Annotated in this window: 45 protein-coding genes; 14 read left to right on the top strand and 31 right to left on the bottom strand. The window is 50.7% G+C overall.

What is annotated here, in order from left to right; genetic code table 11:
- Nucleotides 1–169: 169 nt before the first annotated feature.
- The 3 genes from A8O25_RS12680 (at nt 170) to A8O25_RS12670 (ending at nt 2,609) form a co-directional block, all read left to right on the top strand.
- On the top strand, nt 170–745 hold the full coding sequence (locus A8O25_RS12680) for a porin family protein (RefSeq protein WP_066835401.1): 576 nt from the start codon (nt 170–172) through the stop codon (nt 743–745).
- A 265-nt stretch (nt 746–1,010) separates the two neighbouring features.
- Nucleotides 1,011–1,664: a porin family protein gene (locus A8O25_RS12675; RefSeq protein ID WP_066835398.1), complete on the top strand. Its 654-nt coding sequence runs from the start codon at nt 1,011–1,013 to the stop codon at nt 1,662–1,664.
- Nucleotides 1,665–1,958: 294 nt separating this feature from the next.
- Nucleotides 1,959–2,609, top strand: a complete 651-nt coding sequence (locus tag A8O25_RS12670) for a porin family protein (protein ID WP_220482976.1) — start codon at nt 1,959–1,961, stop codon at nt 2,607–2,609.
- A 101-nt stretch (nt 2,610–2,710) separates the two neighbouring features.
- Here A8O25_RS12670 and A8O25_RS12665 read toward each other — a convergent pair whose 3' ends face one another.
- The 5 genes from A8O25_RS12665 to sdaAA all read right to left on the bottom strand — a co-directional run bounded on the left by A8O25_RS12665 (nt 2,711) and on the right by sdaAA (nt 12,474).
- The gene (locus A8O25_RS12665) at nt 2,711–4,081 is read right to left on the bottom strand and encodes a dipeptidase (RefSeq protein ID WP_066835411.1); all 1,371 of its coding nucleotides are present in this window, start codon (nt 4,079–4,081) and stop codon (nt 2,711–2,713) included.
- Nucleotides 4,082–4,153: 72 nt separating this feature from the next.
- Nucleotides 4,154–4,792 (bottom strand): glycerol-3-phosphate 1-O-acyltransferase PlsY, encoded by a 639-nt coding sequence (gene plsY / locus A8O25_RS12660; RefSeq protein ID WP_066835397.1) that lies wholly within the window; start codon nt 4,790–4,792, stop codon nt 4,154–4,156.
- Between the two features lie 221 nt (nt 4,793–5,013).
- Complete coding sequence (locus A8O25_RS12655; protein ID WP_066835395.1) at nt 5,014–10,266, bottom strand: hypothetical protein; 5,253 nt, start codon at nt 10,264–10,266, stop codon at nt 5,014–5,016.
- A gap of 20 nt (nt 10,267–10,286) precedes the next feature.
- A complete protein-coding gene (gene prmA, locus A8O25_RS12650) occupies nt 10,287–11,120 on the bottom strand; it encodes a 50S ribosomal protein L11 methyltransferase (protein WP_066835393.1) in 834 nt (277 codons plus the stop codon).
- 448 nt (nt 11,121–11,568) lie between these two features.
- On the bottom strand, nt 11,569–12,474 hold the full coding sequence (sdaAA, locus tag A8O25_RS12645; RefSeq protein ID WP_066835391.1) for an L-serine ammonia-lyase, iron-sulfur-dependent, subunit alpha: 906 nt from the start codon (nt 12,472–12,474) through the stop codon (nt 11,569–11,571).
- A 225-nt stretch (nt 12,475–12,699) separates the two neighbouring features.
- Between sdaAA and A8O25_RS12640 the strand changes: the two genes are divergently transcribed.
- Both A8O25_RS12640 and A8O25_RS12635 read left to right on the top strand, forming a co-directional pair.
- A complete protein-coding gene (locus A8O25_RS12640) occupies nt 12,700–13,251 on the top strand; it encodes a Crp/Fnr family transcriptional regulator (protein WP_082893607.1) in 552 nt (183 codons plus the stop codon).
- A 71-nt stretch (nt 13,252–13,322) separates the two neighbouring features.
- A complete protein-coding gene (locus A8O25_RS12635; RefSeq protein ID WP_066835389.1) occupies nt 13,323–13,886 on the top strand; it encodes a DinB family protein in 564 nt (187 codons plus the stop codon).
- Between the two features lie 261 nt (nt 13,887–14,147).
- Here the strand turns inward: A8O25_RS12635 and A8O25_RS12630 are convergent, their stop codons facing one another.
- Nucleotides 14,148–15,569, bottom strand: coding sequence for a thioredoxin-like domain-containing protein (locus A8O25_RS12630; RefSeq protein ID WP_066835388.1), 1,422 nt, complete (start codon nt 15,567–15,569; stop codon nt 14,148–14,150).
- 368 nt (nt 15,570–15,937) lie between these two features.
- Here A8O25_RS12630 and A8O25_RS12625 point away from each other — a divergent pair, with 368 nt between their 5' ends.
- The 4 genes from A8O25_RS12625 to A8O25_RS12610 all read left to right on the top strand — a co-directional run bounded on the left by A8O25_RS12625 (nt 15,938) and on the right by A8O25_RS12610 (nt 20,906).
- Nucleotides 15,938–16,882 carry a hypothetical protein gene (locus A8O25_RS12625; RefSeq protein ID WP_161947744.1) on the top strand — a complete coding sequence of 315 codons (945 nt, stop codon included), beginning with the start codon at nt 15,938–15,940 and terminating at the stop codon, nt 16,880–16,882.
- Nucleotides 16,883–17,155: 273 nt separating this feature from the next.
- A complete protein-coding gene (locus A8O25_RS12620) occupies nt 17,156–17,998 on the top strand; it encodes a phosphatase PAP2 family protein (protein ID WP_066835384.1) in 843 nt (280 codons plus the stop codon).
- A 314-nt stretch (nt 17,999–18,312) separates the two neighbouring features.
- Entirely contained in the window at nt 18,313–19,104 is a 792-nt protein-coding gene (locus A8O25_RS12615) for a phosphatase PAP2 family protein (protein WP_066835382.1), read from the top strand.
- A gap of 287 nt (nt 19,105–19,391) precedes the next feature.
- Nucleotides 19,392–20,906, top strand: a complete 1,515-nt coding sequence (locus A8O25_RS12610; protein WP_066835380.1) for a bifunctional ADP-dependent NAD(P)H-hydrate dehydratase/NAD(P)H-hydrate epimerase — start codon at nt 19,392–19,394, stop codon at nt 20,904–20,906.
- 52 nt (nt 20,907–20,958) lie between these two features.
- Here A8O25_RS12610 and A8O25_RS12605 read toward each other — a convergent pair whose 3' ends face one another.
- From A8O25_RS12605 to A8O25_RS12555, 11 genes are all read right to left on the bottom strand, one after another.
- Nucleotides 20,959–21,807, bottom strand: coding sequence for a UbiA family prenyltransferase (locus A8O25_RS12605; protein ID WP_066835378.1), 849 nt, complete (start codon nt 21,805–21,807; stop codon nt 20,959–20,961).
- Nucleotides 21,808–21,972: 165 nt separating this feature from the next.
- The gene (locus A8O25_RS12600) at nt 21,973–22,533 is read right to left on the bottom strand and encodes an inorganic diphosphatase (protein ID WP_066835376.1); all 561 of its coding nucleotides are present in this window, start codon (nt 22,531–22,533) and stop codon (nt 21,973–21,975) included.
- 40 nt (nt 22,534–22,573) lie between these two features.
- Nucleotides 22,574–24,247 (bottom strand): alkaline phosphatase PafA, encoded by a 1,674-nt coding sequence (gene pafA, locus A8O25_RS12595; protein WP_066835374.1) that lies wholly within the window; start codon nt 24,245–24,247, stop codon nt 22,574–22,576.
- Nucleotides 24,248–24,443: 196 nt separating this feature from the next.
- Nucleotides 24,444–25,334 carry an ATP synthase F1 subunit gamma gene (gene atpG / locus A8O25_RS12590; protein ID WP_066835372.1) on the bottom strand — a complete coding sequence of 297 codons (891 nt, stop codon included), beginning with the start codon at nt 25,332–25,334 and terminating at the stop codon, nt 24,444–24,446.
- Between the two features lie 73 nt (nt 25,335–25,407).
- Nucleotides 25,408–26,988 carry a F0F1 ATP synthase subunit alpha gene (atpA, locus tag A8O25_RS12585; protein ID WP_066835370.1) on the bottom strand — a complete coding sequence of 527 codons (1,581 nt, stop codon included), beginning with the start codon at nt 26,986–26,988 and terminating at the stop codon, nt 25,408–25,410.
- A gap of 2 nt (nt 26,989–26,990) precedes the next feature.
- Nucleotides 26,991–27,548, bottom strand: coding sequence for an ATP synthase F1 subunit delta (atpH, locus tag A8O25_RS12580; RefSeq protein WP_066835368.1), 558 nt, complete (start codon nt 27,546–27,548; stop codon nt 26,991–26,993).
- Nucleotides 27,549–27,622: 74 nt separating this feature from the next.
- Nucleotides 27,623–28,120, bottom strand: a complete 498-nt coding sequence (locus tag A8O25_RS12575; RefSeq protein WP_066835366.1) for a F0F1 ATP synthase subunit B — start codon at nt 28,118–28,120, stop codon at nt 27,623–27,625.
- A gap of 121 nt (nt 28,121–28,241) precedes the next feature.
- The gene (atpE, locus tag A8O25_RS12570; RefSeq protein ID WP_066835364.1) at nt 28,242–28,502 is read right to left on the bottom strand and encodes an ATP synthase F0 subunit C; all 261 of its coding nucleotides are present in this window, start codon (nt 28,500–28,502) and stop codon (nt 28,242–28,244) included.
- A 39-nt stretch (nt 28,503–28,541) separates the two neighbouring features.
- Nucleotides 28,542–29,627 carry a F0F1 ATP synthase subunit A gene (gene atpB, locus A8O25_RS12565; RefSeq protein ID WP_066835362.1) on the bottom strand — a complete coding sequence of 362 codons (1,086 nt, stop codon included), beginning with the start codon at nt 29,625–29,627 and terminating at the stop codon, nt 28,542–28,544.
- 44 nt (nt 29,628–29,671) lie between these two features.
- Entirely contained in the window at nt 29,672–30,055 is a 384-nt protein-coding gene (locus tag A8O25_RS12560) for a hypothetical protein (RefSeq protein WP_066835361.1), read from the bottom strand.
- A 2-nt stretch (nt 30,056–30,057) separates the two neighbouring features.
- On the bottom strand, nt 30,058–30,294 hold the full coding sequence (locus A8O25_RS12555) for an AtpZ/AtpI family protein (RefSeq protein WP_066835359.1): 237 nt from the start codon (nt 30,292–30,294) through the stop codon (nt 30,058–30,060).
- 370 nt (nt 30,295–30,664) lie between these two features.
- Here A8O25_RS12555 and porW point away from each other — a divergent pair, with 370 nt between their 5' ends.
- Genes porW through uvrC form a run of 3 tightly spaced genes read left to right on the top strand, consistent with a single transcriptional unit; the run spans nt 30,665 to nt 37,403 of the window.
- Nucleotides 30,665–33,289: a type IX secretion system periplasmic lipoprotein PorW/SprE gene (porW, locus tag A8O25_RS12550; protein WP_479559379.1), complete on the top strand. Its 2,625-nt coding sequence runs from the start codon at nt 30,665–30,667 to the stop codon at nt 33,287–33,289.
- Nucleotide 33,290: 1 nt separating this feature from the next.
- Nucleotides 33,291–35,585, top strand: a complete 2,295-nt coding sequence (locus A8O25_RS12545; RefSeq protein WP_066835355.1) for a penicillin-binding protein 1A — start codon at nt 33,291–33,293, stop codon at nt 35,583–35,585.
- Nucleotides 35,586–35,600: 15 nt separating this feature from the next.
- Entirely contained in the window at nt 35,601–37,403 is a 1,803-nt protein-coding gene (gene uvrC / locus A8O25_RS12540; RefSeq protein WP_066835353.1) for an excinuclease ABC subunit UvrC, read from the top strand.
- Nucleotides 37,404–38,668: 1,265 nt separating this feature from the next.
- Here uvrC and porN read toward each other — a convergent pair.
- The 10 genes from porN to lipB form a co-directional block, all read right to left on the bottom strand.
- Nucleotides 38,669–39,682 carry a type IX secretion system ring subunit PorN/GldN gene (gene porN / locus A8O25_RS12535; protein ID WP_241499017.1) on the bottom strand — a complete coding sequence of 338 codons (1,014 nt, stop codon included), beginning with the start codon at nt 39,680–39,682 and terminating at the stop codon, nt 38,669–38,671.
- A gap of 20 nt (nt 39,683–39,702) precedes the next feature.
- Nucleotides 39,703–41,295 carry a type IX secretion system motor protein PorM/GldM gene (porM, locus tag A8O25_RS12530; RefSeq protein WP_066835351.1) on the bottom strand — a complete coding sequence of 531 codons (1,593 nt, stop codon included), beginning with the start codon at nt 41,293–41,295 and terminating at the stop codon, nt 39,703–39,705.
- Between the two features lie 59 nt (nt 41,296–41,354).
- The gene (gene porL / locus A8O25_RS12525) at nt 41,355–42,149 is read right to left on the bottom strand and encodes a type IX secretion system motor protein PorL/GldL (protein WP_066835349.1); all 795 of its coding nucleotides are present in this window, start codon (nt 42,147–42,149) and stop codon (nt 41,355–41,357) included.
- Nucleotides 42,150–42,217: 68 nt separating this feature from the next.
- The gene (gene porK / locus A8O25_RS12520; RefSeq protein WP_082893605.1) at nt 42,218–43,246 is read right to left on the bottom strand and encodes a T9SS ring complex lipoprotein PorK/GldK; all 1,029 of its coding nucleotides are present in this window, start codon (nt 43,244–43,246) and stop codon (nt 42,218–42,220) included.
- A 201-nt stretch (nt 43,247–43,447) separates the two neighbouring features.
- Nucleotides 43,448–44,431 (bottom strand): PorP/SprF family type IX secretion system membrane protein, encoded by a 984-nt coding sequence (locus A8O25_RS12515; RefSeq protein WP_066835347.1) that lies wholly within the window; start codon nt 44,429–44,431, stop codon nt 43,448–43,450.
- 143 nt (nt 44,432–44,574) lie between these two features.
- A complete protein-coding gene (locus A8O25_RS12510; RefSeq protein WP_066835345.1) occupies nt 44,575–45,366 on the bottom strand; it encodes a uroporphyrinogen-III synthase in 792 nt (263 codons plus the stop codon).
- 64 nt (nt 45,367–45,430) lie between these two features.
- Nucleotides 45,431–46,558 carry a DUF4271 domain-containing protein gene (locus A8O25_RS12505; RefSeq protein ID WP_066835343.1) on the bottom strand — a complete coding sequence of 376 codons (1,128 nt, stop codon included), beginning with the start codon at nt 46,556–46,558 and terminating at the stop codon, nt 45,431–45,433.
- Nucleotides 46,559–46,561: 3 nt separating this feature from the next.
- Complete coding sequence (locus A8O25_RS12500) at nt 46,562–47,629, bottom strand: glycosyltransferase family 4 protein (RefSeq protein ID WP_066835341.1); 1,068 nt, start codon at nt 47,627–47,629, stop codon at nt 46,562–46,564.
- Nucleotides 47,630–47,697: 68 nt separating this feature from the next.
- Nucleotides 47,698–48,102, bottom strand: coding sequence for a hypothetical protein (locus tag A8O25_RS12495; protein ID WP_066835339.1), 405 nt, complete (start codon nt 48,100–48,102; stop codon nt 47,698–47,700).
- A complete protein-coding gene (gene lipB / locus A8O25_RS12490; protein ID WP_066835337.1) occupies nt 48,086–48,817 on the bottom strand; it encodes a lipoyl(octanoyl) transferase LipB in 732 nt (243 codons plus the stop codon). Before lipB ends, A8O25_RS12495 begins: the two co-directional genes overlap by 17 nt.
- A gap of 124 nt (nt 48,818–48,941) precedes the next feature.
- Here lipB and A8O25_RS12485 point away from each other — a divergent pair, with 124 nt between their 5' ends.
- Entirely contained in the window at nt 48,942–49,295 is a 354-nt protein-coding gene (locus A8O25_RS12485) for a YraN family protein (RefSeq protein WP_066835336.1), read from the top strand.
- Nucleotides 49,296–49,717: 422 nt separating this feature from the next.
- Here A8O25_RS12485 and A8O25_RS12480 read toward each other — a convergent pair whose 3' ends face one another.
- Both A8O25_RS12480 and A8O25_RS12475 read right to left on the bottom strand, forming a co-directional pair.
- Nucleotides 49,718–50,623 (bottom strand): toxin-antitoxin system YwqK family antitoxin, encoded by a 906-nt coding sequence (locus tag A8O25_RS12480; protein ID WP_066835335.1) that lies wholly within the window; start codon nt 50,621–50,623, stop codon nt 49,718–49,720.
- A gap of 234 nt (nt 50,624–50,857) precedes the next feature.
- The gene (locus tag A8O25_RS12475) at nt 50,858–51,628 is read right to left on the bottom strand and encodes a septal ring lytic transglycosylase RlpA family protein (protein WP_066835334.1); all 771 of its coding nucleotides are present in this window, start codon (nt 51,626–51,628) and stop codon (nt 50,858–50,860) included.
- 410 nt (nt 51,629–52,038) lie between these two features.
- Between A8O25_RS12475 and A8O25_RS12470 the strand changes: the two genes are divergently transcribed.
- Nucleotides 52,039–52,947: a DUF72 domain-containing protein gene (locus A8O25_RS12470; RefSeq protein WP_066835333.1), complete on the top strand. Its 909-nt coding sequence runs from the start codon at nt 52,039–52,041 to the stop codon at nt 52,945–52,947.
- A gap of 392 nt (nt 52,948–53,339) precedes the next feature.
- Here A8O25_RS12470 and A8O25_RS12465 read toward each other — a convergent pair whose 3' ends face one another.
- Entirely contained in the window at nt 53,340–54,644 is a 1,305-nt protein-coding gene (locus A8O25_RS12465; protein ID WP_066835331.1) for a sensor histidine kinase, read from the bottom strand.
- The gene (locus A8O25_RS12460) at nt 54,628–56,010 is read right to left on the bottom strand and encodes a sigma-54-dependent transcriptional regulator (RefSeq protein ID WP_066835403.1); all 1,383 of its coding nucleotides are present in this window, start codon (nt 56,008–56,010) and stop codon (nt 54,628–54,630) included. The genes A8O25_RS12465 and A8O25_RS12460 overlap by 17 nt, the downstream gene beginning before the upstream one ends.
- Between the last annotated feature and the right edge of the window lie 484 nt (nt 56,011–56,494).

The following is a 56,494-nucleotide window of genomic DNA, read 5'->3' as shown; positions in this document are numbered from 1 at the left end:
TGAAACCAGGGCGCAGCACTGGCTTGCCCTGCATCTGCTAGCCTTTACAGCCTTGTTTATCCGAAAATTCAACCAAAATCAAAAACTCTAAACAGCTTCGTACTTAACTTGCAACCATCAATCAAAAACAATTAACCAATTTTCTATTTTTTAAACCCTCAAAACCTTTATGAAAAAGCTATTATTATTTGTTGCCGCATTTTTCACTTTTTCTTTTGCCCAAGCACAAGATGGACTGAAACTAGGCTTGAAAGCTGGGGTGAACCTAAGCAATTTTGCCGGTGACGGTGCTGATGCAGATTATAAATTCGGTGGCCATGGTGGTCTGTTCGCCAATTTCGGGATTTCAGAAATGGTGTCAATTCAACCCGAGTTACTTTTCACTATGAAAGGTGCGCAGGAAAAGGAAGGTGACATTACTACTAAAGTAAAACTAAACTACATTGATGTACCAGTACTAGCACACATTAATGCTGATGGCCTATTTTTTGAATTAGGCCCAACTTTATCGTTTAACGTCTCTTCAAAAGTGACAATGAACGATGAAGACGGAAATGAAATTTCTGGAGATTTTGATGGAGTAAATTCAGTTGACTTTGGGTATGCCGCAGGTATAGGCTATCAGCTACAGAATGGCATCAGCATTGGCCTTCGTTACAATGGCGGGTTGTCTGATATTGCAGAAAATTCAAAAACCAGAAATTCTAACTTCTTATTATCTGTAGGTTACACATTTACCAGATAATCCGTCTTTTCTTATAAACAAAAAGGGCTCCCACACAAATGGGAGCCTTTTTTGTTACCCTCCAAGTAAGGGTAATCTCCTTTACTTTAACAAGTAAAATAAATAGAAATTTATCTTTTTCTAAGTCAATACCTTATCTGAACAACATCTGTTTCTTAGCTGCAATACCTATGCAGAACAAGAACCTTTCTAGCTATAGCCGTATATAGGGTTGTTTTAAACGCCATATAATAAATGGCAATGTTTTACATTACCAAATGAAACAATGAAAAAGATTGTATTATTCATAGCAGCTGCTTTTTCTATCAGCTTTGCTCAAGCACAAAACGGGCCTAGAGTTGGGATCAAAGCCGGGGTAAGCTACTCTAATCTCTCAGGTGATCTGGACAACCAGGACATCTATGACAACAAGTTTGGGTTTACAGGTGGCCTTACCGCTAACTTTCCCCTCACCAGTGACGGCTTCCTGTCTATTCAGCCAGAGCTCCTTTATACTCAAAAGGGATATCAGTACAGTGATGAAAAGTTCAGTAGGGCTGGAGTTGATTATAAGTACAAAGGTGATGTAAACTTCAACTACCTGGAGCTCCCTGTGCTACTTAGAGTAAATGCCGGAGGTTTGTTCTTTGAAGGCGGGCCTCAGCTGTCTTACCTGTTAGGGGTAAGAAACAACACGGAGATCCAGGTTGGCGGCAATAAGTATGAAGATAAAGACGTAATTGACAAAGACGATCTTTCTGAGCTGGAAATTGGCTATGCGGCCGGTATTGGCTACCAGTTGCAGAATGGCCTCAGCTTAGGCTTACGTTACAACGGCAGCATCAACAGTCTGGCCAAAGAAGACAAGGATGAGTTGACCAACGCCCGCCATTCAGCCTTCTTATTAACGGTTGGCTTCCTTCTTCCCAGCGGAATATAAGGCACCGTTCATTTTGCACCCATTATTCTGGAGGCCGCTCATGGAGCGGCCTCTTTTTTTTAGCGGTGCAGTCAACCCCAGGGGCAGGCCGCTGTTTTTGGGCTGTTTTCTGAAAAACAGCCCAAAAACAGCAAATTCCCAAAACCAGCTGTTCCCAAATAAGTCCCCCTCATATAGAGGCATTTACAAAAGAACAAAACCAAATAAATAGCAGCCACACCTCTCTTTTGTAAAAACAGGCACAGTCTTTGAAATAAAGTTCCCACCAATGGAACTAATTTAACTCATAACATTATGAAAAAGCTATTCATCTTAGTGGCCGCCGTAGTAGCGTCTTATGCCGCACAGGCGCAATCAAGTTTCGGGATAAAAGGAGGCGTGAATTACTCCAACCTTTCTGGTGATTTAAAAGAGGAGTCACGTTTTAACAATAAGCTGGGCTTTCATGCCGGCCTGTACCTGAATGCACCTATTGTGGGCGACTTCTTCTCTATTCAGCCCGAAGTGCTTTACTCAAACAAAGGGTTCAAGTATGATGACAAAGTCATTGCCACGCCGCTGGGCGAAACCCGCTATGAAGGCTCCGCCAACTTCAACTACATAGATATTCCGGTGTTGGCCCGTGTCAAAGCCGGCCCGCTTTTCTTTGAGGCGGGTCCGCAGGCATCTTACCTGCTCAGCATCAATGACAAGACCAAGAAATATATTGACGGTGAACTGGTCACCAGTGAAACCAGCACCAAGAGCAAAGACAACTACTCAGATTTTGAAATTGGTTATGCCGCAGGCGTGGGTTTTGCCACCTCCGGCGGAATCACCCTAGGCTTGCGCTACAACGGCGCCTTCACTGACTTCACAGAAAAAGTGAACATGAACAATGAAGACTTCAAAGACGCCCGCCATTCTTTGTTTCAGCTATCTGTGGGGTTCCCTATCAGCAGATAGAGCTGGCCCACGCCCACTGGTAATAAAAAACCCCGTTGCCCAAAGAGCAACGGGGTTTCTGTTTTAAGGCTGTTTTTCTGAAAACAGCCTTAAAACAGAAACTACGCCTGCGCCTGGTGCAGCTGCGCAAAGTGCTGGTAGAACCTGGGAATGGTTTCTATACCTTTCATGAAGTTGAAAATGCCATAGTGCTCATTGGGCGAGTGAATGGCATCAGAGTCCAGCCCGAAGCCCATCAGCACCGTATCCAGCCCCAGCTCAGACTTGAACATGGCCACAATAGGAATACTGCCCCCGCTGCGCACCGGCACCGGCTTTTTGCCAAACGTATCTTCCATGGCCTTGGCCGCCGCCTGGTATCCCGCCGACGTGGTAGGCGTCACCACCGGTTCTCCGCCATGGTGCGGTTTCACCACTACTTTCACGCTAGGCGGGGCAATAGACTCAAAATGCTTCTGAAACAATGCACTGATCTCCTCATGGCTCTGGTGCGGCACCAGGCGCATAGAAATCTTGGCATACGCTTTAGACGGAATCACCGTCTTGGCTCCCTCACCCGTGTACCCGCCCCAGATACCGTTCACATCCAGTGTTGGTCTAATAGAATTGCGCTCCATGGTCACATAGCCTTCCTCGCCGTGCACATCAGGTAAATCAAGGGCTTTTTTATAAGCCTCCAGGCTGAACGGCGCCCGCGCCATCTCGGCCCGCTCCTCCTGGCTCAGTTCCTCTACGTCATCATAGAAACCGGGAATGGTGATGTGGTTGTTCTCATCATGCAAGGAGGCAATCATCTTGCAGAGAATGTTGATGGGGTTGGCCACCGCCCCGCCGTACAGCCCGGAGTGCAGATCCCGGTTGGGCCCTGTCACCTCCACCTCATGGTAGCTGAGGCCACGCAGGCCGGTAGTGACAGACGGGATGTCATTGGCCAGCATACCCGTGTCTGAGATCACAATCACATCGGCTTTCAGCCGATCTTTGTTCTCTTTCACAAAAGTGGCCAGGTTCACAGAGCCTACTTCCTCTTCGCCCTCAATCATGAACTTCACGTTGCACGGCAGCGCCTGGTGCTGCATCATGGCCTCAAAAGCTTTCACGTGCATATAGGTCTGGCCTTTGTCATCACAGGCCCCGCGGGCATAGATTTTTTCATCTTTGATCACCGGCTCAAACGGCGGCGAGTCCCACAGTTCATAGGGGTCAGCGGGCTGCACGTCATAGTGGCCGTACACCAGAACCGTGGGCAGTGCGGGGTCTATGATTTTTTCGGCATACACAATAGGGTTGCCGGCGGTCTCAAACAACTGGGCGTTTTCAGCTCCGGCCTGCGCCAGCTTCTCCCTCAGGAAGTCAGCGGCTTTTAGTACATCGCCTTTAAAAGCAGGGTCAGCACTCACAGACGGGATACGCAGCAGGTCCAGCAGTTCCTGAATGAAACGGTCTTTATTCTCTTCTATGTAAGCGTTCATAGCAGATGGTTTGGTGAGAGGTGTGTAGAATAAAAAAGCCACCCTGAGCAGGAATGGCTTCTGTTGAAACATTTATTTTTTGCCGAAGAGGTAAATCTTGCTTTCCACGCCCTGCAGCAGACGGGTAATGTTCTTGCGGTGCGTCCAGATTACCATTAGGGCAATTAAGATAGCAAAGACAAAGAGCATGGGCTCCTCTGGCCTGAAAGAGGGCAGCAACAGAAGAAGAGGAAAGCAAACGGCCGCGGTCATAGAACTTAACGACACATAGTGGGTGATGAGCAGCACTACCAGAAAGATACCCAGGCAGATCAGGGCGGCCGTCAAATGCACGCCCAGCACCATGCCCATGAGCGTGGCCACGCCCTTGCCTCCTTTAAAACCCACGTACACCGGAAAGATATGCCCTACCACCGCCACCGCACCCAAGATAATCTTGAACAGGATCAACTGGTCAGGGGTGACAGCCCCCCACTGCACCAGCAGATATGCCAAGGAAGTAGCTGCCCAGCCTTTAAAGATATCTACAGCCATGACCAGCGCCCCCGGTTTTTTGCCCAGCACCCTAAACGTGTTGGTGGCCCCCGCGTTCCCGCTGCCGTGCTGGCGCACGTCAATACCGTAGAACTTTTTGCCTACCCACACGGCCGTAGGCACGGCCCCTATCAGGTAAGCCGCCAAGACAACTCCTGCAATGATCATCCACTCCATAGAACTCTTCTGGTTAACGGTTTGGTTTAGCGGCAGATGATACTGAAACAGCCCGCTGCGCCATAAAATGAGTTTTCAAATATAGGAAAAAGCCTCTACCTACGCCCCTCCTGCTTACGCAGATCCCTTAAAAAGAAAACCCGTTTTTGCTGTTTTCTGAAAAACAGGCCAAAAACGGGTTCCTCTGGCTTTCAGTGGAAAGACTAGCCACCAACGGGCGGTCAGTTCCCCACCTGAATATCTGGTGGGGTCTCTTCCTCCTCCTTTTTCTTCTTCTTTTTCTTCTCCTTCTTGCCCTCCTCCGGCTCTGCCACCGGAATGTCTGGGGCCGGGGCTACTTCCTCCTTCTTCTTTTTGTCTTTTTTGCTGTTCTTCTCAGAAGCAGCCTCAGTGGCCGGGGCAGCTACCGGAATGTCAGCGGCGGGCTGGGCCTCCTCTTTTTTCTTCTTCTCCTTCTTAGACTTTTCAGCCGGTGCTTCCTCTGCCGGAGGGGTGTCAAAGCCGGGAGGCATGGCGTCTGTTGCTTCGTCTTTCTTGTTCTTTTTGCTCTTCTTGGCTTTTTTACCAGAGGCCTCTTCCTCATCTGCTGAGGCAAAGGTGTCAATGGTAGGCTGCACCACTTCTTTTACCGGCCCTTTGCCCAGGTAGGTCTTCCGGAAGTAGTTCACAAACTCCATCTTCTCCACCTGCTCTACCGGGTAGAAGTTATACGAGCCGGAGCCCGGGCCACCTTTTGACTTGTTGGCAATAATGCTGTTGAAATCCCCATCGGCGGCAGCCAGGCCTAACCCTCCCTCATAGAAGTTCAGGTAGTACCAGGAGTAAGGCGTTGGCTCCAGGTACAGAGACACCACATCACCGCTGGCACCGCGCTTGATCTCTATGTACCCGTTCATTTTGGCGTTAATGTCTGTCTTGCCAATGCCCGCCACACTAAGCGGCCCCACGCTGTACCAGGCGTTGGTCTGCGGCGACCACTTCAGTTTCACATCATTGAGCACCAGGGAGTGCACCAGCTTAGATGAAACCTGCGCAAACGGCACATAGGTACTGGCCGTTTTGGCTTTAAAATCTTCTACCCCTTTGTCACCAATGAAGGCGGCCAGTTTGTACGGCAGCGTGGGGCTGTTCAAATCAACCGCCTCAGGTGCTCCCTCTGCGTTCTTAGCCACAATCTTGGCCATGCTCTCAACAGCCTGCGCCGGCACATCAAAGTTAAAGGCCATAAAGGTGTCTAGCTGGTACAGGCTGCTATCTGTACGCCCAGAGCCGCTCCCCGCCACCTGCAGGTCAAAGCCTTTTACCGGCTCAATCAACTTGAACTTGCCCTCATAGGTCACCTCTTTGGTGGCATCATTGTATTTGAGCACGTTACCGGTGTACGAATTGCCGTAGGCCCGGCCTTCATCTCCCAGCTTGAATTTCTTTTCTTCTTTGTTGAAAGAGAGCAAACCTTCTACCTCAAACACGTCCAGGTCAGTGTCATCTTGCTTCTTGGTCACAAAGGTGTTGTAGATCTTGCCGGTGGCGGTGCTTACGTGAATACCGGTTTTTAACGGGGTACCGTCTGCCAGCTTAGGATCTTTGATCTCCAACCGCACGTCTTCGGGGTTCAGGCCATCACGTTTGTACGGAAACCAGTCAGAGCTTTCATTGCCGCTGAACAGCAGCTTGGCGTGCCCGTCAAAGTTCAGCAGCTTCTGGTTAGACATCAATTTGATGTCACCGTAGTACCGCACGTTGGGCAAGATGAACAGGGTGTCTGTCTCTTTCACCGTGGCTGAGGCCAGGAAATACGGCGTGGCGGCCTCTCCTTTTTTCTCAGCTTTCTTGTCTTGCGCAGGCTGGTTCCAGGCAAAGTTGTCAAACTTGATGTTGTAGGCCTCTGAGGCTGAGTTGGTGAACTTGTAGATGGCGTTTCCGGTCAGGCCGAACGCATTGTCAAGATGCACTTCGCCGCGCACCATCTGGTGGTGCTTCTGCACGGAGTCCATGGCAATGCCCGCGTTCTGGAAGGTCTTTAGTTTGGCATCCTTTAAAATATGCACCTGGTTGCTGTCTGGGATTAGGTAGCTGTCCCCCACCGGAATATAAGGTACGCCTGAGGCTACCAAAGTGAAATCGCTCAAGTCATACACCGCCCCGGTAGCTTTGAACCGCAAGGAATCAGGCCCAGATTTCATGGAGTAGAAGTAGGAGGTGTTGAGGTCTTCGTTTCCGCTGGAAAGGGTAAGTTTCTTGGTTTTGAAATCCCAACGGCCACCCCCCAGCGAAGACTTGTACTGGGCCAGCGGGAAGACAGTGCTGGCAAAGCCTTTCCGCTCTGGCGCATACTGGGCATAGCCGTCATCCAGGTAAAAGTCCAGGAACACGTCATAGGTGGTGAGCGCCGGCACTTTTTTGTCTGAAGAATTCACCTCCATAGAAGCCCGGTTCCCGTGAATCAGCCCCTTCTTGAACATAAAGAGCGGTGATTTAATGGCCACCTCCTTGCTTTCGGCCACGCCGTCACCAAACAGCGCAGACGGGGTAAAGCCCAGCATCCCTTTATAGGTAAAGCGGTCATTGAACATGCTCATGAGCTCTTTGCCTTTAGAATGCACTTCCAGCGTATCACGGTACGGCCACCAGTCCATTCTGAAGCTCTTGAACGACCCGCTTGGATAGGACCCCTGCGCCACAGAACCTGCCTTGAAACTACCTTTGGTTCCCACCTCGGTCACGGCTGAGTCTACAAAGAACACAAACCCCGGCGAATGCATGGTGGCGGTTTGGTAGGTAAGAACCCCTTTGCCGCGCAGGCCTTTGGTGTTCATGGTAACAGTGTCATTGAAGTGGCCCTTGCCGCCATACACGGCAAAGCCATTCTTGGGCACCACATACTCAAAGCCCAGCGCACCGTCTGGCTGAATAGAAAGTTTAGTATCAAACGGGGGGAAGATACCGCCCGAATAGAAGGTACCGTTAAAGCCAATGGCACTTTTGGCGCTGGTGATGCTGTCAATCTTAAACGGCGGTATGCTGAAATACACACTGGTATCATACACGCCGCCCAGAATCTCAGGCTTGTTAAAGTAGACCGTAGCCCCAGAAACCGCATCTAATGAAGGGTATCCCGGCACTTTTTTACGCCCTGATTTATTGTCTGGCCTATTCAGGTACAATTTGGCCTTCCCTTGTCCGCCGCGGTTTACCAGGGTAAAAGGCGTTTCCTTTACTTTCCCGTCTTTGTCTTTTGACTGGGTGGTCAATACAGTTGAATCAATCTTAGCCAGGTCTACAAAGAAGCCGTCATAGTCAAACACGAACTCCTGCCCCTTAAAGGTGAAGTTGGCTGACTTGACCCGGCCGTTGAACAGGATATTCCGGTTCTTTTGGATCCTGACGATCTGGCTGTCTGGCTCAGCAATGACAGAGGAGTCACCAGTAAAGGCAAATTTCTTTACCCCTCTCAGCAGCAGCTCCCCGGTAGTCATGTCAAGGGTGGCGTTTTTACCGGCCGGCGACAAGGCGTTCAGGTGAATGTAGTCATAGTCTCTCTTGTCACGGGAGGCATCTACGTGGTGGTACGCCTTCTCTTTCAGGTACACGTAGCCCGTGCTGGGATCATAGTCTACATAGTTGCCCTGCACCAGGGTGGTGAGGGCGTTGTGCAGGGTCTCAGGCCTGATTTTAGTCTCTTCTGCCATCTCCAGCATGTAGAAAGAGCGCTTGCCCAATTTAGTGCCGTAGCCCACCACCGCATACAGCGGATGGAAGTTGGAGATGGTTTTGATCTGCTGGAAACGGGTCTCTGTAAAATATTCTTTAGAGTTCACCTGCGCCGGCACCTGGTTTTTAGCCGTTAGAATGGCAAAGTCAATCTGGGGCTTCTGAATGTTCCAGACTGCCATGTCAGTGGCCAACTCTACCTGGTTGTATGAGTGGTAATAGGGGGTAGTCTTGTAGACCCCGTCTGCGTTGAGCAGCACCAGGCGTTTGGCGTCTTTGTTGTACTTGAACTTAACGCCCGGGTGGGTGATGGAATCCTGCCCCTGCAGGAGGGTGATAGACGTCACGGGCGCGGTGATGAGGCTGTCACTGATGGTGTAGTTGCGGGAGGAGGCCCTGAATTTCTTCTCAGCACCGTCCAGCACCCAGATGGTAGACGGGCTTCCGTCTAAGGCGGCACTCATGAGCGTGCTCCCGCTCAAAGACATACCGCCCGTGTACTGAATGTCTGCGCCAAACCGCTTGATTTTGGCATCATTGGTATGGGAAATAAACCGCGGATACGCTTTCTCGCCTTTGGCATTGGGCCGAACCATCTTGTACTCCAGGTTTCCCCTGATGCTGTTGTCCAACACCGCCGGGAAAGTCAGGGTCACATCTTCGGCTTTGAAGCCGGCTTTGCTCACATCAATGGCTAATCCTTTAAACTCTGCCGTGGCATCACCGCCTAACGTGTTCCAGACATATTTCCCGCCCTGGCCCACAAACAGTTTGCCGTCTAAAGACATGGCCCCGGTGGTACCTTTAATGGTCACCGAGTCAAACGGGGTGGTAAAAAACAGATCTGCCCCGTTTAACACCACCACCGGCCCCGCCAACACCGGTAGCGGATCTGCCATGTACTCAAACTTTGGCACCACTGGGGCCGCCTCTTCTTTGGGAATGGGCGTACCGGTGGGCTTGGCCGGTACTTTCTCTTTTGTGGGCGTGGCAGCTTTGGCAGACTTGCTGGCCGTGGTCTTTTTAGGAACGGTTTTCTTCTTAGGCTTTTCCCACGCCGCCCACGGGTCGTCTTCGGCGGCTACTGCTTTGGGGGCTTCCCAGTCATCCCAAGGGTCGGCTTTTTTGGGAGCCGCTTTTTTGGGTGCTGTTTTAGCAGCCGCGGGTTTTGCAGCCGCAGGTTTCTCTGGGGCCGGCGCTTCTTTCGCAACCTCAGGCTCCTCGCCCCAGCCGGCACCGGCGGCCCCGGCAATAGCGGTACCGTCGCGGTATTCAAAGGCAAAGCTGCCGCCCAGCACCCGCAGCCCGTTGGTGGGGCCCTTAAACAGGGTTTTGGAATCCAGGAACTGGTGGGCATTGGTCAGAAACTTCTCATACACTTTGGCATCCTGCTTTTGCAGGGTCTGCTCAGCCACGTTCAGGAACTGGTCCAAAGTACCTCCCGTGTACTGGTGCACATTTACGCCACTGGCCAGCGCCCCAAAGAAATGCTCAAAATGCGGACGGGACTTCAGTTTCCTCTTCAGCATTTGCTGAGTCAGGTCCATCACCTTGGTTTTCTGGGGGGCACTTACCTTGCCGCTGTTCCAGGCGGTTTCCAGACCGTTGGCTACCTGTATGGCGGCCTCATTCTTGGTGCCAGCCATCATGGCCTTCACGTCTGTAATAAACTGCTGCTGATCCTCTGCGGCTATCTTATAGCTCTGGGCAAACCCTGCACCCCAACCCAGCAAGAGAAATAAGAATAGAGTAAAGTGCTTCATATGTTGTAAGATACCGTTTATCAGGCGTTTTTTCTAAAAACCGCTGAAACCCAGTTGTTTTTGGATCGCATGCTTTCAAACGCAAGCCCCTGCTCCTCGGCTTTCGCCTGAATGGCAGGGAGGTCTTCTGTGTAAAAGCCGCTCAGCACCAGGGGCCCTTGCGGCAGCAGCAGACGGCTGTACTCTGGCATGTCTTCCAGCAGCACATTGCGGTTGATGTTCGCCAGCACCAGGTCAAAGGGGGCTTCAGCGGCCAAGACCGCGGCATCACCTAATTTCACCTCCAGGGTAGAGCAGCCATTCCGCGCCGCGTTTTCTTTGGCGTTCTCTACCGTCCAGTCTTCAATGTCAACAGCCAAAACATTTTGCGCGCCCAGCTGTTCTGCCATGATGGCCAGGATACCTGTGCCGCACCCCATGTCTAATACGCGCTTGCCTACGTGATTCAGGGTTAATTGGTTCTCAATCATGAGCGTGGTGGTCTCATGGTGCCCGGTGCCGAAAGACATTTTTGGGGTAATTACCACGTCATAGGTGACTCCCTCTGGTTTAGGGTGAAAATCTGCCCGCACGCTCACCTGCCCTGAAATCAGCAACGGCTCAAAGTTCTTCTCCCACTCCTCGTTCCAGTTCTGCTTGGCAATGGTTTTCACCTCATAGGGGAACGCACCGGCAAACTTATACCGCTCCAGCACCTCCTGCACGGCTTCTTCTGAGAACTGGTCTTCATAAATGTAGGCCTGAAACCCGGTGTCAGTCTCCTGAAAGGTGTCAAACCCCAGCTCGCCCAGTTCTGCAATGAGAATGTCTGCGTAGTCTGGGGCGGCAGTAACGGTAACTTCAATAAAATCCATAGGTGAAAGAATGAAGGAGCCACCTGGTCTGGCAGATGGCTCCAAGTTTAAATTGAACGAAATTACAGAAGAAGAAGTACGTTTTAGGCCTGTTTTCTGAAAAAGAGGCCTAAAACGTAAATGCATGGAGGGAGATGGCAATAGATTCAGCAGAAATCAGGGGGAGCGTATGCTGGAAAAAGCTCTCAGGGGGAGAGTATTGCCGTTTAGGCAACTGTGAATTCTTAGAGCCTGTTTCCATTTGTCTTTTGCGCTGCAAACGGGCCTCAATAGAACCTGCCCTCGCGGTTGCCTCGCCCCATAACGCTGCTACGCCGCACTAAAAACGGGATAGAAGAACCTTTTGCTCCCCGTTCTCGCCTGCAAAAGCAAAAAGTAAAGAAGCTCTTAAATGAAAGCTGTTTTAGGCCTGTTTTTCAGAAAACAGGTCCAAAACAGCTTTCATCTCTTACTCACCGTCTTCATCTGGCAGAATCTCCACGTCCTGTACCAGCACCAGCTTCTCTATTTCCCTACCTCTGGGGGTGTTGGCAAGTCCGCCCAGGGCGGTTTCTTTGTACTTGGTTTCCATGCTCTGGCCCACTTCGCCCAGAGCCAGCACACACTGGTCTACCGGAATCACCGGGTTCACCCCGGCAATGGCAATCTGGGCGCTGGAGAAGGCAATGGCGGCGGCACTGGCGTTGCGCACAATGCACGGCACCTCCACCAGTCCCGCCACCGGGTCACAGATCAAACCCAGCATGCACTGAATGGTAATGGCCACGGCGGCAAAAGTCTGCTCAACCGTACCGCCCAGGCAATAGACAATGGCCCCGGCCCCCATGGCAGCCGCACTGCCGGTTTCGGCCTGGCAACCGCCCACGGCTCCGGCCAAAGAAGCGTTCTGCTCAATGATCAAAGCAATACCGGCGGCTACCAGCAGTCCTTCATGAATTTTCCGGTCATCCAGTGTATGCAGGTCCTGAATGGTGGTGAGGATCCCGGGCAGAATGCCTGAAGCCCCCGCGGTAGGCGCCGCTACCACCCGGCCCATGCAGGAATTCACCTCCTTGGCCCCCAGGGCGCGGCTGATCAACTGCTGAAACTCTGGTGACAGCACGGTCACCGGGGCCGCGGCTACTTTCTTGGCGCCGTTGTTCACCATGCCGGAGCGGGAGGTCATGTCTTGGGTGAGGCCGGTTTGCACGGCGTCACGCATAACCTCATAGGCGCGGGCCAGGCCAGCCCATATTTCTTCCTCAGTGCGCCCCTTCTGTTCTATCTCATAGCCCAGCACGGGGCGGTACAGCGGTTCCCCCGTTGCGGTGCAGTGCTGTTCCCAGCTCCTGAAATCATTAAAGAGCAATGCCATCTTGTTTATACGAATGTTAGTTTTAGCAATAGGCGCACCAAGGTGCCCCTCTGGTTCTTCCTTACGCGTTTAAGGTTGCGCAGGAGCAATTAACCTTTAAATTTACAGGAAAGATCTGGGCTTCTGCTACACCCTCTCCCCCACCTGATAAAGAAAAAAACCCGGGGTTAGTTCCAGCGCCTGTTTCTGGCTTACTTTTCTGAAAACAGCTCCAAAACACAACCCATGCTGGCGTCACTGCTTCAACAAGTGCCCTATTTCACCCCAGATGACATTGCCGCCTTTGTGCCGCTGTGGCATAAAAAGGTGACGGTGAGCCGGGGCGATTTCCTGGTCAGGGAGGGGCAGGTGGAGCAGCACCTGTACTTTGTGCTGAGTGGCGCCTTCTGGCTCTATTACCCCACCCCGGCAGAGAACATCTGCGTGGGTTTTGCCTACCCCAACACGCTGGTCACGGCGTTCCCTTCACTGGTGACGCAGCAGCCGTCTACGTACTGCATTCAGGCGCTGCGCAAGGCTGAGCTGCTGGCCATCACTAAATCTGATTTTGACACAATTCAGGAAAAACGGCCGGTATTTGGCAAATTCTGGCGGCTGGAGCTGGAGAAGGCACTCATGGGAAAGATGGAGCGCGAGATTGACCTGCAGCTCCTTACTCCTGAGCAGCGGCTGCAACGCTTACTGGCCCGAAGCCCGCACATCTTTCAGCTGGTGCCCCGCAAGTACATTGCCTCGTACCTGCGCATGACCCCAGAGACGCTGAGCCGTATTCTGTAAATCTTGATTCTGGTCAAGGTTTGCCGTTGCCCCGCCCGCTACCTTTGCCCGCAAGAAAACGACAAGCACATATGGACACCTCTACCCTTCTCTCACAGCTCCAGACGCAGGTACAGGCGCTACAAGGCACTGTTTCAACAGAGTTCCTGACATTGGAAGACGCCGCACTCCACTTCAAGCCCCACGCCACCGGCTGGAGCATCTTGGAGTGCCTGGAGCACCTGAACCGCTACAGCCGCTTTTACCTTCCGTATTTAGAAAAAGCCGTGGCGGCCGCTCCCGCGCTTTCTGAGCCCCAGCCCGTGCGGTATTCCTGGCTGGGCAGGAAGTCGCTGGATTTGGTCAACCCCGGCAACGTGAAGAAGCACAAGACGCTTCAACACATGAACCCGCGCCACAGCACTCTTTCCCCAGAGGTCCTTCCTGAGTTTCTGCAACACCAGGAAAAGCTGCTATATCTATTAACCGCTGCAGCCAAAGCCGATCTCAATCAGAAAACCATACCGGTAGAGTTCTTCCGGCTCCTGAAGCTGCGCACCGGCGAGGCTTTCGCGTTTGTGGTTCTGCACCAGCAGCGCCACGTACGGCAGGCCCAGCGGGCACTGGCACAGGTGCCTGTTGGTTTGGTGGCGTGATGGTGTTACAGAACCGCGGTTAAAACCATCACCAAATTTCTCCTTTCAGGGGAACAGGCTCTTCGTATGCAGAAGCCTCTCTGCTTTTAACAGCGGGGCAGCCACTCAGCGTCGGGTAGGTTGGCCGTAGCAGGGAACGCGGTTCTGGGATAACTCCGTCACTGCCGCAAGCGTCTGTTTGTACCTGTTATCAGCTCAGGTCCTGTTTTGGAGCTGTTTTTCTTAAAACAGCTCCAAAACGCAAAACTTATCTGCTCAAGATCACAGAGGCAACCGCACGTCTACCACTTCCCGCTCCCAGGTCTCCAGGTGCACCCGCCAGAGTTCATGGGCGTTGGTGTTGGTAATCCAGAGATACCCTTGGTGCACCAGCACATCATTGGGTTCCTCCAGCCCGGAGACTATGGTTTTGATGCGTTGCCTTTCCAGGTCCAGAAACTTAATCTTCCCGTTGTAAGTGTCTGCCAGAAATAAATTCCCGGCATGCGCGGCAATGCCCAGACAGTGCTGCAGGTAAGCCTCATCAAAATCGCCGTCTTCATCTCCAAACTCAAACAGGCCGCGGCCTATGAGGGTGGTCACGGTGCCTTGGCACAGGTCAACGGCCCGCACGGCGCTGGCCTCTGGGTCTGCCACATAGAGCGTGTGGTTGATAAGGGCGAGCCCGCTGGGTTGATTAAAAGCGGCATCAGGGAGGGGGCCGTCTGCGAGGGCTTCGCGGCCGGTGCCCGCAAAGCGGAAGACTTTCTCAGTGGCCAGGTCCAGACGCAGGAGCTGGTGGTTGCCGGCGCTGGCAATGTAGAGCTGGTCTTCTACCACGGCCAGGTCCCAGGGGCTGTTGGGGTTCACCGGCACACCCACCTGCTCATAGAAGAAATAATAGCTCAACTCCCCGGTTCCGGCAACGGTGGTTACTTGCCGGGTGGCAAGGTTTACTTTTCTGATGGCATTGTTCTTGGCATCTGCCACGTACAGAAACTGGCCGTGCAGCGCCAACCCGTGCGGCTCATTAAATTGGGCTTCGGCGTAGCCGCCGTTGGTGAACCCCTGCCGACCGCTGCCAATGACCGCCACCACCTGCCCCTGAGGTGTGAGCCTGAGCAGGCGGTGGTGCCCGCTGTCTGCGAGGTACAGGTGGCTGGTGTCATCTGCCATGAGTTTAGAGGGAAAGCGTAAAGGGGCTTCTACTGGTTTTTCTTTGATGAAAGGCAGCGGGTCCCGGTTCAAACGATCTCCAAACGTCTGGATCAGTTCCTCCAGATACGGTTTGATAATGTCATAGATCCCTTCGCCTGACTTCTGCCCCACCACCTTGCCGTTGGGGTCAATGAGCACCACCGTTGGCCACGCGTTGACCGCGTACTGCTTCCAGACCTCAAAGTCGGCGTCATTGACCACGGGGTGGGAAATCCCAAATTTAAGGATGGCCTGCCGTATGGCAGCCGTTCGTTTTTCAGCGTCAAACTTGGCTGAGTGCACGCCAATGACCACCAGTTCAGTGGGGTACTCCTGCTCCAGGCGCTTCAGGTCTGGCAGCAGGTGCTGGCAGTTAATACACCCAAAGGTCCAGAAATCCAGCAGTACAACCTTCCCCCTGAAGTCTTTGAGCGTGTAGTCCCGGTCTGTGTTGAGCCAGCCGTGGCGGGTGTTGATCTCAGGGGCATTGACGCGTCCGGTAAGCATGCGTTTAAAGTGGTATATGTGTATTCAATTAATCTTTTCAGAAACCAGATAACTAGCAGAATTCTGTCTACCAACTATTGCGTTGAAACCTTATTTTTGTACGGTCCCTTCTTCTATCAAAAACATTCTTTCAGATTTCCTGATTTAATACTCATTTTATATCCTATATGTTCCTGAGCTGGCATTTCATAAGGTTTTCAAAGCAGATTCTTCTAGGGCTGGCTTTCCCATTCCTGCCGTTCTTACCGTGTTGGGGCCAGGAAACTACGGCCAAAGATGATTATACCGTCTCTTACAGACAATTGGGGCCAGACAGTGTGGTGTTCTATTATGAGGCAGGGTGGCACTTAGTGAAACCGCAGTGCGCTGTGACGTACCGCTACACCAGGTTAACCCCAGACGGCTTTTTCACCGGTGCCGTGAAAGACCTCTCCAGAGACAGTGTGGTTACGTTCACCGGCAACTATGAAAACAGGAAGAAAGAGGGCCTGTTTTCAGGTTACCACCATAGAACCGGCCTCCCGGCCTTTAGCGGCCACTATGCAGACAATAAGAGGCAAGGGCTTTGGTATTACTGGTATGAAAACGGGAAGCCACAGATCACCCTAAGGTTTTCCCAGGACTCCGTCTATGTCTTAGAAGCCTGGGACCGGGACGGAAAGCAAACAGTAGCCAACGGAAACGGGACAGTAAAGATTGAGAACTTTGATATCATAGAAGGCAAGGTCAAGAACGGGTTAATGGAGGGCAATTGGCTATACCACAGAAGAGACGGGTACGTCTACTTTCAGGAAAAATTCAAAGAGGGTAAATTTACCAAAGGCACCTCCCCCAGAGACACCTACCAGGACAAGACCCGGTTCAGGTTTTTGCAAGAGCCAGATCAGGTGCTCAAAGGCGAAACATTTCTATTCAGCCCCAATTGTGTAGTGGTCAAGCCCAGGGACAAGCGTGCCATCAAGGTTCCTGGGTATAGGGGCGGGAATGAAAACCTCAACAAAGAAATAGTTGCCCAGATCAGAAACCGGCCCCGCAGTGCAGAAGAAACTCTTTTCACGGGCATTGTCAACATCAATTTTGAGGTGAATACGCAAGGCGAGGTAGTCAACATTCACCCTTCCAACTCCTTTGGCACCCCACCGCCTTCTCTGGTTGAACACCTTAAAAAAATAGTGGCCAGCACTGGAAAATGGCAGCCTGCCCTGGTAGACCAACAGCCCAGCAGGTATTCTATGCAGCTGCATGTCTCCTTTAAAGAAAACAGCTTTTATGCGGAGACAAGGTTTTTCGCCCCACTTGAAGAGGGAAAATAGCATTCTGTTTTAGGGCTACTTTTAGGAAAACAGCCCCAAAACAGCACCTTCCGCAATAGCCCCAGGCAAAACTGCCACACCCGCCGGCAAGCCACCGCCTCTCCCGTAAGAACCGCTCGGCTGTACAACATGCCCGGCCCCGGCGCTTTGTTCCCAAGGCAATGGACCGGCCGCGGGCGGAAGGGGGGGGGAATCTGCAAAATATGGTGAAGGATAACTAGACCACTGTTTGCGCGTACAAACGGAAGTTCTACTCACCAGACCACGTTTGTTATGACACAGATTCCTACCTTCAATCTCCTTGAGTCACTGCGCCACCTAGCGCTAGTGCCTTGCCTATGGTTCGCCTTACTGCCAGCCCCGGCCCTGGCGCAGGTGACGTCAGACACGCTGCAGACCACGGTGACGTTAACTGAACCAGATACCACCAAGGCCGGGGTGCCTGTCTCTACGCTTGACCCTGCCTTACAGAAAGGGGCGCTGCGCAAAAGGCTTATTGCCCCCGCCATCTTTGTTGGGGTGGGCCTGCTTATGATTGACAACGGCCTGTATGACCGGCAAGACTTCAGATATGACTTCAGAACCAAGCCGTTCCCTAATTTTAAATCAGATGTTGATGACTTCCTGATCTTCGCACCGGCGGCCGGGCTGTTGGTGTTTGATATTTTCTCGTCTCAGAACCGGCACGATGTCACGCGCCAGGTGGGGCTGCTGGCGGGATCAGCGGCGCTGGCCTCTGCCCTGCTGTGGCCTCTGAAAAAAGTGACGGCAGTGCCCCGCCCCAACGAGGAGAACAGCTACTCCTTTCCTTCCGGCCACACTACGTACGCCTTTGTGGTAGCCACCATGGTGAGCCGCGAGTTCAGGGGGAAAAGCAAATGGATTGGCATTGCCAGTTACACCACCGCCGGGGTTACCGGTATGATGCGGGTGCTCAATGACGCCCACTGGTTCTCAGATGTACTGGCGGGTGCCGGCGTAGGCATACTGTCTACCAACCTGGTGTACCTGGCGCATGACCGCTGGTTCAAGAACAGAGGCTTCAACGCACAAGTGGTGCCAACTGTGATGTTTAACGGCACGCCGGGGGTGGCCATGGTAATTCCGTTGAACTAACATATACACTGTTTCCTGTTTTAGGGCTACTTTTGGGAAAACAGCCCTAAAACAGGAAATCAACTTAAGGGCATGTTTACATGTTGTCATTATTGTTGAAGCGGGGCAAAGGGAGGTTCTCCAGATGAGTTTTTTTTCTGGGAGCAGTGGCTACCAGGCAAAAAATGCGGCAAGGCAGGTTCCTGGCGGGACCTTGGCAGCACGAAAGACTTATTTTAAACAGGCTCTACGCACAAAACCGGTTACAGTAACCCGGGTTCCCCTATTTTGATGATGCTCCTAACCGACGCAGCTACCCTATAACAAAGAAGACCGTGGCGCTAACCAAGTTTATCACAACGCATCTCCTCTGGGTTTCTTTCACCTTGGGGGCCGTGGCCCAGAACCAGGCCACAGACACCTCTGCAGTTGTTGCCGCCAGAGAAGTGACGGCTACACCCGCCGCCCAAGACAGTCAGTCTAAGACGGGGAGGTTTATAAAAAGGGCGGTAGTTCCCTCTGTTATTCTCATTGCAGCCGGTATCTCCACCATAAGAGACAACGGGTTTTACAGCAGCTATGACGCCAGCCGTGATGCACGCCGGGCATTCCCCAACTTCCAGACCAAGGCAGACGATTATCTGTTTTTTGTGCCCATTGTTGGCTTGTACAGCTTTAACCTCTTCTCGTCACAGAACAAGCATGACATCAGAAGGCAAACGGGGTTGCTGCTGGCTTCGGGGTTGTTGACTACGGCCATGACCTATCCTATCAAGATCTCAACGGGGGTTGAGCGGCCTAACGGCGAACCAAGGGCCTTCCCTTCGGGCCATACCTCGTATGCCTTTACCATTGCCACCATTGTAGACAAAGAGTTCAGAGACAAGAGCCCCTGGATCAGCGTGGGGAGCTACACCATTGCCTCGGCCACGGGGGTCATGCGCGTTCTGAACAATGAACACTGGATGTCTGATGTGCTGGCCGGTGCCGGCATAGGCATTCTCTCTGTCAATGCCGTATATTTTGTGCATGACCGTATCATGCGGAACAAAGGCCTGAACGCCACCCTCGCCCCCACCGTTCTCCCCAACGGCGAACTGGGAATGGGATTCGCCCTTCAGTTTTAGATTGTTGGTTGTGAATGCGCAATTTTTGCTGTAGTCTGCGTGTTCACCGCAATGCCCGCCAGGTGCCTATGTGCCTGCCGCCTTTGCCGGGCAAAGCAAGCAAGTATTTACCTTCATCACTTAATGCTTTTGCAGTGCTGTTCACAAGCTCAAGCCGAACACGGTAGAACCTTACACTGCCAGTTGAGTTTACCACCTTAAAACGAAAAACCAGCTCTACGCAAGAGGAAAAGCGGCAAAGCCGAAACTACTCCCAGAAAGGCACCATTCGCGATAAACCAGTCCCCATGAAAATTCTCTCTGCCGCCCAAACCCGAGACGCTGATGCCTACACCATTGCCCAGGAACCCATCTCCTCCCTGGACTTGATGGAGCGGGCGGCTACGGCGCTGGTGCAGTGGCTGGAGCAGCATTTCCAGCGGGAGCGGCCTTTCTATATTTTCTGCGGCCCCGGCAACAACGGCGGCGATGGCTTGGCTGTTGCCCGTTTGCTGCACCAGCGGGCGTATGATGTCTATGTTTTCCTAACCGGTCCGGAGCAAAACCGCTCTGCAGACTTTACCCAAAACTTAGAGCGGCTCCCAGAAGAAATCTCACAAGCCAACCTACAGTCTCCAGAAGATTTCCCTGCCTTGTCTACCCAGGCAGTGGTGCTAGACGCCCTATTTGGCTCTGGGCTGACACGGCCCTTAGAGGGAATCTACGCGCAGTTGGTTGCGCACCTCAACTCAGGCAGTGCCACGGTAGTGGCCGTTGACATTCCTTCAGGTCTGTTTGCAGATGAACCTACCCCACCCGGGAGCCAGGTGGTGCAGGCTGCGTACACCGTTTCTTTTGAACAGCCTAAGCTGGCGTTTCTGCTCCCAGCCTCTGGCACCTATGTGGGGGAGTGGCAGGTGGTTCCTATTGGGCTGCACCCGGGCTTCTTACAGCAAGTGACCTCTCCTTATGCCTTGGTGACCCTCCATAAGATAAAACAGCTCCTACGCCCCCGGCTAAAGTTCTCCCACAAGGGCACCTTTGGCCATGCCTTGTTAATTGGCGGAAGCTATGGCAAGATGGGGGCCGCCACCTTGGCCGCACAGGCTGCCCTGCGGGCGGGGCTGGGGCTGCTGACAGTACAAGTACCTCAGGCAGGATACCCCATTCTACAGACGGCGGTGCCCGAAGCCATGGCCCTCATTGACGCCCATGAATTTCACTTTTCTACCTTTCCTTCAGATCTGAAGAAATATGACTGCCTGGGCATTGGCCCGGGCCTAGGGCAGGCAGAGGAGTCAAGGGTGGCCATGGAACTGCTTTTCAGAAACCCGTTGCCACCCTTGGTTCTGGATGCAGATGCGCTCAACCTGCTGGCCGCAGACAGAATGCTGTTAACAAACCTTCCCGCAGACAGTATTCTCACACCGCACCCCAAAGAGTTTGAGCGGTTGGTGGGGCCCGCCAAAAATGATTTCCACCGGCTGCAGCTGCTGCACAGCTTCTGCCGGGAACACCAGTGTTTTGTAGTACTCAAAGGCGCCCATACATGTATTGGCACGCCCAGCGGCGAATTCTACTTTAACAGCACCGGCAATGCGGGCATGGCCACCGGCGGTACAGGAGATGTGCTCACGGGAATTTTGACGGGGCTGCGGGCGCAGGGATATTCAGCGCTGGAGACGTGTCTGCTGGGTGTGTACCTGCACGGCCTGGCAGGTGATGTGGCCGCCGAGAAAGAGGGGCAGACTTCCCTTATTGCCTCAGACCTTTACAGATATTTGGGGGCAGCCTTCCAGCGGGTGCTGCAGCAGGAAAAGTAGTATTCCTGTTTTCGGCCTGTTTTCAGAAAAACAGGCCAGAAACGCCTTTTGGTTACAGCACCAGCCACACCAGCAGGAACTGGACAAGCATCATGCCATCAGCTAGAATGAGGAAGTAGTAAGGTGAACGGGTTTCATGGGCATACCAAACCACCAGTGCCGCCCCAACCCCAGAAAGCCCCAAGGCCAGCCGCTCCGGAACAGACAGCCCGGCGGGCAGCAACAGCGCGAACAAGAACAGTGACAGCAATGCCAGCCGCTTGGTCTGTTCTATCCCAAATTTTACCGGGAAAGTCACAGTACCGGTGAGCGCGTCTTTTTGCACATCTCTGATATCAAATACCAGCGTCAGCGCGAAGATGAACAGAAAGCGGCGTGCAAACAACACCAAACTGTTAGTGGAGAACAGATCCTGCCCTGCTTCCATGAGGGGCAGTTGCACCGTGATGGCTGACCATACATAAGCAATCAGGAATACTTTCAGGAGCGGGATGTCTCTCAGGGGAATGTAGTTTTCCCGGTCTGGGATAACAGGTACAGAATAAAGCCCCGCCACTACCACCAGGTGCAGGAGGAACCAGAAGTTGAGGTCAAAGAGGCTGGTCCAATACAGGGTAAAGGTACAAAGGGCACTGGCCAGGGCCACAGACATCAAGACCAGCCGGTTGCTCTGAATCCACTCGGTACGGGGCGTGAGCGGCACGTCCTGGTTGAACTTGTAAGGCAACAGGCTGTCTATGTTATAGACGAACAAGGTGGCGAAGAAGACAATGCCCCCCATGCGCAGTGAGATGGGCATCTGGTTCAGCAGATAGGTCTCCCACACCAGCCCCGTTGCGCAAACAGAGATGAACACGTTACTGTACAGAATAAAATTAAGGGTGTTCAGGGCAAACCGCATGCAAATCTTCTGTCTGGAGAGAACGCCTCTACCTAGGCAAAATACGGCTGTAAACTATATAGGTGCAACAATATTTTAAACAAGGGGTATTTTTCTTGCGTCTCCAATAAAAAACGCCGCCCCTTTGCAGGAGAGCGGCGTTTCTGGTATTCTGTTCCCTACAGCTTAGCTGTTGGCTCTGAACGTGGTGTTGTACAGCTCAATGCTTTGCTCAATAATGCGGTAGGCATCTTCCCTGCCCAGGAAGTTTTCTACAATCACTTCTTTGTTCTCCAGCTTCTTATAGTCTTCAAAGAAACGCTGGATCTCCAACAGGGTGTGTGGAGGCAACTCAGAGATGTCATTGATGTGTTTCACAGACATATCATTGGCAGCAACCGCAATGATTTTATCATCTTCCTCGTTGTTGTCAATCATCTGCATCACCCCAATCACTTTGGCGTCAATGAGGCACATAGGGGCCACATCAATAGAGCAGAGCACCAGGATATCAAGCGGGTCTTTGTCATCACAGTAGGTCTGCGGAATAAAACCGTAGTTGGCGGGGTAATGTACCGCTGAAAACAACACGCGGTCTAATTTAAGCAGGCCGCTGTCTTTATCTAACTCATATTTTGCTTTAGACCCTTTGGGGATCTCAATAATACCGGTCACCACTTTTGGCGCATCTTCGCCGTAATGTACATCATGCCAAGGATTGCTGGCGGTTTGTGAAGTTTCTAACATCTTACTTTTTTATCTAATCTATCCTCTCGCCCAGAAACCCTTATTTCCGGACGTACTCTACTAATGAACGGCCCATGGTGCCATTAGGCTCCTGAATGCGCAGCCAGGCGGCTAAACTTGGGGCTATATCTGTAATGTGGGTCCTTACGGTTGTTTCACCGGCTGGTATTTGCCAGCCATACCAGAGCAGCGGGACATGGGTGTCATAGCCATAGGAACTCCCGTGGCTGGTGCCTTTAACTACGGCCCGGCCATAGTTGTCATACCACCCGGGCTGCAGAACCACCATCACATCTCCGGAGCGGGCGTACATGAAGCCTTTCTCCACCATCATACCCAGGCCGGCCGTCCAATTACTACGGAGCAGGTTATCTGCCGTAAACACACGGGCCACTCCCGGGAAGAGCATCATAATTCTGGCAACCTCCTCCTGTACCTCTATCAGGTTTACTTTTTTGCTCTCTATTACGTTATGGTTGAGGTAGACCTGCTGGTTCATAAACTTACTCACCCAATCAGCTTTTCCAAACTTTTGGTTCAGCCTTTTCTCCAGGGTGTCAGCCATGACTATGTTATTGGTGGTACCAGCCGGAATACGCAATTGCTGCAAGTAGGTTGGGTTATGGGCACCGCCATGGTCAGACGTCAGGAAGACAAGAACGTTTTCTTTCCCCAGATGGCCGTCAATAAACTTCAGGAAATCAGCCAGATCCTGGTCAAGGCGCAAGTAAGTATCTTCTACCTCAATAGAATTTGGGCCGAACTGATGCCCCACATAATCTGTGGTGGAGAAGCTAACAGCCAGGAAATCTGTTACAGCCCCTTTCCCCATGCTCTCTGCCTTGATGGCCTCAACGGCAAATTCTTTTGTATAGGTGTTGCCTGCCGGGATAGCGCGCAGCATGTCAAAGGTTTTACCCCGGTAAGCCGGAATATTATGGGGGAAAACAGGTTTCTGCTCCCCAGCAAAGGTTCCTTCAAACGGCTGATCATCTGCGGTACTGGCGGTGTACTGCTCCAGGGGGCGCAGCGTGGTCCATGGCTGGCTCAGGTATTGATCTGCCAGGTTACGTTTATTAAAAGCTTTCACCCACTCAGGTAAATCCTGCATGTAATATGTACTGCTGATCATGCTGCCATTACTACCGTCATACCAGTAAGCGGCATTGGCGGCATGGCCCGCAGGAAGAATAGAGCCTCTGTCCTTTAAGCTTAACCCAATCACTTTGCTCTTTTGGTTGGTAGCCAGCTTCAACTCATCTGTAATGGTAGAGGCAATCATGTTGACCGGTGACATCTCACCTGCCTTACTTGAACTACCCACCGTTTTAACACTTTTGTCTTCGGCACAGTACGTATTGCGCCCGGTTTCACGGTTGTACCAGTCATTGCTCACTATTCCATGAAAGGCAGGCGTGGTACCCGTATAGATAGAGGCATGCCCTGGCCCCGTATAGGTGGGAACGTAGTTATAGTGATTATCCCGGAAGTTAAACCCTTCCCGGAGCAGGCGCTTAAAGCCCTCATTGGAGTATTTGTCCCAATAGCGGTAGAGATAATCATACCGCATCTGGTCTACCACAATCCCCACCACCAGCTTTGGCTGCTCAGGCACGCGGCTCCCAGACTTCTTCTTTTTCTGTGCCTCTGCCGGAAGCCCCCCTAACAAGATGGCTATGAAGAAAATCCAAAGTTTCTTTGTTCCTTTTCCCATTTTGGTTGTTTTGGCCTGCGTTTATTAGCTATTTTTCTGAAAACGGCTCAAAAACGTAAATATATCTTTGCTTTGCCAGACCTCCACCCATTTTAACAAACATCTCCAAATTTAATATGGAGGTAACATGGGATAGGTATAAAAGCAAAGCGCCCATTTCATCAATGGGCGCTGCTGTATGAGGTATAGGTTAAACTTATCTTCCGGCTGCAAGCGCCTCTGCACCACCCACAATCTCCAGGATCTCAGTGGTAATGGCCGCTTGGCGCGTTCGGTTATAGGTAAGTTTCAATTGTTTCAGGAGTTCACCGGCATTCTCAGTGGCTTTGTCCATGGCAGTCATACGGGCACCGTGCTCAGAGGCGTTAGACTCTAACACAGCTTTATACACCTGAATCTTTAATGATTTAGGAATCAACTGCTCCAGAATCTCCTCTTTAGAAGGTTCAAAAATATAGTCAGACTCGGCTTGAGCCGTCCCCTGCTCCTCCACACTCTCCTGAATAGGCAGGAACTGCTCTGTCCGGATGATTTGGGTAGCCACGTTTTTGAACTCGTTGTAGACAATGTCTACCTGGTCATAGTACCCGGTTCTGAACCCTTCCATGGCTTCTTCAGCGGCAACCCGTACGGTTTCAAAAGATAGCTTCCCAAACACGCCGGTATAATCACCGGGCATGGTGAAGTTACGCTTCTGGAAATACTCGTGCCCTTTCTTCCCGATAGCCATGATCTCTACATTCCCTGCCGCTTGCAGGTCTCTGTAGCGCTCATTGATCAGGTTGTTGACCGCTTTCATAACGTTGCTGTTGAAGGCACCGCACAACCCTCTGTCTGAGGTAACGGCAATGATCAACACCCGCTGCACGTCACGTTTCTGCGCATACACATTCTGCCCCGCCTCTCCCTGTACGCTGGAAAGGTTAGTCAAAATATTGTTCAGCCGCTGGGCGTATGGGCGCATACGAATGATGTTATCCTGAGCCCGGCGCAATTTAGCCGCCGCCACCATTTTCATGGCTTTGGTGATCTGCTGCGTGGAGCCTACAGAAACGATTCGGTTACGTACTTCTTTTAAACTAGCCATTAATAGTTAGTCAAGTATGAACAGAGAAAGAAGAGCACGGCTCTTACCAATGCTCTCCTCCTGTTGATTTTAATTATTTACGGTATCTCGCCGTTAAATCACGAGCTACTGATTTCAACACATCAGTGATGGAATCATCAAATTTACCAGCTCTCAACGCATCTAACACTGGACGGTGCTGCGCGTTTAAGGTCATGGTGAAATCTTTCTCAAAAGTACGCACCTCGTTAACCGGAACATCATCAATCAGACCGTTGGTACAGCAGTAGATCATAGCTACCTGATCTTCTACCGCCACTGGAGCAAACTGAGGCTGCTTCAGAACCTCTAGGTTTCTGCGGCCACGCTCAATGGTCAATTTGGTAGCGGCATCAAGGTCAGAACCAAATTTAGCGAAGGCTTCCAACTCACGGAACTGCGCCTGATCCAGCTTCAAGGTACCGGCCACTTTCTTCATTGATTTGATCTGGGCAGAACCACCCACGCGGGACACCGAGATACCTACGTTGATAGCAGGACGGATACCAGAGTTGAAGAGATTGGTTTCCAAGAAGATCTGACCGTCTGTGATAGAAATCACGTTGGTTGGGATATAGGCAGAAACGTCACCAGCCTGGGTCTCAATGATGGGAAGAGCGGTCAAAGACCCGCCACCTTTCACCAAGTGCTTGATAGACTCTGGCAAGTCGTTCATGTCTTGCGCAATAGAGTCAGAGGCGTTGATCTTAGCGGCACGCTCCAGTAAACGGGAGTGAAGGTAGAATACGTCACCTGGGTACGCCTCACGCCCTGGCGGACGACGAAGCAACAGAGACACTTCACGGTAAGCAACGGCCTGCTTAGACAAGTCATCATATACTACCAGCGCAGGACGGCCGGTATCACGGAAGAACTCACCAATAGCAGCACCCGTGAACGGTGCGTAGAACTGCATTGGGGCTGGGTCAGCAGCCGGAGCGGCTACTACCACGGTGTAACGCATAGCGCCACCTGCTTCCAACGCGTTTACAATCTGCGCTACGGTAGAGGCTTTCTGGCCAATGGCTACGTAGATACAGAAGACAGGCTCGCCTCTTTCAAAGAACTCGCCCTGGTTGATGATGGTATCAATGGCCACGGCGGTTTTACCAGTCTGGCGGTCACCAATGATCAACTCCCGCTGGCCACGGCCAATCGGAATCATAGAGTCAATGGCTTTGATACCGGTTTGCATAGGCTCATTTACCGGCTGGCGGTAGATAACGCCTGGTGCTTTTCTTTCAATGGGCATTTCATACAGCTCACCCACTAATGGGCCTTTGCCGTCAATTGGTTGACCAAGGGTGTTCACCACGCGGCCTACCATGCCATCACCTACTCTTACAGAGGCAATTTTATTTGTTTTTTTAACTGTATCGCCTTCTTTAACGTCGCTCCAGTCACCCAACAATACCGCACCCACATTGTCTTCCTCTAAGTTAAGAACAAGGGCTTGCAGACCATTTTCGAACTCTAACAACTCACCAGACTGCGCCTTAGATAAGCCGTAGATACGAGCAACACCGTCACCCACTTGCAGCACCGTACCAACTTCTTCCAGTTCAGCTTCGGTTCTGAAGTTTGACAGCTGTTCTCTTAAAATCGCTGATACTTCATCAGGTCTAACTTCTGCCATGATTATAGTTTAGTAATGTATGGATTTTCTTTAAACTTATTTTTCAATTTCTGCACGTTGCTGCGAACCGAGTTGTCTAGTTGCAGATCGCCAATGCGCAGTACGTACCCGCCCACTACAGCCGGGTCTACCACTTCTTGTAACTCTACCGTTTTTCCTGTACGGTCTACCACCATCTTCTGGAAGGTAGCCCGCAACTCTGGGGTGAGAGGCACGGCAGTGGTTACCGTTGCTTTTTGGATGCCTTTGATATTATTGTACTGTTTCACAAACTCTGTTGCCACAGACTCCAGAATCTCTTCGCGGTTCTTCTGGGTTACAATTCTAAAGAAGGCCATGGTAAGCTCAGTCATGCTATTCCCAAAGAGGGAAGTGAGGATGGCAAGCTTCTTATCATGTTTTATAATCGGGTTGCGCAGTACTAGGCTCAAGTCACGGCTTCCGCTCAAGGTCTTGGTGAAGGAAAGCATATCTTGGTATACTTTCTCCAGTGACCCTTTTTCCTGGGCTAGTTCTAGCAGAGACTTGGCGTACCGGGAGGCAACTCTTTCGTCTGACATTTCTTTCTCTTGCGTGGGTTAAAACGATTTGCTTCCACTTTTGGGGCGGGAAGCCGCTCGCCTGTTCTTACGTCTTAGCCTAAGTTAGCCTCCTGCAAGTAGCTCTGAACCAACGCGCGTTGCGCCTGCTCATCTTGCAGCTCACGCTTGATCAGTTTCTCTGCAATATCAATTGACAAAGTAGCCGCCAGGTTTTTCACCTCAGTCAACGCTGCTTTCTTCTCATTTTCAATTGACAGACGCGCATTTTCAATCATGCGCTGGCCTTCTTCATTGGCTTTGGCCCGCGCACCTTCCACCAGGTGGTTAGCCGCTTCAGTAGCTTCTTTCAAGATGCGCTCGCGTTCTGCACGGGCTTCATTTAACAGACGCTCATTGTCTGCTTTCAGAGACTGCATTTCCAGCTTGGCTTTTTCAGCCATGCTCAACGCATGGTCAATGTTCGCTTCGCGCTCGCGCAGGGCTGCCATGATAGGCTTCCAGGCGAACTTAGACAACAGGAACAGCACCAGCAAGAAGGTAACCACTTGCCAAAAAAGTAAACCAATACCTGGGGTTACTAACGGATTCATCTTACAATGTTTATTTTTCCAGAGAAACGCTTCTCTCAACTATTGACTCTACTACACTTTTTTTATCGCGTCTCCCGGTCCAGACCAATCGTCAGGACGGGAGATGCGATAAAACTCATTCTTAGCGAATGAAAGAAATCAGAAGGCAAACAACCACGCCAAACAGGGCCACACCTTCAATAAGAGCAGAAGCAATGATCATTGCAGTCTGGATCTTACCACCAGCTTCTGGTTGTCTTGCGATAGATTCCATGGCAGAGCCACCGATTCTACCGATACCCAGACCAGCGCCAAGAGCAACTAAACCAGCACCGATACCGGCACCCATGATAGCTAAACCAGCACCTTCTGAAAAAGCTTGAAGCAATAATGCTAACAACATAGTAGTAGATATATATAGTTAAAAAAAGGAATTCAAATATTAATGGTGGGCGTCTACCGCATACGGGGCGTCGCCGTGGCCCATATCATCATGGTGGTCATGCTCTTCTACCGCCCCGCCAAAGTACATGGCAGACAGCAGGGTAAAGATATACGCTTGCAGTAAAGCCACAAACAGCTCCAAAAAGTTCATAAAGGTAGCAAATGCCACACTCACAGGACCAATGGCTACGCTTTCAAAAATAAAGATTAGGCTGAACAAGCTAAGAATAATGATGTGCCCGGCCGTAATGTTGGCAAAAAGACGCACCATGAGAGAGAAAGGCTTGGTAAAAATACCAATCACCTCTACCAATGGCATAATAGGAATACCCCATTTCAGCCACCACGGAACACCCGGCGTATTGAAAATATGCCCCCAGTAGGATTTGTTCCCACTAAACACAGTGATCAACAAAGTCATCAACGCAAGCACCAACGTAACGGCAATATTACCGGTCAAGTTAGCACCGCCCGGGATCAAGCCCAACAGGTTATTGAACCAGATAAAGAAGAAGATAGTGAGCAAGTAGGGCATAAACCGCTCATACTTAGGCCCAATGTTGGTTTTTGCAATCTCATCGCGAATAAAGATGATGATAGGCTCAAAGAAAGACTGAACCCCTCTTGGCCCCTGCCCTCTGCGTTTTTTGTACGCCCCGGCTATAGAGAAGAACACCAGGAACAACAGCAGCACGCTCACAAACATGGAAGCCACGTTTTTGGTGATAGACAAATCTAAAGGGGCCGCGTGTTTTTCCTCACCGTTCTCCCCCTCTACCACCTTTGGCTCACCTTCTTCATTGGCATAGTAAATATGCCCGTGCTCCATCACATAGCCTTTGTAGGGCTTCAACTGATGATGTTCATCATAAAAGTTAGATGACATAAAAACATCCAACTTGCCCTCGCCATATAATATTACCGGCAACGGCAACACAACACCATCAGCGAAATGCCAGGTATAATCATCCCCCACGTGGTGCATGATCATATCACCGGGGCTGAATTTCTCACCTTCGGCTGATTCTGCCGCTTGGGCAGAAAAAGTAAACAAAGCAAACAGGAAAACGAGTATCTTCTTCATTAAGAGCGATTTAAAAGCAACACATTTTATGTAAACGCATTGCCCTAGGCATGCTTTTTTGAATTTCGGCGCAAGTTACTCAACAATGCGTAGATTTCAAATGCGGTATAAATAAAATAAAGGGCGAAAAAGTTTAACACAAATTGCACCAGCCGTTCCTCATGGAAATATCTATATACAAAAATTGCTATTATTGAGAACAGCATGCGCACCCCCATAGAGGTGTAATAGAACGCGGCCAGGTGCTCTGCGTCAAACTTCAGCCCCATATTGGCCAGGTAGTGGGCAAAGCCGGTCACAAACACAAAGAACGCCAGCAGCCACCAGATGTACGGGTGCACCACCTCAAACCCGGTAAACGCCTGCAGTGCGCTTGCCACCAATACCAGCACACCGGTCACCACTACCATTCCCCGTATAAACTTCACGCTTACTTCTTCTTGGTGAGAGATACTATTACTGAGTACATGGAGGCAAACACCGCAACCACCAGCAGCGCCAGCGTCCACCAGGGTGTCTGGTTCTGGAAATAGGCGTCTAGTTTCCGGCCGCCAAACGCCGCCACCCCCATGATGGCAATCATCTGAAAAGCCAATCCAGAATACTTCAGGTAGGGCTTCACGTTTGATTCTTCCTCTTCCTTCAAAGGCTTCTGGTTAGGTTCCATGGCAGTAGGGTTTTGGAATACAGAGGACAAAGCTACGCACACCGCGCCGATTTCCAATTTTCTGTTTTCGCCTGTTTTGGCCAAAACAGGCCGAAAACGCACCAAGCTGCGGGCATAAGCGTGTAAGCCACTTCTTTAATGCGTCATTATATTTTCTGTTTCTGGCCTGTTTTTCAGAAAACAGGCCAGAAACAGCTTTTTTTTTACAGGAGTTGGCCTACCTTACTTTATCTGCAGCGCAGCTATTTACGTATGGTAGCAAGAGCCTAAAAAATTGTAAATTTGCTTCTTATGTCTTTTACAGTACGGGCAGAGCAGGGTAAAGCGTTGTGCTACAGGCTGAAATAGAAGGTGTTCTTTAAAATAAATCTTGCAGCGTACAGTTCTACTGTTGATCCATATTCCTTTTACGTTGAAGCAGACACGTTTTCTTCTTTTTATTTTCTTAGTTCCCCTTCTGGCTGGCTGTTCCCCTGACAGCACCGGCTTTTTGGGGCGGCGGTTCCATAACCTCAATGCCCGGTACAACGGGTACTTTCTGGCGCGGGAGAAAATGAAGGAAGTAGAGGCCAAAATAGAGGCGGCCCACGTGAATGACTACAACCGCATTCTAGACATTCTTCCGCCGCTGGACACCACGGTCCTGAAAACGCTGCAGCCAGACCTTGAGGAAGTTATCAAACGCGCGTCCTTTCCTATTGCCCGCCACCCTAAATCTAAATGGGTAGATGACTGCTACGTGCTTATTGGCAAAGCCCGTTACTATCAGGGCGAAGAAATAGAAGCCATTAAAGCGTTCCGGTTTGTGCAGACCACCGGTAAAGACCGCCATGCCAGGCATGAGGCCCTGGTCTGGCTGATGCGCACCTACCTGCGGCAGAAAGACTATGATGCGGCCATCTCGGTCTCTGAACTGTTCAGAAAGGAACGCATGAATGAGGAGAATGGCCTGGCGCTTCTGCTGACCAGGGCGCAACTTGCCAGTGAGCAGAATACCCTGCCGGTGGTGATTGAAAACCTGGAAAGGGCCGTCCCGTTTGCGAAGGCGAAAGACCAGGAGTCCAGAATCAGGTTCATACTGGGGCAGCTGTACCAGGCCACCAACCAGGATGACAAGGCGTACCCGCACTATGCCCGCATCCTTAAAAAGAACCCGCCCTATGAGCTGGGCTTCTACGCGCAGCTGAACCTGGCGCAGGTCACAGAGCTGAAAGACGCCAAAGCCAAAGAAGAAATTGAGTCTTTCCTGTTCAAACTGGCCAAAGACGAAAAAAACAAAGAGTACCTGGATAAAATCTACTATGACCTGGCAAAGCTTCAGCTGCGCCAGAACGAGTACCAGGACGCGTTAGGCTATCTCAAGCAGTCTACCGCCGCCTCTACCACCAACAGAAACCAGAAGGCGTATTCTTACCTGCTCACGGCCCAGATTCATTATGAGCATCTGGAGCAATACAAGTTGGCGCAGGCATACTATGACAGCACCCTTCAGCTATTGCCCTCTACCGCTCTGGGCTATGAAGAATTAACTGACCGGAAAACCGTCTTAACGGCTTTTGTGCAGCAACTGGACATCATCAGAACCGAAGACAGTCTGCAGGCCCTGGCACGTTTAGGAACAGAGGAGCGGGCGCAGCGTGTAGCCCAGCAGATTGCCAATGAGCAGGAAGCGCAGCGCCTGGCCGCTCAGGCCGCCGCAGCCCCTGGCGCCACCGGCACCGCCGCCTCCAGAGGACCTGCCGCCGGCTTTGGCACGCAAGGCGGCACCTGGTACTATGACAACCCGGTAGTCATAGCCAACGCCCGCAACGATTTCCTCCGCACCTGGGGTGAACGGCCACTCCAGGACAACTGGCGCCGCATGGCCGCCCTCTCTGGCAGCATAGGGTTGACAGCTGGCGTACAGACCGTAGCCGGAGTTGACAGTGTGGCCCTGGCCGAAGCAAATGCTCAAAAACAGGCTGAGTACCTAGCGGCGATTCCGCTTACCCCGGCACAGCAGCAGGCGTCTAACACCCGTCTGGAAGAAGCCTATTTCACACTGGGCAATATTTACCAGCAGCGGCTCAGGGAGCCTGAAGAGGCTATTAGCACTTTTGAAACCCTGCTGCGCCGTTTTCCCGCTTCGTCACATGCCTCAGAGGTGTATTACAGCCTGTACGTGATGGCCAATGCCCTGCAACAAACAGAGGCTGCCCAGAAATATGCCGCCGCGCTGCGGGAGCGTTTTCCTACGTCTAAGTATACCAAGCTCATTGATCAGCCTGACTTCCTGCGCACCTATTCTGCAGAGAATGCGGCCGCCCATGCCCTTTATGACTCTGCGTTTGTGCTGTATAACACAGAGGCGTATGCCCCGGCCAATGCTGTTTTAGACCAACTTTCAGAAAAATACCCCGGAAACGACATTCCGGACCAGGTAGCCTTTCTGCGAACAATGATAGTGGGCCGCACCCAACCCGCAGACACGTTCAAGGCTGGTCTGGAGCAGTTTATCCAACAATACCCAGAGAGCAAGCTTCTGCCTAAAGCCAAAGAGTTTCTAACCCTGCACCAGCGCTATGAGAGCGGCGAACTGGCAAAGGCTCCAGAACCCGCGGCCCCTGCCGCACCAGTGGCCGTTCTGCCCCAATACAAAGCTGATCTCACCGCTCGGCACTCGTTTGTAGTAGCCCATTCAGCAGATACCCTTGCCCTGAGTCAGCTCATCAAAGGGTTTGAACAGTACAACAGCAGGTTTCACCCTCGTAAGAACCTTACAATAACTACGCTGCCCTTTAATGAGGGTACGGTCTTGCTTGTGATAACCCCCTTCCCAGATTTTAAAGGCAGTCAGCAGTACGCTAAATTACAAACGGCCCGCAGCTCCCCGCTTGCTTCTATAAAAGGCCCGAAATTTGCTACCTTTGTTATCTCAGATGCCAACCTCGCGGCGCTTCAGCAATTGCGGGATATTGAGCAGTATGTAGCCTTCTTTGAAAAAAATTACCAATAAGATGTCATCATCGCCTTCAAATAAGTACCGGAAGATCATTTCGGGGCTTTGGATCCTCTTTGCCGGAGGGTTTGTGTTCTTCCTGCTGTACATTTTTGCCGTCAGCATTAACTTCCTGAACCTTTTTGGCGACCTGCCAGACTTGAAAACACTGGAGAACCCTAAAAGTGAGCTAGCCTCTGAGGTGTATTCAGAAGACGGCCAGCTGCTGGGCAAATACTTCCGGGAGAACCGTAGCCCTGTTACTTATGAGCAATTGCCCAAACACCTGGTTGACGCCCTCATTGCCACAGAAGACATCCGGTTTGAGGAACACTCCGGCATAGACTTTAAGGGCACCCTGGCGGTACCCTACTATCAGCTCACGGGCAAGCAGGACCGTGGCTCCAGTACCCTCACCCAGCAATTGGCCCGCAACCTCTTCCGGACCCGTGAAGACCTGAATGATGGTTTGCTCAGCGGGGTGCCAGGTCTGCGCATGCTGATCATCAAGACCAAAGAATGGATCATGTCTATTAAGCTGGAGCGGTCTTATACCAAGCGGGAGATCCTGCTCATGTACCTGAACACCGTAGATTTTGGCAGCAACGCATTTGGGATAAAAGTAGCCGCCAGAACCTTCTTCAATAAGAGCCCGGAAGATTTAACCGTGGAAGAGGCCGCCACCTTGGTGGGAGTATTAAAAGGCCCCTCCTACTATAGCCCAGTTTCCCGCCCAGAACGGTCCCTGAGCCGCCGCAATACGGTTCTGGACCAGATGCACAAATATAATTTCATTGACGAGCCCACCTATACGGCAGCCACAGCCAAACCTATTGCCCTTAACCTGAATGTTGAAAACCAGAACAAAGGCTTAGCCCCCTATTTCAGGACAGAGATGGGCAAGTTCCTGGTAAAGTGGGCCAAGGAGAACGGCTATGACCTGTATTCTGACGGGCTCAAGATTTACACCACCATCAATGCCCGCATGCAGCAGCACGCAGAGGCGGCGGTAGAGCAGCACATGAAAGTGATGCAGAAAGAATTCTTCCGGCAGTTTAAAGGCAAAAGCCCCTGGATTGATGAGAACGGCCGCGAAATTAAAGGCTTCCTTCAGGATCAGATTAAACGCACCGCCCGCTATAAGAGCCTGGTAGAACAGTATGACGGAAATGAAGATTCTATCAAGTTCTACCTGAATGAGAAAGTGCCCATGAAGGTCTTTTCCTGGAGTGGTGAGCGTGACACGCTCATGAGCCCTATGGATTCATTGCGCTATTACAAACATTACCTGCAGGCGGGCTTTATGGCAATGGACCCCTTGACCGGTCACATTAAGGCCTGGGTTGGGGGGACTAATTACAAGTACTTCAAATATGACCACGTGAAACAAGGCGCGCGCCAGCCCGGTTCTACGTTCAAACCATTTGTCTACACCACTGCCATTGAAAAGGGCTATTCACCTTGCTATGAAGTGGTAGATGCCCCTGTCACCATCATTAATGAAGACGGCGTTCCCTGGACTCCCAAAAACAGCGAAGGAACATATTCTGGCAAAAAACTTACTTTGCGTCAGGCACTGGCCTTTTCTGTGAACTCCATTACCGCGTTCTTAATGAAGAAACTGGGGCCTGAGGAAGTGGTGAGCACCGCCAAGCGCCTCGGTATTACTACTAAGCTGAACCCATACGCCTCTTTGGCGCTGGGCTCTGATGATGTGACTCTTTATGACATGGTGGGTGCCTACGGTACCTTTGTGAACAAAGGTGTCTGGACAGAGCCACAGTACCTGCTTCGCATTGAAGATAAGAACGGCAACGTGTTACAGGAATTTGCCCCTAAAACCGTAGAGGCTTTAAATGAGGAGACCGCCTACCTCATGGTACACATGCTGCAAGCGGGGGCTGACATACGGGGTGGTACCTCCTATTACGGTTTGCGCCACAGGTATGGTTTGAAAAATGAGATTGGGGCTAAAACCGGAACCACGTCTAACCAATCAGATGCCTGGTTTATGGGGATTACCCCAGATTTAGCAGCCGGGGTTTGGGTAGGCGGTGAAGACCGCAGTATCCACTTCCGGAGTGCGGCCTATGGCCAGGGTAATAAATTAGCGTTGCCTATTTATGCGTATTTCATGCAGAAAGTGTATGCAGATAAAAACCTGAATGTCTCTAAGGCACCCTTCCCTAAACCAGCCTCGCTTTCAGTAGAAATCAACTGCAATACCTATAACAATGGCCCTGCCCCCGCTGATTCCGTACAACAAGAGCAAATCTTAACGTTGCCAGAAAACGTTGACGAGCAGAAATTTTAAGGGAAGCAGAAGCATATGGCTGTTGAGGAAACACTGAAGGAGCAGTTAAAACACTTGCCGCACCGGCCGGGTATCTACAAGTTCTATGATGACAAAGGCATTATCTATGTGGGTAAAGCCGTTGACATCAGAAAACGGGTGAGCAGCTACTTCAACCGTTCTAACCAGCACAACAAGAAGACGCTCAAGCTCATCTCCCAGATCAAACGGGTAGAGTTTACCATTGTAGACAGTGAGGCAGATGCTTTCCTCCTGGAGAACAACCTTATCAAGCAGCATCAGCCCAAATACAATATTCTGCTGAAGGATGGTAAGACATACCCGTACCTGTGTATTACCAATGAGCGCTTTCCCCGCGTTCTGAGCACGCGCAACAAGATCAATGACGGCTCCCGTTATTTTGGCCCCTACCCTAGTGTGACCAGTATGTACGTGGTGCTGGAACTGATCAGGTCCCTGTACCCCTTACGTACCTGCAGCTACAACCTGAGCCCTGTCAATATTCAGAGTGGTAAATTCAAGGTTTGCCTGGAGTACCACATTGGCAACTGCAAAGGCCCCTGTGAAGGATTGTATGAGGAGGAAGAATACAACCAGCACATACAGCAGATCAAGAACATTCTCTCTGGTAATATGGCCGTAGCCAAGAATTACTTCAAAGAGAAGATGTCTGCAGCTGCGGCAGAGTACCAGTATGAACTGGCGCACCAGTATAAGCAGAAACTTGACCTGTTGGATGATTTCCAATCTAAGTCTACTGTAGTCAGCAATACCCTTACCAACATTGATGTCTTCACCATTACTTCAAATGAGAAATGCGCATTTCTCAATTACCTGAAGGTGATGAACGGCTCTATTATATCTACCCAGTCGCTGGAGCTGCAGAAAAAACTGGAAGAAACAGATCAGGATATTCTGGCATCTATGATTATGCAGCTGCGCGCAGACTATGAGAGTACAGCCAAGGAGATACTGGTAAACATAGATGACCTGCAGTTGCCGCTTGATAGCATCACCATTACGGTACCCCAGATAGGCGATAAGCGCAAACTGCTGAACCTCTCGCTTAAAAATGCCTTGTACTTGCGCAAAGAGCGCGAAAGCATGCAAGACAAGAGTAAAGACAGCAGTGAGGTGCGCATCATGGAGACCATGAAACGGGACCTTCGCCTCACAGAGCTTCCTAAGCATATTGAGTGCTTTGACAACTCCAACTTTCAGGGAGATAACCCGGTGGCCTCTATGGTATGCTTCAGGAACGCCAAGCCCTCTAAAAAGGATTACCGTCACTTCCACATCAAAACGGTAGTTGGGCCAGATGACTTTGCCTCAATGTATGAGGTGGTCACCCGCCGGTACCGTCGGCTTTTGGAAGAAGGGGCTTCTCTGCCCCAGCTTGTCATCATTGATGGTGGAAAAGGACAACTGGGCATGGCCGTGAAAGCCCTGAAAGACCTGGGCATCTATGGGCAGGTAGCCATAGTGGGTATTGCCAAAAGGCTGGAGGAAATCTTTTATCCCGGTGATTCCTTCCCTCTCTACATTGACAAGAAGTCTGAATCTTTAAAACTGATTCAACGGCTACGTAATGAAGCGCACCGTTTTGCCATTACATTCCACCGCTCAAGACGTGACGCCGGTACTTTGCAGACTGAACTTACCCAAATTAAAGGCCTGGGGCCCGCTACGGCAGAAAAGCTCTTAAGTAAATTTAAATCTGTAAAGAAAATAGCAAGTCTTTCGCAAGAAGAGTTAGAGGTGGAAGTAGGGAAGAGCAAAGCCCAGATCTTACGCAACTATTTCAGCCAAAGCAAATAAACGTATTTTTTTCGTTCTTCTGTTTTAGGGCTGTTTTTCAGAAAACAGCCCTAAAACAGAAGCTTTAAATGTAGTTTCTGCTGATGTGTAGATTCTGCTGCTCTTTTAGAAGTTGCTCCTGTTGTTAAAATGTGTGGTTTGGGGCTCTTATGGTAAGAAGAGCGGCAAGTATGTGTAGTCCACTTTTGGCGGTGAATAGTCTGCTGTTTCCCCTGGCTTTGTCGTTTGACGCGGTGGTTTAATAGCTGTGTTGTTTCTTCTTTACCGGTAAGCGCTCACGGCCGAGGGGCCCCGTCCTGGCGCTCACACTGCTGTTAAAACTACGCCTTCGGCACCGTAGTAACAGAGGCGCTCACCACCGCCAGAATCAGTTTGGGTTCCTCTTCTGATCAGCTCCTCTTCTTTTGTCTGTCTCTGCAGGTAACCGCTGCTGTTCCGCTGGCCTGTGGCGAGCCCGTGCTGCGCAATCAGCCAGAGACAGAAGTGCTAATTAACAGAGGTGCCAGCAGCAGAAATAAGTAGAATCTGTCCCATACATGTCTGATTAAAGTGCTAGGTTTTGCACGGGTAGGGTGACCTCTGTTTTGGCCTGTTTTCCTGAAAACAGGCCAAAAACAGAACAGATGTTTCAAGCTTCCTAATTATGAGATAGCTTCTGACAGAAGTGAGGATTAATAGGGAGTAGCAACAGCAGGAGTGGTAAAAGAAGATACAGGTTAAAGATATTTAAACTGTATCTATCATGGCAACAGTTTGCAACTACCATAAGTCGGCTGCCCCGCATCTCTTTTGCCCTCTATGGCGCGGAAGTTACTTCCGTGCTACTAACGCTACCTTTCCCATGGAAGGGGGCAAAGGGGAAATCTCACTTAAGAGGCACCCAAACGAGTATTAAGGTAGCGGGAGAAGCTCATAAAGACGGGTATTTACCTGCCGGTGCACGCATGGCTGAGGTACAATAATATTTCCTATGCCCCACCCATTCCATATTATACCTCTATCAGAGAGAAAGGACTTTACATTTGCTGCGGCTGTTCGCCCGAACTTGGGTTTGCGGGTTTTACAACCTGCGGCACTTGTAGAGCAATAGTGCCGCAGCGGTATTCATGTATTCCCGGAAGTCATCTGCTTGGTCAATTGTAAAGTAGGGAGCGCGGGTTCTTTTTTTTGAACCTAGTAGCCGATGTAGCCAGCAAAATGGGAGATTTATAAAATAAGAAAGGAGGCGTTAGGCCTCCTTTCTTATTTTATAACATGCTAACAGGTTAGTAGCTCCACAGGCTATATTCCCACTCAATCATTTCTTCCATTGCTTGCTGAGCAGCTAGGAGACCTTTTTTGCCAGTTCCGTATACCTCATCTAAGCGAGCATCATTTACGTTAGAAACTTTAGTGATATAAGAGCTGAACAACCATAGATCAAAAGCATCTGCCAGGTTCTTATGCTGCGAATTATTTTGTTCATTGAACCATACCGCTTCTTCAGGGTGTGCTCTGAACACTCTCACCAGGTCACTGAACTTGAAAGAGGCAATAGGTTTCTCAAAACCTAAGCTGTTGTACTTTGCAGGCATGATAAGCGTTAAAGCTTGAATATCATGGTACAGACGTGAGCGTTTTTTATCAAACACAACGTCTTCTTTCAGCTCCATCTTGTACAGCTCATTAGGAAGAAGCTCATTTGAAACAACAGGAGCTGGTGCTGCAGCGGCTGTTGATTTACCACCCTTCTTAGGAGCTGGAGCTCCCCACCCGTCATCAGCGGCAGGTGCATCAAAACCAGCAGCCTTTTCAGCCTCAGTTAATCCCCCTCCAGATTCAGCAGGCGTCATGTTGGCCAGAAATTCCTGAGCAGAAATGGGAGTCACCAGTGTATCTGAACGGTAAGCCTGCAGCTCTCCACGTTTAACAGCATCTACAATTAATTTAGAAATCTGTTTGCCGTTAGAGAACATGGGTTTGTTCTGCTTCTCTCTCAAGTCAATGGCACGCCATACCGTCTTCTTAAACATGACGTCTGAAGGAGAAATAGGACGGGCAGAAGGGTTCGCCGCCGCAGAAGTAGTCATCAGGAGCTGCGCCTGCTCAGATTGCTTCTGAGCTTCTTGCTGACGTGCCAACTCCTCCTGACGAGCCTTCTCTTGCGCCGCTTGGGCCGCAGCATTAGACTGGGTTTTTGACTGCGTTGTGGTAGCTTTCTTTGTAGTACGTTTTTGCGCCGTACCTACCATTGGAATGCTAAGCAATCCAGCCAATCCCAAAACAACTAACTTCTTCATGGTACTATGTAATTACTTTCTTAATTAAGCTGAATGCTGATGCTTGATCCATCAGAAGGAACAACCTCCTGCTGATCACGGAAGTTCATTCGGCGTACCTCTCTTACATCAATGGCAAGACGATCTCCCGGACGAGCCTGGGCAGCCAGTGATGAGATGTTTACTGTAGGTCCATTTCCTGGCACCTGACCGGCAGGGCGGTTCCCCCGCACCAGGTACACCACATACTCGGTTACTCTGTAACGCGCATCTTTAGGTAATTGGTTCTTAAAGCTTTCATCAGCAATAGCTCTGATTTCCAAAACCCTTGGGCCTGGGGCTGCCATCCCCTTTACAATGTCAACTGGTCTGCCATTGGCATACGCTACTACCTGCGGTCTTGGCACTAGTTTCACAGTAAAATCCTGGGAGCCAATAGAATTCCCCCCGCTGCTCACGTTCAGTTTTACCTGTCTGCTGGTAGGGATAATAGTCAGGAAGCCTTTTTTAGCTCCTTTTACCACTGTTGCCCCAGAAGCTGAGAAAGCTGGATCATACGTCGCTCCCAAAGCAGGCACCTGAACACTGAGTTCGTTTCCGCAGTTGAAGTACAAAGAGTTGATAGAGGCTGACTGAATTTGCATTACAGGCTTGGCCACTACATATTCTTGAGTCACAGTAAAGACTGTATCTTTTCCACTTGGTTGACGGAAACGTACCTGACCTTTCCAGGTTTTCTTAGCATTGCCTTCTGCATCATAATTACCGGCAGTGGCCGTAAATTCAATCTGACCTTTCCCAGCTTTTACCGGAATTGAACGTCCATCTACCGACATGGTAGGTGATACGGCATCAGAAGAAGCCGCTAAGAACATTTCAGCTTTGTATTTAGTACCAGCCGCTACAGTCTTAGACTCGGCACTTGCCATGGCGAAGATATTTTCAAACTTGATTATATCTGCACCCACTTTTTGGGCTAATTGAGAAAGAGTCTCCGCTTCATACTTCAAAACCTCAGATTCCTTTTGCGCTAGCGTAGCCAAGGCTGCTACCATTGGGGTTTCTTCAAAGTTCAGTTGGGCAAAGTCTTTCTTCCGCTGATCCTGGTTGTTTTTCACTCTAGGGTCTTGCGCACCGCTCATTGCTATTCTCTCTGGAACACCAGTATTGAACTGACGCAGAAAGGAAGCATATCCGTTTAGTTTCTGCTCCAATTCATAGCCCTTGCCTTTCTTGGTGCCGCCAATCATCACTTCATTGACAATCTCGTTAGCCTCAGGGTTAATGTAGTTGCCGGTTTCAGCGTCTTTTCCACCTGATGCTTTTTCCAATTCATCTCTCAAGCCACGCAGGTAGCTCACCATTTCAGCCGTTTGCTTCCGAACCTGATCAGCCTGCTCTACCACTTTGGCATCGGCGGGTCTGTTCCCAGCTTTTGCGACAGATGATGCGATGCTTTTCACTACGTTGCTGTTGTCAGAAACCGTATTACGGTTTACTTCCATCAGGCTTTCATCAATAAATTGGAATTTTAGAAGTATCGCAGAGCTTACGTTCAAGGCCAGCAGCGCAGTCAGAACGAGATACATCATCCCGATCATCTTCTGCCGTGGCGTTTCTTTTCCTCCAGCCATAGTATCCTTATAGGGTTTACTTTGTAGTTAAACTTATATTGTATAGGGAAGGACAGAGGTTACCCTCTCATGGCATTCAACATGTTACCGTACACGTTATTCAAAGAATGCAGGTTCTTGGTAAGATTTGCTACCTCTTCTTTGAATTGCTCTGTATCACGGCTGGCGTCTGTCAAGTTCTCCATAGCCATGGTCAGGCTACCGTAGAACTTATTCATTGACTTCAGGTGGCTGTTCGCATCCTGTAACTCCATTTCATATACAGCGTTCAAGGCACCCAGATTTTTAGTAATGTTCTGAACCTGGGCATGGTAGGCTTGGGCATCTTTCGTGGCGTTTGCCATGTGAGACACGGCCTCAACTGTTGCACCGTACGCTTCGTTGATTCTGTCTAAAGAACCAGCCGCAGCTCTTACACGGGTAGTGTACTCATTGGTAGCCACAGTGGCATCTGCAATATCAGACATTTTAGCGGCTGTATCGCTCAGACGGTTCAACCCTTGACCTAATGACCCAATGGTGGCCGGGGTTACATTAGCGTCACGCAGCATCTTATCAAGATCTCCGGTTAAAGAGGCGTTGTTCGTAGCAGCGGGCACTGTAGGAAGCGGGCCGTCATAATCATCTCTCAATTGAGGATACACACGCTCCCACTCTGGCTCATGCGGATTTGGCTGAAAGGCACTTAAAAAGAAAATAGCCGCTTCTGTTCCCAACCCTACAATCAACATTTCATTGGCTCCGTCTAAGTGAAGAATTTTAAACAAGGCACCAACAATTACTACCGCAGCCCCGATACCGTAGATTTTTGGCATCACTTTATCATAGAAGAAGTTGCCTTTCGATTTGCTCATTGTTTTGACAGATTTAGATTAGTTCAGGAATTATTTTTAAATAGCAGTTGAAGGTTCAAAAAAGAATATTAGTTCCCAAAGCCGAACTCACGGCCTGAAGAACGGCCAATGTAGATCATGGCACTTCTGAAGCCAATGTAAGAACGGGCAGAGTCCTGGTATTCAAAATTACGGACACCCGTCTCTAAGAAATAGGCAATGTCTTTCCAGGAACCACCGCGCACAATCTTGCGGGGCTCATCATCTTTATAATAGGTTGGGTTCAAATCCCACACCACTGGCACAGATGCTTCAGAGTATGCGTCTTCACACCACTCAGCCACATTACCAGACATGTCATACAGACCGAAATCGTTAGGATAATACTGGCCTACCGGAGCGGTGTAAGTGAAACCATCGCTGTAATAGTCACCGCGGCCCGGCTTGAAGTTTGCCAACATACAGCCTCTGGCGTTACGCAGGTAAGGACCACCCCAAGGATATGTTGCCAAATCACGGCCACCGCGTGCCGCATACTCCCACTCTGCCTCAGAAGGCAAACGGAAGTTTGGCATTGGTGCCTGACCGTTCTCTGTATTATAGGCATTCTTCAACTTGGTTCTCCAGTTGTTGAAATATTTTGCAGCAAACCAGTCTACCCCAACTACAGGATAATCATCAAATGCCGGGTGGGTGAAATAATATTCCATCAAAGGATCCCCCATATGATACGTAAAGTCCCGCACCCATACGGTGGTATCTGGATACAGCTGGGTCATCACATACTCTTCCCCCAACACATCTAATGAGTCCTGCCGAATAGCGTCAATAAACTGACGGTACTCATTGTTGGTGATTTCAGTCTCATCCATATAAAAACCACCAATTGTCACCTGCTTGTTCAGGTTAGACATACTGGCGGCAATATCCTGATCTGTTTGCCCCATGTGAAATGTTCCACCAGGGCAGGCAATCATTCCATATGGCACCTCCTGCGGATTGAACTCAGGACGGTCTGCCGCCCCAATCACATCCCCCTCAGAGCTTCTCCCCATACCACACCCCGCCATCAACACAACGCTCAACGCAATGGCAGAAGACTGTAAAAACTTATTCATATTCTTGGACTTGTAAAAAGATAGCGCTACCACTCTGCGTATTAGGTTTTAAAGATAGCAAATATATACAACAGAATTAAAAAACAAAATTATTGTTTTTTCTTGAAAGTCAACTCTCTAACGGTGTTAAAAAAATATTATTTTATTTCAGCAGTAAACACAACTCCATCAGTTCATTGCCTGCCTCCCATCTGCTTGTACTCAAAAATTATATCTGGGGGTTCTCACAGGAGGTTTTGTAGTATTCTTAGATTTAGGCAACCTATACCCAAGCATTACCTCATGAGAGGTGGGGCTTTTGGCGTTTGCATCTACCACAGTATAGTCAAAGGCATACCCAAAACTCAAGGCATTGTCTTTCAAAAGATAAATACCTAACATTGCCGTAGCAGCCTCTTCAAACCTATACCCAAGCCCTCCCCAAAACTTATTATTAAAAGTTGCTCTTGCACCTGCTTCAATTGAGTTTGTATTCGCTTGCAAATCTTGCTTTAAAATAGCAGTAGGTGTTACGGTAACGGCATCAGAAAGTTCCCAGTGGTACCCACCGGTTACCATTAGATGCTTCTCACCGGTTACGGTTCCCCGCACCGTGGCAGGCTCTGCCCCCGTATCAGCAGCGCGGCCCTCAAACTCATAGGTGGCACCCAGCAGGTTTACCAGCCCCGCCCCCACGTACCATTTTGCATGCTGGTACCACACACCAGCCCCCATATCAAACTTTCTGTCTGAGCTGTTAAAGGGCACCTTTGGGTCATTCTCATTATTTGGCCGGTACCCGCCTTTGCTCATGTTGGTCATACCTCCCTGCACGCCCAGGCTCAGGGTGCCGGTTCCAACAGACACATGATACGCATAAGAAAGTTGAGCCTGAAACACATCTACCGCTCCAATCTCATCTTTCATCACAATAACCCCCACCCCACTCTTTAAAGTTGGCAAAGGGGCAGAGAGGGTAAACAACGCTGTCTTGGGAGAACCGCCGGCATCAAAAGCACCATCATACCCTAACCACTGGTAGCGGTAAAGTACATTCAACTCAGTCTGCCCGCTCACACCTGAATAAGCTGGACTAATAAACTGACCATTGAACCCGTAGTGACTAAACTGGGGAACTTGCTGCGCTTTGGCAAGCACAGAAGCTAAAAGGCACAAGATGGTAAGTGATAGACAGATTCTGCGCATTGTAAGTCGTTTATAAAGACTGGACCATCATTAAAGTAGTCTTTTGGCTTAATCTAGCAAATTGCTAACGATCCACCAAAAGACCACCTCATTTTAAGCCTTAGCCAATGCTACGCACAATCTCATGAAAAGTAACAAGATATTTACTTTTTCCCAGAATTCTGTTGTATATAAACCTCAATGGCCCCTGTCATAGAAGGCGCATTGGGCATAGGGGCTTCAATATCAAGTTCTAAACCTGCATCACGCACAGCCTGGGCTGTAGTAGGTCCAAACGCAGCTATTCTGGTATTATTCTGTTTGAAGTCAGGGAAATTCACAAAAAGGGAATGAATTCCTGAAGGGCTGAAGAAGGCAATACAGTCATACTTCACTTCTGCCAGATCAGAAAGATCTGCGGCCACGGTCTTATACATGGTAGCCTCTGTAAAGTTAAACCCGTTTTCCCGCATAAACTCAGGAATATCTTCTTTCCTGATGTTAGAGCAAGGATACAGGAACTTCTCATTCTTATGCTTCTTCAGCACATCAAACAGGTCAGTGGCTGTTTTGCCGCCAATAAACAATTTACGCTTACGCAGCACAATGTACTTCTGCAGGTAATAGGCCGTCTGGTCAGAGATACAGAAATATTTCATCTCTGCGGGCACCTCTATTTTACCTTCGGCACAGATCCTGAAGAAATGGTCAACAGCATTACGGCTGGTAAAGATAACGGCAGTATGATCAAGTATATTGATCTTCTCCTTCCGGAAATCCTTATAGGAGACAGGCTCAATCTCTATAAAAGCCCTGAAATCAACTTTAATGCCATATTTTTCGGCAATACCCAAATAAGGCGAGTTATCATTTGCCGGCTTTGGCTGCGTGACTAGTATACTGGAGATTTTCTTTGAATGTCTGTCCGCACCCAACGCTTCTTTACCGTCAGCCATGTTAGAAGTAGTTAAACAACTTGTATCTGAGATTAGTGATACCCCTTACATTTACCAGGATCTACTACACAAACACAATCAGTTTGAGCAAAATCATTAATGGTATCACTTCTGTGGCGCAAAGGTACGAAAATAAATGTAGATTTTGGAGGGAATATTTTTTACTTACCGTTAGAAAAGTCCTGACGGCTGTCAAGACAAGCAGAATGGTAACGCTCACATTTGCAATCCAATACACCAGCTGCGGCACAGAAGAAGACGTGCCTAAGTACAGCAACATGATTACGGGCAGGAACGCCCCCATAGAAAGCAGGGTGCGCAAGAATTCCCGGTACTGGGTAAGCACAATTTCTGCCACACCAAAAATAAAGCCCATCAACTTCAGAAACAGGTACTTAAACACCACAAACAAAAAAATTATCAGGGCATAGAGCAGTATTTTGGAGACCAGATCAGCCTGGGTGGCAGTGAACAGCTGGTTGAGCAGCGCCAGGTCTTCAATGTCAGTGTGAATGGCTACAATCAGCAAGGCAAAAGACAGGGAGAAAGCGAGCACAAACAGAATACTGGACCAGTTGCCAATAGGCTTGGTCAGAAGCCCTTCTTCTAAAGTTGAAAGTTTCAAGAAATTACTGACTCTGAAGATGCTGGCAAAATCAGAGTAAAATGTAAGCCGAAGCCCCCCATACACCAGACCCACCACAAGCATCACCAGCACCAACGTGCTCCTATGCGAAGAAGGCTGCCTCACCTTCACCTGCAGCACCTTCTTTTGCACCGGGTTACTGGCAGTCATGGGCTCCTGCGGAACCCTGAAGGAAAGATAATTGGGCTGCTGCTCTGGGTGCCAGACGGTAAGCAGGTACCGCCTACCGGGCACCATTCTCCCGGTAAAATCAACGGTAAACCGGGCCGTGGAGTCTGCTGAGAAAACCAGTTGGTTGTCCAGAAAAAGACACAGCTGCTTACGGGCTGCAAACTCAATTTTAGGGTTCGTAAACTGGTCAAGCGAAACCCATTGATACAGCGCCTGGCGCTCATCATGGTAACCGGGTAAATACGGCACTAATGAGTTGTCTGCCGCTTTGTAGATTAGCCAGTCAGATGAAAGCAGCGGCTTAAGATAAGGCTCTTCTGCCCGCACCCCCACACCTGCCAACCAGAAACTGAAAAGCAAAAGCCAAAACCGCATACCTTATGCCGTAGTGGTAGGCCTGGCCTTATACTGCCCCAACACAAAGCTCAAGAGAATAGAAAACCCTAAGAGGCAGAGCAGAAGGTTCAGATTACCCCAGTGGGAGAAGTTAAACACAAAGACAATGACCAGAATATTCAACATGGCCAAAATCAATACGGTGGCCACCTGACTGAAACCCATGGCCAGAATGCGGTGGTGAATGTGGTTTTTATCTGGCGAAAACGGCGACACCCCTTTCATCACCCTGATCAAAGAAACCCTGATGGTGTCAAACAGCGGGACAAACAGCACCCCCAGGGCCACGGCAGGCGCAGCGTATATCTGATACACCTCACTGCTGTACAGAGGCCCCATGCGGTGCATTTCTATAAACTGAATAGCCATCACAGAAACCACAAACCCACACAAGAGCGAGCCGGTGTCTCCCATGAATATACGCGCCTTGTAAAAATTATACCTCAAAAAGCCCAAAAGCCCGCCAATCAGACACACAGCCACCCCTGCGTAGTTTGAATAGTTGGCCAAATGCGCGTACCAGAAGTAAAACCCGAACGTGGACACAATGATGGTGACAATGGTCCCTGCCAAACCATCAAGCCCGTCAATCAAGTTAATGGCATTGGTGACCCCAACAATGGTGAAAAAGGTAAACGCATAACTTAACCCAATGGGCAGCTCATTGATCCCGAAGATTCCCTGAAAACTGGTAATCCTGATGTCTGCCATGAACATCACCACCCCCGTGGCCAGAACCTGCATAAAGAACTTTTTAAAGGCCGAGATAGACACCAGGTCATCTTTCAAACCGCCAAAGAACAGGATGATACACCCCGCCAGCACCTGCTGCACCCCGTTAGACAGATCCCCAAAGATGGTCAGTGCTGACATGAAACCGGCAAACACCCCCAGACCACCCAGGCGGGGCGTAAGGGAAACGTGCACCGTGCGCTTGTTAGGCTGATCCAGAATATTTTTAAGGTGTGCCACATACACAATAGAGGGTATGGCAAACAGGGTTATGAAAAAAGACCAGCTAAAGGAAAGCAGGTAGGTAAAAAACTTCATGCAGGGTCATTGATTAGTAACGTTCTTCGCAAAGCGGCACTTATTGGGCAAAAGCCTCTTGGCTGGGCCTATGAGTGCAGTACTCCTTGCTTCTCCAATATGGAAATCTGGATTAAATTATCTTCTACAATACTTCCCGGCACAAACAGGAAGCGCTTATCATGTATCTTATTGCCTATATAATAGCTCACCCAGAACTCATTGGTCAGGTGAAACAACGCCGGGTCAATAGGCTCCACCTGCTGAGAACTCTTGCCAGGCACCTGCTCAAACATGTGCCGCAGCACTGACGTCTTCACTTCCTGCCCCTCATGCTCGCCATAGCCTTTAGAGGCAACCAGCACATTGTCTATAGTGAAGGCATTGCTGTTGATGAGGTACACGTTCCACTCCTCCAGCCCCAGCTCGTTTGTCTCACGGGCAACAGCCACTGAAACGCCCTCTACCTGATGAAAATCAATATCTTTCTTCATGCTGCTCCAACAACGTGGCTTCAAATAATTGTTCAAAATGGACCAGTAGCCGTCTTTCTACCTCCTCCAGCGCCACATTGCGCCCTAGCTCCAGCGCCATGGAAGTCACGGCTTTGTCAGAGATCCCGCAGGGAACAATGTTCCCAAAGTAGCTGAGGTCTGTGTTCACGTTCAAGGCCAGCCCGTGCATAGTCACCCAGCGGCTGCACTTCACGCCCATGGCACAGATCTTTCTGGGGTTTTCCTGTTCCTCAAAGTCCAGCCAGACCCCGGTCAGGCCCTCAATACGGCCCGCTAATATGCCAAAATCAGCCAGCGTTAGCATCACGGCCTCCTCCAGAAACCTGAGGTACTTATGGATATCAGTAAAATAATTCTCCAGGTCCAGGATAGGGTAAGCCACCAGCTGCCCCGGCCCGTGGTAGGTAATATCCCCTCCACGGTTAATCTTGTAAAAGGTTGCCTCCTTCTGCTGCAATCCCTGCTCATCTAGCAGCAGGTGCTCCAGGTGCCCGCTTTTGCCCAGCGTGTACACGTGCGGGTGCTGGCAGAGAAGCAGGTAATTAGAGGTGGCCTGCTGCTCTTCTGGCGGCAGCTGCCGGTTGCCTGCCTTTATCTCCAGCACACTCTTCAGCAACTGCTCCTGGTAATCCCAGGCCTGCTGGTAATCTACCAGCCCCAGTTTCTCAACCAATATCTCTTTGTTGCGCTCCACTTATTTCAGGCTGCTTTCGTACAAAATCAAGGGGCCGTGCCACCCAACCGCCGTTTCTGCCCCTGTATAAGCCATACGTGGCAGAAACTCTGCAAATTACTCATTAAACCAAGAAGGAACAAAAATGGGACATAATACCCACATGGGCAGGCAGGGCGAAGCCGCCGCAGAGGCGTTCCTTCTACAGAAAGGCTACCTGATCCTGGCCAGAAACTTCCGGTTTAAGCGCGCTGAGGTAGACTTGATAGCCACCAAGGAGAAAGTACTGGTGCTGGTAGAGGTGAAAACCCGGAGCAGCCAGGCGTTTGGGTTCCCAGAGGCGGCCGTCTCGGCCAGAAAAGAGCAAATGCTGCACCTGGCGGCCGAACACTATATAGAAGCAATGAACTGGCAGCACGACGTCCGCTTTGACGTCATCTCCATTATCTGGCACCCAGACCGCCCGGAGATTCTGCACATTGAAGACGCCTTCCACTAAAAACAGCAAGGCCTTACATCCTGTTTTAGGGCTACTTTTCAGAAAACAGCCCTAAAACGGAAAACAGCCCCGCCGCCGCGCGGGCGCCCTGCCTCTCGCAAAGAACCCGCCACACAGCTGCCCATAGCAGTTTCACCAAACCAGGGGAACAGTGTCTTTTATGAATGGAATCCGAAATAAAATTGAATCTTACAAAATCACATCCTGGGGAAACAGATGGCGAACCAGAGTAGGCCCTGTTGACCGCTACTACCGTAGCCACCTGTTCCCTCAGCCCTTTCAGGATGACAGGGAGGGCAAAATGTATTGTTCCTTCTACCCCGGCACATAGAGCAGAAAGGCCATAAAAAACTGTCTGTTTTGGGGCTGTTTTCTCCAAAACAGCCAAAACAGACAGCGGCAGACTCAAACTGCAGAAGCGGTTATTTCTTTTCCTTATTCTCAAACACCAGTTCCCCGCTTCGGTTGTACTGTTTTACCAGCACAGGTTCAGCTGGGGCGTCAAAACCGGTTTCAGGGTACATGAACTCGTACTGGCGCCGCCCCCTGAAATCATAGAAGTTGATCCAGGTGCCCACTTTCCGGCCTTTGTCATAGGTACCCTGCCATTCTAACTGGCCGTTCTCGTAGAACTTATAATAATCACCCTGCACTTGCCCGTATTGGTACGGGATCACCTCTTTGATCTTGGTTTTGGCGGCATCATAGTATGAGATCTCTGAGTCTCTCAGAAACCCTTTGTAGTAGTGTATTTTTTGGGTCAGGGTACTGTCTGGCCTGAAGGTCTCCCACCGCAGGTGCTTCGCCCCCACAAAAAAGTAACCCTGCTCAATCACCACATCGCCACGCTTTTTGGTGTAAGGCCCGTGCAGAATCAGCATGGGGGTTTTCTTGGGGTCCAGCGCTTTCGCCCTGAAGATCTTGCGCTTCTTTACGTCAAAATAATGCTTGTCCTGCACATACGGGTTGGGGTCTTTGTATTCGCGCAGGTAGTGAAAGGTTTCTACAATCTGGTTTTTGCCCTTGCCCTGCCGGGCGAAGCCCCGTTTCACCCGCATACCAAAGTAGGCCTTCTTCTTTTTCTTTGATTTCTTTTTGCCGCCGTCTTCGTCAACGCTGTCTTGCTGGGCTACCGCCAAAGAAGGCATGTCCAGGGAGTCAACCACGGCCCCAGAATCAACGGGGTTCAGGTCAACCGGCTTCCTGGCTTTCTTCCAGAAAAAGATTTTTTTCTTCTCCTTCCCTATGGTCTGCGCCTGCGCCTCCTGCGGCACTGCCGCCAGGAGCAGCACACCCAAAACCACCAGCCACGCATGTACAATTCTCATAGCACTACTTCTTTCACTTTTCAATGCCTTAAACGTGTTTACGCCCTCTATGGTATACGCTTTACCCCAAGGTGCCGCTACCTGCCTGCTGAGAGCTTGTTTAAAGGAACAAAAATCTACACAGAAAATTCAGTTTTCCTGTTTTGGGGCTGTTTTTCTGAAAACGGCTCCAAAACAGGAAAGCCAAGCCTGCAGGGCAGACTTGGCAGTAAACCTAAATAAAACAATGGACTCTTACAGCGTGCTAGCAATAGGGGCAGGCTCTGCCATCACCTTTACCAGTCCCTGAACACCTTTTTGCGCAAAATCTTTGCGGGCTTGCTCAGCGGTCAGGCGGCTGTTGAAGCGGCCGGCAATAATGCGGTGCACTTTTTTACCGTTCACGGTCTCCTCTACCAATGAGATGGGCAGTTTCTGGTAAATCTTGCGTAATTTCTCTGCCTGCGCCTCTGCGTTGGCCTGGTTCCCGAAGGCACCGGCCTGCACTACAAACAGTTGCTGCTGAACCGGGGCCGCCGCCACTACAAGGGGCGTGGTCTCAGCGGTGACAGGTTCAGCGGTGGCGGTGAGATCAGGATTCTCAGCCTCTGCCTTTTTAGCGCGGGCGGCCAGGAAGGCCTCCGGCAGTTCCAGCACTTCTACTTTTACCTCAGTAAGACCGCTGCTGCGGTAATGAATTCTCTTGGCGGCGGCTTCAGACAGGTCAATGATGCGGCGGCCTCTGAACGGACCGCGGTCATTTATCTTTACCACCACACTCTCCCCGTTGGTGAGGTTGGTTACTTTAACTTTAGTGCCTAAAGGAAGCCCGTTATGGGCGGCAGTCAATTTGTGGCGGTTGTACACCTCTCCACTGCTGGTGCGGCGACCGTGGTATTTTGATCCATACCATGATGCGGTTCCGCTTTGAGTCTCACCTACTTCCTGTGCAGAAGCAAGTGGTGCAATCCCAAAGAACAAGATGAAAAGAACGGCAATTGCATAGTAAATTTTCAGTTTCCCCATTTTAGGTTTTGTTGGTGGAACATCAATTTCAAAGCGACAAAATTAGGAATATTTTTTTCAATGCAACCCTTCCCCCTCCCTGACACCTGCTTTTGTCGCTGTCTCAACCTAATAAATTAATACATTTATTGTAAAATGTTCAATTTTTTATTTTTGAAATATAACTAAATTCACAAAATGTGGTATGCCAAACTTCAAGCTTTACTTTAACAGATTTTCAGGCTTTAAGAAGGCTCCAGCGCAATTTAACCGCCACCCCAGCCTGCCTCGTCATCTTAAAAAGACTTGGAAAAGTAAAATCAGGTAAAAAAAAATGTAATTATTCTAAAAAAATTAGTGGAACCCCTCTTTTTTTAGTCGATTGCTCACCCTTTTGACACGTATATAGACCTAAAACGATATTAGCACAAATGGATTTTGGTAGACTTCCCAACCTCAATCAGGTAGACTTCACCCTGCCGCCAGACCACCCCGCCACCCCGCAGGTGCTGGCCCGTTCGCAGCGGCCTACCAGGCCCGGTCTGTATCTGGGCTGCCCCACCTGGACAAACAAAACCTGGCAGGGAATTTACTATCCTGCCGGTGCCCAGGACACGCAACTGCTGCACTTCTACGCCCGCCAGTTCAACACGCTGGAGATGAATACCACCCACTACCGTATTCCAGATGCCAGGGCCATTCATAAGTGGCGCCAAGCCGTGCCGCCGGGGTTTGTGTTCTGCCCAAAAATTCCGCAGGTGATAAGCCATGACCAGTTGCTGCACCACGTGGGCGAACCCACCAAACTGTTCTGCAACGCCATTTTAAGCCTGGGCGACGCATTGGGCATGGCCTTTCTGCAGTTGCCGCCGTTCTTTGGGCCAGAGGACTGGCCGGTGCTGGAGCAGTTTCTGTTGCAGTTCCCGCAGGAGGTGCCGCTGGCCGTAGAGTTCAGGCATGAGAACTGGTTCAAAGAATCAGCGGTTACGCAAGGGGCGTTTCAGTTTCTGGAGGAGCGGAACATTACCACCGTGCTAACAGACGCGGCCGGCCGCCGCGATGTCCTGCACATGCGCCTCACCACCCCCGTGGCCATGATCAGGTTCAACGGACACGCCAAACACCCCACTGACTTTACCCGCCTGAACGACTGGGCAGACCGCCTGCACCAGTGGCTGGACCAAGGCCTGCAAACCGTTTATTTCTTCATGCACCAGCCAGAAGTACTGGACGCGCCGCCCACGCTCGTCTATTTGATGGAGCAACTAGAGAAGAGAACCGGCATTTCCCTGCCCCGCCCGCAAAAAGTGCAGCAGTTTGTGCAAGGGCAGCTTTTCTAAGCGCAAGAACGCCCGAAAGCTATTAGTGCGTTTTGGGCCTGTTTTTAGAAAAACAGGTCCAAAACAGCCCTCCTTCTGTCTCTCCGGTTTTCAAAACCTGAAAGAACTTTTCTGTCAGGAAAGGGATTCCCAGCATTGAGGTTGATTTTCAGGATTTGGTTAGCCTCTAAAATTGACGGAGACACTCGCCCTCTGAAAGACACGGCCAGGTCTTGAGCAAGCGTTTTCAGGCTGTTTTAGCCAAAATAGCCCAAAAACGCACTTACATAATTTCTCTCGCTTAGAAAAAGAGCGAGGGAAACCAAGAAGCGTTTTCGGCCTGTTTTGGCCAAAACAAGCTAAAAACGCAACAGCAGAACTCCCTCATTGTGGGAGAGGGGCTGGGGGTGAGGTCAAGAAACAAACTGAGTCTGAAACGTAGTCACGCCGTCTGCGCCTGTCTGCAGGGAGAAGGGGAAACCGTGCTGCAGCAGAATCTCCCGCACCATGGTCAGGCCAATGCCCTGGCCGTTGGCTTTGGTACTGAAGAACGGGCTAAAGAGCTTTTCCTGCACCTCAGGCGCAATGCCTTGGCCGTTGTCCTGGATGAGCAGTTGTGGCGGGTTCGCTACTGTTTTCACCTTTACCCAGCCACCTTCCTCCACAGCTTCCACGGCATTCTTCACCACGTTAATGAGCACCTGCTCCAGTTGCTGCACGTCTACTTCCACCGTAGGTGAAACTGAGTCCAGCTCCCAGTGCCACAACACCCCTTTGCGCTCAACGCTGGGCAGCATGAGCCGTTGAATGCTGTGGAGCAGCTCATGCAGGCTCACAGGTTGCTTGGCAGGCGGCGGTATGCGCACCACATTGGCAAAGTTGGCCATGAAACCGGCCAGGTTCTGGTTGCGGGTGATGCACACCTGCAGCGCCTCGTCAAAGTCTGGGCGGGTGCCCGGGTCCAGTTGCGGTGAGAAATATGCGAAGGAGTGTAAAATGGAATTGACCGCGCCAATGGAGTTGTTAATTTCATGCGACATCATCCTGATCAGCTTCTCATAGGCGTTGCGCTCCTTTTCCAGCAGTTCCTGGGTGAGTTCCTCTATTAAAATAAAGTAGCGGTGGTAGCCTTTGTCCAGGAACCTGATTTTGCGGCAGCGGTACGTCTGAATGCCGTTGGGCCTGATGATGCGCTGCTCATCTTTAGGCAATTTTCCCAATGAAGCACCCCAATGCCCTGGCAGATCCGCCAGCGGTTTGGCCACCAGATCTCTGCCGCTGGCCTGCAGCAGCACCGCCGCCGCAGGGTTCAGGCCCGCCACGCGGTCGTGGCTATCTAATAGGATGATGCCCGAGGGCGAGGCTTCAATCAGGCGTTCCAGCAGAAAATGTTTCTCGGTCTGCACCACCCGCTCCTGCCGCAGCTCCTCCATCATCTGGTTGTACACCTCCACCAGCTGGTCTACCTCTTTTTGGCCCGTTTTCAGGAATTTGATCGAAAAATCACGGTCCCTGATGGACTCCACGCCCGCGGCAATGAGGTTGAGCGGCCGCACGAAAGACGTGTACAACTTCACGGTAAACAACAAACTGGCGACAATCAAGACCTCGGCGGCCACAAACAGCCAGCGGTTGTAGGCCACCAGCTGCCAGGCCAGCACCAGCATGGCCCCGTAGAGGAGCACGGCCACCAGCACAAACTTACTCCTGAGCGTCATACGGAATGTTGAACTTCTCCAGCCGTCGGTACAGCGCCCCGCGGCTCACGCCTAAAGCCTTGGCTACTTTGCTCACGTTGTTATGGTAATACGCCATAGATTTCTTAATCATGCTGGCCTCCAGCTCTTCCAGGGTCATGGCCCCTACACTGGGCAGGGCCTTTTCCTCCAGTTTTCTAAGGCCGCCCTGCAGTTGGTTCTGAAAATCCTCCACCTCCAGCAGGCTTTTGCCACTTACCAGCACCGTGCGCTCCACCAGGTTCTTCAATTCCCGAATGTTACCCGGCAGCGGCTGTTCTCTGAGCCATTTAAGGGCTTTATTACTCACCTGCAGCTCCTGCTTATGGTAGGTTTTCTTGAGGTTGTTCACAAAATGCTGCACCAGCAGCGGTATGTCCTGGTTGCGTTCGCGCAGGGCGGGCAGCTTCACGGTAATCAGGTTGATTCTATAATAAAGGTCTTCCCGGAATTTGCCCTCGGCCACCATCTCCTGCAGGTTGCGGTTGGTGGCGCAGACCACGCGTATGTCCAGGTTGCGGGAGCGGCTGTCGCCGAGGACCTCATAGGTGCGGTCTTGCAGCACGCGCAGCAGTTTCACCTGGCTGGCCATGTCCAGTTCGCCAATTTCATCCAGGAAAATAGTGCCTTTGTTGGCCATCTCGAAACGGCCCGCTCGGTCGGTTTTGGCGTCTGTGAACGCGCCGCGGCGGTGCCCGAACATCTCGCTTTCAAACAGGCTGGCCGAGATGCCGCCCAGGTTCACCTTCACAAACGGTGCCTTGCGGCGATGGCTGTTTTTGTGAATGGCCTCAGCAATGAGCTCCTTGCCCGTGCCGCTTTCGCCTTCAATCAACACCGAGGCATCTGTGGCGCTGATCTGACCCACGTTGCGCAGCACCTGCAGCAGGCCAGGGTCTTCGCCCACTAGCATGGAGAAGTCATACTGGTCGTTCAGCTGCTTGCGGGTGAGCTTGCCTGCGGGAACCTCAGTGGTAGGCTGCGCCAGTTCCAGCGCCGTCTTCACGCTCTGCAGCAGATGGTCGTTGTTCCAGGGCTTGGTGATGAAATCGGCCGCGCCGCCTTTGATGCCCTCTACCGCCAGGGTGATGGAACCCCAGCCCGTGATCAAAATGACCGGCACCTGCGGGTAAAGCTGCTTCAGCTGGCCCAGCAACTGCAGACCGTCTTCGCCCGTGGTCTCCATGGAAAAGTTCATGTCCAGGAGCATAAGCTGCGGGCGCAGGGTAGCCGCAGCCTGCAGCGCCTCGGCGGGGTTAGCCGCCTGGGCCGTGGCATAGCCCGCCTGTTTAAGCAACAAGCTCAGGGAAGCCCGCACGGCTACGTCATCGTCAATAATTAAAATCATGGGGTTCATTCAGCGCGTTGGTTGAAATTACTGTTTTTAAGCTGATTTCAGAAAAACAGGTCAAAAACAGCTTGTACAGAGGCGCACATAAGAGCTGCGAGGTCAAAGGAAGTTCAGAGTTCTGAGTCAAGAGTCCTGAGTTTGATAATAGAAAAAGCTGGCGCGAGTCTCTGACTTGTGCCTTGGGATAAGGGGTAGTCTCTGACTACCCTCGCTGCCCCGCAGCGACCGAGCGCATGGCTGAGCTACTTTCCGCTCTTGCCCAGAAAGAAATCCAATAGAGAAATTTCATGTAGCACCAGCTCTCGGTTCCCGGCGAGTCTGGAGACTCGCTTCATCCGTAGTCACGAGTCCAGAGACTCGCGCCAGAAAAATTTTGCGTTTTCCGCCTGTTTTCTGAAAAACAGCCCTAAAACGCAAAAACTCAACCCTCTGCGCTCTCCTCGGACTGGGGTCCGGAGGGACGGGGGCTAGGGAGGGTTTG

This window comes from Rufibacter ruber (assembly GCF_001647275.1).
Taxonomy (GTDB): Bacteria; Bacteroidota; Bacteroidia; order Cytophagales; family Hymenobacteraceae; genus Nibribacter; species Nibribacter ruber_C.
This window is presented reverse-complemented; position numbering and strand designations above follow the sequence as displayed.

What these genes read in the sequence shown, in the direction of transcription:
- A8O25_RS12680 (WP_066835401.1), top strand. Translation starts at nt 170, where the DNA reads ATGAAAAAGCTATTATTATTTGTTGCCGCATTTTTCACTTTTTCTTTT.
- A8O25_RS12675 (WP_066835398.1), top strand. Translation starts at nt 1,011, where the DNA reads ATGAAAAAGATTGTATTATTCATAGCAGCTGCTTTTTCTATCAGCTTT.
- A8O25_RS12670 (WP_220482976.1), top strand. Translation starts at nt 1,959, where the DNA reads ATGAAAAAGCTATTCATCTTAGTGGCCGCCGTAGTAGCGTCTTATGCC.
- A8O25_RS12665 (WP_066835411.1), bottom strand. Translation starts at nt 4,081, where the DNA reads ATGAACGCTTACATAGAAGAGAATAAAGACCGTTTCATTCAGGAACTG.
- plsY (WP_066835397.1), bottom strand. Translation starts at nt 4,792, where the DNA reads ATGGAGTGGATGATCATTGCAGGAGTTGTCTTGGCGGCTTACCTGATA.
- A8O25_RS12655 (WP_066835395.1), bottom strand. Translation starts at nt 10,266, where the DNA reads ATGAAGCACTTTACTCTATTCTTATTTCTCTTGCTGGGTTGGGGTGCA.
- prmA (WP_066835393.1), bottom strand. Translation starts at nt 11,120, where the DNA reads ATGGATTTTATTGAAGTTACCGTTACTGCCGCCCCAGACTACGCAGAC.
- sdaAA (WP_066835391.1), bottom strand. Translation starts at nt 12,474, where the DNA reads ATGGCATTGCTCTTTAATGATTTCAGGAGCTGGGAACAGCACTGCACC.
- A8O25_RS12640 (WP_082893607.1), top strand. Translation starts at nt 12,700, where the DNA reads ATGCTGGCGTCACTGCTTCAACAAGTGCCCTATTTCACCCCAGATGAC.
- A8O25_RS12635 (WP_066835389.1), top strand. Translation starts at nt 13,323, where the DNA reads ATGGACACCTCTACCCTTCTCTCACAGCTCCAGACGCAGGTACAGGCG.
- A8O25_RS12630 (WP_066835388.1), bottom strand. Translation starts at nt 15,569, where the DNA reads ATGCTTACCGGACGCGTCAATGCCCCTGAGATCAACACCCGCCACGGC.
- A8O25_RS12620 (WP_066835384.1), top strand. Translation starts at nt 17,156, where the DNA reads ATGACACAGATTCCTACCTTCAATCTCCTTGAGTCACTGCGCCACCTA.
- A8O25_RS12610 (WP_066835380.1), top strand. Translation starts at nt 19,392, where the DNA reads ATGAAAATTCTCTCTGCCGCCCAAACCCGAGACGCTGATGCCTACACC.
- A8O25_RS12605 (WP_066835378.1), bottom strand. Translation starts at nt 21,807, where the DNA reads ATGCGGTTTGCCCTGAACACCCTTAATTTTATTCTGTACAGTAACGTG.
- A8O25_RS12600 (WP_066835376.1), bottom strand. Translation starts at nt 22,533, where the DNA reads ATGTTAGAAACTTCACAAACCGCCAGCAATCCTTGGCATGATGTACAT.
- pafA (WP_066835374.1), bottom strand. Translation starts at nt 24,247, where the DNA reads ATGGGAAAAGGAACAAAGAAACTTTGGATTTTCTTCATAGCCATCTTG.
- atpG (WP_066835372.1), bottom strand. Translation starts at nt 25,334, where the DNA reads ATGGCTAGTTTAAAAGAAGTACGTAACCGAATCGTTTCTGTAGGCTCC.
- atpA (WP_066835370.1), bottom strand. Translation starts at nt 26,988, where the DNA reads ATGGCAGAAGTTAGACCTGATGAAGTATCAGCGATTTTAAGAGAACAG.
- atpH (WP_066835368.1), bottom strand. Translation starts at nt 27,548, where the DNA reads ATGTCAGACGAAAGAGTTGCCTCCCGGTACGCCAAGTCTCTGCTAGAA.
- A8O25_RS12575 (WP_066835366.1), bottom strand. Translation starts at nt 28,120, where the DNA reads ATGAATCCGTTAGTAACCCCAGGTATTGGTTTACTTTTTTGGCAAGTG.
- atpE (WP_066835364.1), bottom strand. Translation starts at nt 28,502, where the DNA reads ATGTTGTTAGCATTATTGCTTCAAGCTTTTTCAGAAGGTGCTGGTTTA.
- atpB (WP_066835362.1), bottom strand. Translation starts at nt 29,627, where the DNA reads ATGAAGAAGATACTCGTTTTCCTGTTTGCTTTGTTTACTTTTTCTGCC.
- A8O25_RS12555 (WP_066835359.1), bottom strand. Translation starts at nt 30,294, where the DNA reads ATGGAACCTAACCAGAAGCCTTTGAAGGAAGAGGAAGAATCAAACGTG.
- A8O25_RS12545 (WP_066835355.1), top strand. Translation starts at nt 33,291, where the DNA reads ATGTCATCATCGCCTTCAAATAAGTACCGGAAGATCATTTCGGGGCTT.
- uvrC (WP_066835353.1), top strand. Translation starts at nt 35,601, where the DNA reads ATGGCTGTTGAGGAAACACTGAAGGAGCAGTTAAAACACTTGCCGCAC.
- porN (WP_241499017.1), bottom strand. Translation starts at nt 39,682, where the DNA reads ATGAAGAAGTTAGTTGTTTTGGGATTGGCTGGATTGCTTAGCATTCCA.
- porM (WP_066835351.1), bottom strand. Translation starts at nt 41,295, where the DNA reads ATGGCTGGAGGAAAAGAAACGCCACGGCAGAAGATGATCGGGATGATG.
- porL (WP_066835349.1), bottom strand. Translation starts at nt 42,149, where the DNA reads ATGAGCAAATCGAAAGGCAACTTCTTCTATGATAAAGTGATGCCAAAA.
- porK (WP_082893605.1), bottom strand. Translation starts at nt 43,246, where the DNA reads ATGAATAAGTTTTTACAGTCTTCTGCCATTGCGTTGAGCGTTGTGTTG.
- A8O25_RS12515 (WP_066835347.1), bottom strand. Translation starts at nt 44,431, where the DNA reads ATGCGCAGAATCTGTCTATCACTTACCATCTTGTGCCTTTTAGCTTCT.
- A8O25_RS12510 (WP_066835345.1), bottom strand. Translation starts at nt 45,366, where the DNA reads ATGGCTGACGGTAAAGAAGCGTTGGGTGCGGACAGACATTCAAAGAAA.
- A8O25_RS12505 (WP_066835343.1), bottom strand. Translation starts at nt 46,558, where the DNA reads ATGCGGTTTTGGCTTTTGCTTTTCAGTTTCTGGTTGGCAGGTGTGGGG.
- A8O25_RS12500 (WP_066835341.1), bottom strand. Translation starts at nt 47,629, where the DNA reads ATGAAGTTTTTTACCTACCTGCTTTCCTTTAGCTGGTCTTTTTTCATA.
- A8O25_RS12495 (WP_066835339.1), bottom strand. Translation starts at nt 48,102, where the DNA reads ATGAAGAAAGATATTGATTTTCATCAGGTAGAGGGCGTTTCAGTGGCT.
- A8O25_RS12485 (WP_066835336.1), top strand. Translation starts at nt 48,942, where the DNA reads ATGGGACATAATACCCACATGGGCAGGCAGGGCGAAGCCGCCGCAGAG.
- A8O25_RS12480 (WP_066835335.1), bottom strand. Translation starts at nt 50,623, where the DNA reads ATGAGAATTGTACATGCGTGGCTGGTGGTTTTGGGTGTGCTGCTCCTG.
- A8O25_RS12475 (WP_066835334.1), bottom strand. Translation starts at nt 51,628, where the DNA reads ATGGGGAAACTGAAAATTTACTATGCAATTGCCGTTCTTTTCATCTTG.
- A8O25_RS12470 (WP_066835333.1), top strand. Translation starts at nt 52,039, where the DNA reads ATGGATTTTGGTAGACTTCCCAACCTCAATCAGGTAGACTTCACCCTG.
- A8O25_RS12465 (WP_066835331.1), bottom strand. Translation starts at nt 54,644, where the DNA reads ATGACGCTCAGGAGTAAGTTTGTGCTGGTGGCCGTGCTCCTCTACGGG.
- A8O25_RS12460 (WP_066835403.1), bottom strand. Translation starts at nt 56,010, where the DNA reads ATGATTTTAATTATTGACGATGACGTAGCCGTGCGGGCTTCCCTGAGC.